A 54,897-nucleotide genomic window follows, 5' to 3' on the forward strand; every position below is an offset into this window, starting at 1 on the left:
TTCAACTCGCTGGACGCCGTCAACCTCCTGGAACGGCTGACCGCCGCCACCGGCGTGGGGGGGGGGGCCCCCCCCCCCCAACCCCCCCCACACACCCCCCCCCCCCCCCCCCCCGGGGGGGGGGGGGGCCCCCGCCGCCCTGATGGTCCTACCGCGCGTCAGCTCCGCCGCACGCCCGAGGCCAGTTCCCCGGCCAGGGCCCGCACCGCGTCCAGCGCCGCTTCCTCGTCCTCGCCCGCGGCCAGGATCCGCTTCACGAACGCCGACCCCACGATGACCCCGTCCGCGAACCGGGCGACCTCCGCCGCCTGCACCGCGTCCGAGACCCCGAGCCCGACGCAGACGGGCAGGTCGGTGGTGGCCCGGGTCCGGGCGACCAGGTCCTCGGCCATCGAGCCGACGGCCGACCGCGTCCCGGTCACGCCCATCACCGCGGCCGCGTACACGAACCCGCTGCCCGCCGCCGTGACCTCCGCCAGCCGCGCGTCCTTGCTGCTGGGGGCGACCACGAACACGGTGTCCAGACCGTGCTCGTCCGCCGCCTTGCGCCACTCCTCGGACTCCTCCACCGGCAGGTCCGGCAGGATGCAGCCGGCCCCGCCCGCGGCCGCCAGGTCGGCGGCGAACCGCGCCACCCCGTAGCGGTCGACCGGGTTCCAGTACGTCATCACCAGCACCGCCGCCGCGGGGTGCGCGGAGGCGACCTCCTGGACGGTGCGCAGCACGTCCTTGATCCGCACGCCGCCCCGCAGCGCGATGTCGTCGGCGGTCTGGATGACGGCGCCGTCCAGCACCGGGTCGGAGTGCGGCAGCCCGACCTCGACCACGTCGCAGCCGCCCTCGATCAGCGCGTTGACCGCCCGGATGCCGCCGTCCACGGTCGGGAAGCCGGCCGGCAGGTAGCCGATCAGCGCGGCCCGGTCCTCGGCCTTGGCCGCGGCCAGGATGTCGCTCAGCTTGGAAGCCATGATCACTTACCCCCCTCGGCGGAGTCGGCCGGCCCGGCGGACCCGGCCCCCGGCTCGTCGTACAGCCCGAAGTACTCGGCCGCGGTGTGCATGTCCTTGTCCCCGCGTCCCGACAGCGAGACCAGGATGGTCGCCTCCGGCCCGAGCTCGCGCCCCAGCTCCAGCGCCCCGGCGAGCGCGTGGGCGCTCTCGATGGCCGGGATGATCCCCTCGGTGCGGGACAGCAGCCGCAGCGCCTGCATCGCGGCGTCGTCGGTGACCGGACGGTACTCGGCCCGCCCGGTGTCCTTCAGCCAGGCGTGCTCCGGCCCGACCCCCGGGTAGTCCAGCCCGGCCGAGATCGAGTGCGACTCGATGGTCTGCCCGTCCTCGTCCTGGAGGACGTACGTCCGGGAGCCGTGCAGCACGCCCGGGTCCCCCTTGGTGAGGGTGGCCGCGTGCCGGGGCGTCTCGGCGCCCTCGCCGGCCGCCTCGCAGCCGATCAGCCGCACCCCGGCGTCCGGGATGAACTCGTGGAAGATCCCCATCGCGTTGGAGCCGCCGCCGACGCAGGCCACGACCGCGTCGGGCAGCCGGCCGGTCCGGTCGAGCACCTGCTGCCGCGCCTCGACGCCGATGACCCGGTGGAAGTCCCGGACCATCATCGGGAAGGGGTGCGGCCCGGCGACGGTGCCGAACAGGTAGTGGGTGGAGTCGACGTTGGCGACCCAGTCCCGGAACGCCTCGTTGATGGCGTCCTTGAGCGTCCGGCTGCCGGACTTGACGGCCACCACCTCGGCGCCGAGCATCCGCATCCGGGCGACGTTGAGCGCCTGGCGCTGGGTGTCGACCTCACCCATGTAGATGGTGCAGTCGAAGCCGAACAGCGCGCAGGCGGTCGCGGTGGCCACGCCGTGCTGGCCGGCGCCGGTCTCGGCGATGATCCGGGTCTTGCCCATCCGCTTGGTGAGCAGCGCCTGGCCCAGCACGTTGTTGATCTTGTGCGAGCCGGTGTGGTTGAGGTCCTCGCGCTTGAGCAGGATGCGCGCGCCGCCCGCCTCGGCGGAGAAGCGGTGCACGTCGGTCAGCGGGCTCGGGCGCCCGGTGTAGTCCTTGAGCAGCGCGTCGAGCTCGGCGGTGAAGGCCGGGTCGGTCTTGGCCTTCTCGTACTCCTCGGCGACCTGCTCGACTGCGGCGACCAGCGCCTCGGGGATGAAGCGGCCGCCGTACGCGCCGAAGTAGCCGCGCGCGTCCGGCACCTGGGCGCCGGGCAGGTAGTCCTTTTCGGACATGGTGGTTTCCCTTGAACGGAGATGGACGACAACGACGTCTTCCCGGCTGGGCTTCAGCCGGACGTCACGCGCCATCGCCGTCCCGGCACCTGCCCGGGCTCGCACCCGATGACGTACCGCACCCGACGCCCCAGCACCCGGCGTGCGGGCGCGCGGCAGCCGCGCGGGCGGCAACCGGGGGCGAGTCGGGCGGCGATCTTCATGGGGTGGGGGTCAGTCCTTGTGCCGGACGGCGGGGTGGGCCCCGGCGGCGACCAGGTCGGCGACCGCGGCGCGCGGGTCCTTGCCGGTCACCAGGGACTCGCCGACCAGCACCGCGTCGGCGCCGAGGTTGGCGTAGTTGATCACGTCCAGCGGGCCGCGCACACCGGACTCGGCGATCTTGACGATGCCGTCCGGGATGGCGTGGGCGACGTTCTCGAAGGTGTTGCGGTCCACCTCGAGCGTCTTCAGGTTGCGGGCGTTGACGCCGATGATCCGGGCCCCGGCGTCCACCGCGCGCTTGATCTCCTCCTCGTCGTGCACCTCGACCAGCGGGGTGAGGCCGATCGACTCGGCGCGCTCGATCAGCGACACCAGGGCCGGCTGGTCGAGGGCCGCGACGATCAGCAGCGCGAGGTCGGCGCCGTGCGCACGGGCCTCCCACAGCTGGTAGGCGGTGACGATGAAGTCCTTGCGCAGCAGCGGGGTGTCCACCGCGGCGCGGACGGCGTCCAGGTCGGCCAGCGAACCGCCGAAGCGGCGCTGCTCGGTCAGCACGCTGATCGCGGCGGCACCGCCGGCCGCGTAGTCCACCGCCAGGGCGGCCGGATCGGCGATCGAGGCCAGGGCGCCCTTGGACGGGCTGGAGCGCTTCACCTCGCAGATCACCCGGACCCCGTCGCCCCGGAGGGCGGCGACGCCGTCCTTGGCCTCCGGAGCCTTGGCGGCCAGCGCCTTGAGCTCGTCCAGGGAGACCCGGGCCTGCCGCTCGGCGAGGTCCTCGCGGACCCCTTCGATGATCGAGTCGAGCACACTCACTCAGGAGCCCCCATCTTTTCTGCCAGTTGGCCGGCGTGAGCCGGCGGGCGACAGCCCACCGACTCTTCGATGGTATCGGCACCCGGGGGCGGGGGGCGCACCGGTTCGAACCGCGTCTCGCGGACCGGACTCCCGCTCCGGCGGTCCCCAGCTGCGGCTTCACCGGGCGTGCACCGGTTTTCGGACGGTCTTCGCACCGGTTTTCGGACGCTCTCCGAGCCGGCCTCGACCGGTGGCCGGGACGTGGCGTCACGGCGTACGGGAAGCGGCGGCCGCGCGGTCGAGGACCACGGTCAGGGGCCGCGGTACGGCAGCCGGGACGCGGCGGTCGCGCGGCCCGGTCAGACCAGCGGCGGCGCCAGCCCGGCACCGACCCCCGAGTTGCGCACCACTGTGAACACCAGCACCAGCAGGGCGATCAGCGCCCACCGCCGGCCCCCGACGGTGATCCTGGGCGGCGGCCCGCCGGTCAGCGCGGCCCAGCCCCAGCGCAGCCACAGCACCGCCAGTACGCCGAACAGCAGGACCACGACGGCGTTGTCGTGCAGGGCGCCGGTGAGGTCCCCGTGGCTCAGCGCGTGGACGCAGCGCAGCCCCCCGCAGCCGGGGCACCACCAGCCGGTGGCGGTCAGGAACGGGCACTCGGGGTAGTGCCCGGGGGTGTTCGGGTCCACCACGGCGACGTACGCGGCGGGGACGGCCACCGCCGCCAGCGCGGTCAGCGGCGGGCTCAGCCGGCGCCGCACGGGCGGCGGGGCGGAGGCGGTGGAAGCGGTGGGGGCGGCGTTCACGCCCCGATTCTGCCCGGGTCGGGCCCGGACACGACGAAACGGCGGGCGTGGCGCGCCCGCCGTTCCGATGTACGACAAACGTGTGGTCGTGTGGTGCGACGAGCCCGTCGTCAGGCGGCGACGGCGGCGCGGGCCTCACGGGCCGCGAGCTGCTCCTCGGCCGACTTGTAGACGTTGGCGCTGGGCTGCTTGCCCATGCCCGCGAGGGACATGGCCTTGCCGACCACGCCGCCGGCCAGGATGACCGCCAGGCCGACCCAGACGAGCAGAACCGACGGCAGGATCATGGCGACGCCCGCGACGCCGAAGCCGACGAAGGAGATGACGACGCCGGTCCAGGCGGCGGTGGTGTGGCCGTGTGCTGCTGCTGCCATCTGAGTGGTGCTCCTTGGCTCTCGGGGCCCGGCCGGGCCTGCGGGGCCGCCGGCGGGTTGACGGGTTCCATTGTGCCGGGCCACACACCGACGGCCCAAAGCGGGTGGCGGGTCTATCGCGTCACATGCGCGCGGGCCGCGTCACGTGCGCGCGGCTCACACCGCGGTCGGGTCCTCGCCCCGGTCCAGGGCCTTCCACAGGTCGCCCGGCGTCTCGGTCCGCGCCGGGGCCTTGCGGGTCGGCGCCTCGTAGCGGCTGCCCATGGCCGGCCAGCCCCGGCCGTAGCGCAGGGTGAGCAGTCCGGCCAGGGCCAGGAGGACCCCGCCGACCAGCGCGACCCAGGGCCAGGCGGTGTGCGAGACCTCGGTGGCCGCCGAACCGGTCAGCGCCAGCTTGCGGGCGGCCTCGGCGTCCAGCGCGGCGGTGTCGCCGGCCCCGGCCACCGAGGCGGCGGCCGCGCCGAGCCCGGCCAGCAGGGTCAGCGCGCCGACCGCCAGCCGGCCGGCGCCGCGCACCGCGAACACCGCGACGGCCGCGGCGAGGCCCACCAGGGCCAGCCCGCCGGGCAGTTCGGAGATCCTGCCGCCGGTGACGGACACGTCCAGGGCGCCGGCCCGGCCCTCGGCCCAGGTCCGCCCGACCGCGGTCAGCACCAGCACGGCGCTCAGCACGGTCAGCAGCAGCATGATGCCGAGGGTGCGGCGGCTGGGGGCGGCGGGGGCGGGGGTCTGCTCAGCGGTCACCCGTCCACTATCCCCCGACCGACGCCGGGGTCCGTACCCGGGGTGGGGAACGGGCCGTCGGGCGGGCGGCGGGCGGGGCGGGTTACGGCGTGGGGAACCCGTCCGTCCGCAGCACCACCGTGCGACCGCCGAGCGGCAGGAACAGGTCGTTGCCGAACGGCACCCGCTCCGCCTCCCGGTACACCCCCTCGGGGGACGGCGCGGTGTGCACGGTGCAGACCGCCGCCGCCGGATCGACCACCACGTACAGCGGCACGCCGCTCTCCGCGCAGGCCCGCGCGAAGACGTGGTCACGGCCCGGGTGCGCCACCTCCAGCACCGCCTCGGCGTCCGCGGCCCCGTACCGGCCCCGGGCGGTGCGGGCGGCGCCGGGGGCGACCACCACCAGGTCCGGGGCGAGCGGGCCGTGCGCGGCCGGGAAGTCGATCAGGACCCCGGACAGCACCCGCCCCGCCCCCGCGAGCCCTTCCCGGATCTGGGAGGCCGTCCCGAAAACGGCCTCCCAGCGCAGCTCGTCGTACGGCGCCTCGGGCATCCCGGCCGCCTCCTCACACGTCAGGACAGTTCCGGCGTCCGCAGCGTATTGGCGGTGGCGACCGCCCGCAGCACGGCGGCCGCCTTGTTGCGGCACTCGGTGTCCTCGCCGTGGGGGTCGGAGTCGGCGACCACGCCCGCGCCAGCCTGCACGTACGCGGTGCCGTCGCGCAGCACCGCGGTGCGGATCGCGATCGCGGTGTCCGAGTCCCCGGCGAAGTCCAGGTAGCCGACGCAGCCGCCGTACAGGCCGCGGCGGGTGGGCTCCAGCTCCTCGATGATCCGCATCGCCCGCGGCTTGGGCGCGCCGGAGAGGGTGCCGGCCGGGAAGCAGGCGGTCAGCACGTCGAAGGCGGTCCGCCCCGGGGCGACCGTGCCGGTCACCGTCGACACGATGTGCATCACGTGGCTGTAGCGCTCGATGTGCATGAAGTCGACCACCTCGACGCTGCCCGGCTCGCAGACCCGGCCGAGGTCGTTGCGGCCGAGGTCCACCAGCATCAGGTGCTCGGCCCGCTCCTTGGGGTCGGCGAGCAGCTCGGCGGCCAGCTCCGCGTCCTCCTGCGGGGTGTCGCCGCGGTGCCGGGTGCCGGCGATCGGGTGCAGCATCGCCTCGCCGTCGGTGACCTTGACCAGCGCCTCCGGGCTGGAGCCGACCACGTCGAAGCCGCCCTCGGCCCCGCCGTCCGGCCCGGGGAAGCGGAACAGGTACATGTACGGGCTGGGGTTGGTGGTGCGCAGCACCCGGTAGACGTCCAGCGCGGAGGCCGGGCAGGGCGCCTCGAAGCGCTGCGAGGGCACCACCTGGAAGGCCTCGCCGGCCCGGATCCGCTCCTTGATCGTCTCCACCGCGGCCCGGTACGGCTCACCGCCGAACGGCGAGTGCACCTCGCCCGGGCCGGCCGGGGTGAAGGTGGCCAGGCCCGGGTCGACCGGCTTGGACAGCTCGGCCTCCATCGCGTCCAGCCGGGCCACCGCGTCCGCCCAGGCCTCGTCCGCGCCGCTGGCCAGGTCGTTGTGGTTGACGGCGTTGGCGATCAGCAGCACCGTGCCGTCGACGTGGTCGAGCACCGCGAGGTCGGTGGCGAGCAGCATGGTCAGCTCGGGCAGGCCCAGGTCGTCCGGGTTGAGGTCGGGCAGCTTCTCCAGCCGGCGGACGATGTCGTAGCCGAGGTAGCCGACCAGGCCGCCGGTGAGCGGGGGCAGCCCGTCGTCCTCCAGCCGCGGGGTGTGCAGCGCCTGGAGGGTGGCGCGCAGCACCTCCAGCGGGTCGCCCGCGGTGGGGATGCCGACCGGCGGGGTGCCGAGCCAGCGGGCCCCGCCGTCCGGGCCGACGGTCAGCGCGGCGGCGCTGCGCACCCCGACGAAGGAGTAGCGCGACCAGCTGCGGCCCTGCTCGGCGGACTCCAGCAGGAAGGTGCCGGGCCGCTCCTCGGCGAGGGTGCGGTAGAGGCCGATCGGGGTGAGGCCGTCCGCGAGGAGCCTGCGGGTGACCGGGATGACCCGGGTGTCGACGGCGAGCTTGCGGAAGGCTTCGAGATCCATGACGGGCGGCACCTTCTTGAGTTCTTCGAGTGGACTGGGGTCAGGAGAGCGGGAGCACGTCGGCGTCGAAGCAGGTGCGGTCGCCGGTGTGGCAGGCCGCGCCGCTCTGGTCGACCCTGACCAGCAGGGTGTCGCCGTCGCAGTCCAGGGCCACCGACTTGACCGCCTGGACGTGGCCCGAGGTGTCGCCCTTCACCCAGTACTCACGGCGGCTGCGGCTCCAGTAGGTGCAGCGGCCTGTGGTGAGGGTGCGGTGCAGCGCCTCGTCGTCCATCCACCCGAGCATCAGCACCTCGCCGGTGTCGTACTGCTGGGCGATGGCCGGGACCAGCCCGTCCTCGGAGCGCTTGAGCCGCGCGGCGATCTCGGGGGCGAGGGCGGTGCTGCCGGGAGCGGCGGGTGTGGTGGACATGCGCCCCATTGTGTCAGCCCGCCCCGCCGCACCCGCCTCGCTCCCCCGCGGGAACCGCTACGGGTGCAGCTGCCCGGTGAGCTTGGGGCCGCCCTGCTTGTTGCTGGCGGCCAGGGTGCAGGTGTAGTCACGCCAGCCCTGCTGGTAGTTGGCCATCGCCGGGCCGAACTGGCGGCCGTAGTAGGTCTTTCCGTCGCCCTGGCGGGCCTTGGCGGCGGCTTCGACCTCCTTGCAGCCGTCGCGCATGGCAAGCGCCAGCGGGATGTCGCCGGTGATCCCGTCCGCGAGCTTGAGGTCGGCGATCACCTCGCCGTCGTGGTCGCCTACGCAGGGGCGTTCCTCCGGCTTGGTGATCACCGGGCTCAGCTGCGGGTGGTCGAAGCAGGCGCCGACCGGGAAGAACGCGTACGGCGGCTGCGGCGTGGGCGTGGGGGTGGGTGTCGGCGTCTGGGTGGCCGTGGGAGTCGGCGGGGGCGGCGGCGGCGCGGCGGCCGGCTTCTTGTCGTCCGGCCACAGCACCGCGGTGGCCACCACCGCGAGCAGGACGACCAGCACGGCGGCAACGGTGAGGACCAGGCCGCGGGACGGGCGGGAGCCGACTGCGGACGGCGGCTGCTCGGAGGTCATGGCCACGAGGATGGCCCACCCGACCCCCACCTGGCAGCCGCTTCGCCAAACTCGCCCCGTACGGGCGGCCCGCCGGGACCTGAAGGTCGGTAGACCCGCCATCCGAGACCGGCTCGCCAACCGGCTGCACCCTGAAGTGACGCCACAGGAAACCTATCCTGGATAGAGAAAATTCAAATAAAAGAAAATTGTTTCTTCCGACCCCTTCCCACGCAGGGGAAGGGGTCGGAAGAAACAAAGAATCCCCGAGAGAAAAGCTTCCCGCGCCTCGCTGCCTCGCCCGGACGGCGAGGCGGCGAGGCCCTTGCCCCACGCGGCCGAATGAAGGGCGAACCCGATGGTCGCGGCCTGTTGTGGCTCGGTGGCCAGGCGCGCGTAGCCGATCAGCTCGTGTTCGCCGCGCCGGGTGACGGCGAGGCAGTACTCGGTGCGCGAGGTGGCGCGCGCGGAGTCGATGGACCGGGCGGTGATCGCTTCGACCTGTTCACGGGTGCGGGGTTCGAAGCTGAGGTGCCGGGTGGCCCCAGGTTGGGGGCAACCCCTCACGAGTTCGAATCTCGTATCCTCCGCCTTCACGAAGGCCCCGACCGGTTCGCCGGCCGGGGCCTTCGTCGTTCCGCGATTGCCGTGCCGGGGCCCGGGGTCACGCCTCCGCGACGGCTTCGAGCGGCTTCAGGGCGGCTGCCCGGCGGGCCGGTACGGCGGCGGCGAGAGCGCCGACCGCGAGGGACAGCAGGCAGACGAGGAGCAGGGTCCCCCAGGGCAGCGCCAGGGAGTACTGCTTCACCGCGCCGTTGGCCAACGCTCCGACGGCCCAAGCGCCGAACAGGCCGCCGGCCAGGCCGAGCAGGGTGCCGAAGCCCGCGACGGTCACCGCTTCCAGGCGGATCATCCGCCGGACGCCCGCGCGGTCCATGCCGATGGCGCGCAGTACACCGATCTCGCGGGTTCGTTCGGCGACCGAGATGGCCAGGGTGTTCACGATGCCGAGCCCCGCGATCACGACGCCGATGGCGAGCAGCCCGTACATCAGGGTCAGCAGGTTGCCCATGGTGCCCGCGGCCTCGCGGACGAGTGCGGGCCGGTCCTGCACCTTCAGCAGCGGGTTGTTGCCGACGGCGGCACGCAGCCGGTCCTCGGTGGCGGGGGAGACCGAGCCGGGGTCGGTGCGGACCAGGATCCGCTGGACGGAGTCCGGCAGGAAGCCGTCCTGCTGCACCTCGGCGCGGGCGCCGAGGGCGTCGTGGGCGGTGGGATTGTCCTGGTAGACGCCCACGACGGTGTACTTGGCGAAGGTCCGGCTCCGGCCGATGGTGGCGTCGACCTGGCTGCCGGTGCTCAGGCCGCTCTCCCGGGCGATGGTGCTGGAGACGGCGATCCGGCCGGGCCCGAGGTCCTTCGCGGAGCCGCTGAGGAAGTCGAGCCTCATGACGTCGTCCACGGAGTCGGGGTCGACACCGGAGATGTCACGGACCCGGCCGCCGATGAACAGGACGGAGTCCGCGACGGCGCTCGCGGCCCGCACCCCGGCGGTGTGGGCGACTCGCTGGACGGCGGCCGGGTCGACGCCGGTCGTGGTGGTGCGGGTGCTGATCACGTATTCGGCGCCGAGGCCGGCCGCGGCCTGACGGTCGAGCGCCTGCCCGGTGGAGTTGCCGATGACGGCGAGGCCGGTCACCAGCGCGGTGCTGACCAGCAGGGTGGCGGCGGTGGCGGCGGTGCGCCGCGGGTCGCGCAGCGCGTTCTGCTGTGCGAGGTGACCGGTGATCCCGGAACGGCCGGTCAGGCGGCCGATCAGCCGGATCGCCGGGACCACGAGTAGCGGCGCCAGCACGATCAGGGCGAGGACGAGGACGCCGCAGCCGAGCATCGCGCCGCGCAGGTTCCCCTCCGAGGCGTCCTTCGCGCCGGTGAGCGGGACGAGCAGGCCGACGCCCAGGGCGAGGAGGGCGAGCCCCGCGACGGCGCGGACGCGGAACCGGCCGGCGGGCGGCTGCTGCGCCGTACGCAACGCCTCGACGGGCGCGACGCGTGCGGCCTTGCGAGCAGGCAGCCAGGCGGCGAGCACGGTGACCCCCACCCCGACGCCGAGCGCCGCCAGGACGGGGCGCGGGCCGATGACCAGCGGGCCGTCGGGCAGCAGGTCCCCGCCGGTGCTCAGCAGGCCGGGCAGGACGGCGGCGATGCCGAGGCCGAGGACGAACCCGGCCGCCGAGGCGGCGAGCCCGACCAGGACGGCCTCCACGAGGACGGACCGGACCACCTGACGGCGTGAGGCTCCGATCGCCCGGAGCAGCGCGATCTCCCTGGTGCGCCGGGTGACGAGCATGGTGAAGGTGTTGATGACCAGGAAGGACCCGATGAACAGCGCGATTCCGGCGAAGACCGTCGGCATCTTCTGGTAGCCCCGCGTCAGGGTGCCGACGTAGACCGCCTGCTGGGCGGCCCGGGCGGCGGCGGTGGTGACCTCGGCCCTGTCGGGCGGGAGCACGGTGGCGACCCGCCGGGCGAGTTCGGACTGGCCGGTGCCGGCCGCGGCGGACAGGTCGATCGCGGTGTAGTGGCCCGAAGTGGCGAACAGTCGCTGGGCGGTCGCCCGGTCGAACAGGACGAGGGTGCCGCCCGCGAGCACCCGGGTGTCCGTGGTGGTGACGACGCCGACGAGCCGCATGGTCATGGCCGGGCCGTCGGTGGCCAGCGTGACCGAGTCACCGATGTGCAGGTGCCCGGCGGCAGCGGTGCCGCTGTCCACGGCGATCTCGTCGCCGCCCGCCGGGGCACGGCCTGCGGCGAGGGGGTGGCGGCGGTCCTCGCCGTCGGGGCCGGGTACGTAGGCGGCGGCCGGGTTCGCGCCCGGCCTGACCCGCAACGGGGTACCGTCCGCCGCGTTCAGGGCGGCCTGACCGTCGACGGACGGCCGCACGGCGGCGACACCGGGGACGGCGGCCAGTCGCCGGGCGAGCGCCTCGTCGAGGACGCTGTCCGGCTGGTCCGCGGCGGCCCCGGCCGGGGCCTGTCGTGCGGTGACGGTGACCGCGATGTCGGCGAAGTTCCTCGACGCGGCGGCGCGGTAGGCGGCCGCGGCCGAGTCCGCGAAGACGAGGGTGCCGCTGGCGAATGCGACACCCAGGCAGACCGCGAGGACGGTCATGGCCAGTCGGGCCTTGTGCGCCAGGACGTTGCGCACGGCTGTTCTCAGCATGGGTTCGGCTTCCGGGGGCGTGGGAGGGACGGGGCATGGGAGCGGCGGGGCGTGGGAGCGACGGGGCGTGGGGCGACGGGGATGTGCGGGCGCGGGTCAGCTGGTGCGGGCGCGGGTGTCGAAGCGCTTCATGACGTCGAGGACCCGCTCCGGGGTGGGGCGGGTCATCTCGTCGACAAGCCGTCCGTCGGAGAGGAACACCACGCGGTCGGCGTAGCCGGCGGCGACGGGGTCGTGGGTGACCATGACCACGGTCTGGCCGAGTTCGCGCACCGAGTCGCGCAGGAAGCCGAGGACCTCGGCACCGGAGCGGGAGTCGAGGTTGCCGGTGGGCTCGTCGCCGAAGACGATCGCGGGCCGCGAAGCGAGGGCGCGGGCGACCGCGACGCGCTGCTGCTGACCGCCGGACAGCTGCGCGGGCCGGTGGTCGAGGCGCCCGGAGAGGCCGACCATGGAGACCACGCGGTCCAGCCACTGCCGGTCGGGGTGGCGGCCGGCGATGCTCAGCGGCAGCGTGATGTTCTCCAGCGCGGTCAGCGTCGGCAGCAGGTTGAACGCCTGGAAGACGAAGCCGATCCGGTCGCGGCGCAGCCGGGTCAGCGGCCGGTCGCGCAAGGAGCCCAGCTCGGTGGTGCCGATGCGGACGCCGCCGGAGGTGGGGGTGTCGAGCCCGGCGGCGCAGTGCATCAGAGTGGACTTGCCGCAGCCGGAGGGGCCCATGATCGCGGTGAACTCGCTCTCCCGGAAGCCGATGCTGACCCGGTCCAGGGCCACGACCCGGGTGTCGCCGCTGCCGTAGACCTTCGTCAGGTCGGTGGTGGCGGCCGCGATCCCGGGGGCCGGGTTCGGCGGGTACGGGGTGAGGGGGACGGTGGTCACGGGGACTCCTCTTCGGTGCGGACGGTGCACTTCGAAGGGTGTCCGGGCGACGTATCGGGACCCGCGCCGGCGTGTATCGGCGTCCGCTCCGCTTCGTAGCGGTTCCGCGGAGCCGGGCGGTCAGGCCGGCAGGCGCAGAGTGGCGACGGCCCCACCGTCCGGGGCGTTGTCCAGGCGAAGCTCGGCGCCGAGCAGCCGAGCCTGTCCGAGGGCAATGGTCAGGCCCAGGCCGTGGCCCGAACCGCGCCCGGCGGCGCCGCTGTGGAAGCGACGCGGGCCGTGGAGCAGCAGGTCCGCCGGGAAGCCGAGGCCGTGGTCGCGCACCACGACGGTGCGGCCCTCGACGGTGACCCGCACCGGGGCCCGTCCGTGGCGGTGGGCGTTGACGACGAGGTTGCTGACGATCCGTTCCAGGCGGCGCGGGTCGGTCTCCACGGTCGTCGCGTCCTCCGAGCGGTGCGCGTCCTCCGGGCCGTGCGCGGCGGCGACGGTGACCTCGGCGTCGAGGCCGGTGCGCGCCACGGCATCGGCGACGACCTCGCCGAGCGGAACCCGGGCGCGGACCGGCTGCTCGGCCCCGGCGTCCAGGCGGGAGATCTCGAGGAGGTCCTCGACCAGGGCGCGCAGGTCGCGCACCCTGGCGCGGAGCAGGTCCTCGGTCTCGCCGGGCGGCAGCAGGTCGACGGTGGCCAGCAGGCCGCCGACGGGTGTGCGCAGCTCGTGAGCCACGTCCGCGGTGAACTGGCGCTCGGTGCGCAGCCGCCGGCCGAGGCTGTCGGCCATGAGGTCGACGGTGGCCGCGATGTCTGCGACCTCGTCGTTGCCCCCGGTGGGCCCGGTCCGGGCATCGAGGTCACCGGCGGAGATCCGGACCGCGGTTTCGGAGACCTGCCGCAGCCGACGGGCGACCAGCCCGGCGCCGTAGACGGCCAGAGGCGTGGCCGCCGCGAGCGCGACCAGCGACGCGACGGTCATGGTCAGGTCGAGCCGGTGCAGTCCGTAGAGTTGCGGGCCCGTGTTGACCCGGACGGCGAGGACCGGGCTGCCGGGGCCGGCGGTTCGCTGGGCGGCCCAGACGCTCGGCCCGAGGGGTCCGTCGACCCGCCCGTCGTAGACCGTGTGCCGGGCGTCGTCGGCCGGGTGGCGCAGCTCGGCGGGCAGCTCGGCCGGGTCGAGTTCGGCTCCGTCCGCCAGAGTTCCGGTGCGTCGGTAGACGTCCATGGCCGAGTACACGGCGTTGAAGGCCTGCGCCTCGGCCCGGCTCCGGATGTCGCGGGCGGTCCACAGGTGCACGAGCACGCCCACCGCCGCCACGACCAGGCAGGCCGTGGCCGCCGCCAGCGCGGCGATCTTCCACCGCAGGGACGCCCGGGCCGGCCGCGGCCGGCGGAACCCGCGCACCGGGCTCAGCGCCTGAACTTGTAGCCGAAGCCGCGGACCGTCTCGATCCGCTCCCGCCCCAGCTTCCTGCGCAGCCGCTGCACGCACAGGTCCACGACCCGGCTGTCGCCGTCCCAGCCGTAGTCCCAGACGTTGCGCAGCAGGGTGTGCCGCTCCAGAACCACGCCCGGGTGTGCGGCGAACTCCAGGAGCAGCTTCAGCTCGGTCGGGGTGAGCGCCACCGGTTCTCCGGCGACGGCCACCTCCAGTCCGGCGGTGTCGAGGCGCAGATCCCCGAACACCAGCACCTCCCCGTCGACGGTCGGCGCCCCGGCAGTGACGCGCTCGGGCTGAGAGGCGGCGGACGGCGTGTAGGTGGCCCGCCGCAGCAACGAGCGGATGCGTGCGACCAGCACGTAGGTGTCCACGGGCTTGACCACGTAGTCGTCCGCCCCGGCCTCCAGGCCGGCGACGACGTCGAGCCCGTCGCCACGGGCGGACATCATCAGGACGGGTACCAGGCTGGTCTCCCGGACTCTCCTGCACAGGCCGATCCCGTCCAGCCCAGGCAACATCACGTCGAGGATCAGCAGGTCGAAACTCCCGTCACGGAAGATCTCCAGCCCGCTCAGACCGTCGGCGGCGGCCGCCATCTCGTAGCCGTAACGTTCCAGCGCGACCGTGAAGGACCGGCGCATCAGATCGTCGTCCTCCACCAGCAGCACGCGGACCGGGCGCGAGGAAGCCCCAGCCGGGGCGGAAGATGACACGGGCGGATGGCTCCTGTTCGAACGGTCCGGTGACCAGCCGACTGCCCACGGGACGGCAGCCACAAGGGGACGATACGGCAGGCACCGAACACGCCCCCGGCGCGCGGCAGGACCTGCGACGCCATTCCCACACCCCCTCTCCTACGCGAAACCCCAGGTCATCCCAGGTGCGATCGGCCCGACCACCGAGGGGGGCCGCCGTACTCCCGCACCCTGTCCGCCCCTTCGCACGGACCGGCGCGCCCATTCGATGGACAACCAAGCGCTCCCTGATACCCACCCGATACAGAACCCCGTCGGCCCCGGCGACACCCTCCCGACCACTACCCGGGAGGAGTCGGCCGGCCGCCCGACCGACGGCTCCGTGGTCTCGGTTCGGGCTTCCGTCCCGTCAGGGCTTTGATCCGCCCCAATCGCGCGGGGCGGCCGTGCGCGTGGTGTCGGGCCCGTCGCGGTTGCGGGGCCGGGCCCGGGGTGCCTCAATGGCCCCGGCGGCGACCGCCGCCTGCGGGCGAGGAGGGCGGCATGCCACGGGTCGCGGTGAACGGCGTCGAGCTCTTCTACGAGGTGGACGGGGACGGCGAGCCGCTGGTCCTGGTGCACGGCTCGTGGGGCGACCACGGCAGCTGGGCGCCGGTCCTGCCCGCCCTCGCACAGAAGTTCCGGGTCCTCGCCTACGACCGGCGGGGGCACAGCCGCAGCGAACGCCCGCCGGGGCAGGGGTCCCGGTTCGAGGACGAGGAGGACCTGGCCGCGCTGATCGAGACCCTCGGGTTCGCGCCGGCGTACGTCGCGGGCAACTCCTTCGGCGCCTCGACCGCGCTCGGCCTGGCGGCCCGGCGGCCCGAGCTCTTCCGGGGCCTCGTCGCCCACGAGCCCCCGCTCCTGGGCACCGTCGCCGACGACCCCCGGCTGCTGCCGCTGACGGCGGCCACCGGGGAGAGGATCGAATCCGTCCTCGCCCTCCTGACGGCCGGCCGGACCCTCGCGGGGGCACGCCGGTTCGTGGAGGAGGTCGCCCTGGGGCCCGGCGCCTGGGACCGGCTGCCGGAACAGCTCCGCGAGACCTTCGTCGCCAACGCCCCCACCTTCGCGGACGAGCAGGCGGACCCGCAGTGGGCCAACCTCGACCTCGGCCGCCTCTCCCACTACACCGGGCCCGCCCTGCTGACGAAGGGGACGCAGAGCCCGCCCTGGTTCGCCGCGATCGTCGCCCGGCTCTCCGCGGCCCTGCCGCAGGCCGAGACCCACACCTTCGAGGGAGCCGGGCACGTCCCCCACCTCAGCCATCCGGACGCCTACGCGCAGCGCCTGACCGGCTTCATCGAAGGAGCCGGCCGGACCCCCTAACCGGTCTCCAGGGCAGAGCCGCGGGTCAGGCCGCCCGGCCGGGGGCCGGGTGGGACACACCGGCCGGGCGAAGCCGGCGGTACCAGGAGCACTGCGAGACCTGCTCCATGCGGTACTCGAAGGGCCCGCATCCGAACGGGTCGGCGCTGCGCCGCAACCGACCAGGCCCGGTGGGCAGATGAGCCCATAGGCTTCCACCATGTCGAACCATGCCCTCGCCGAACGCCACCGGCTCGCCCAACTCCTCACCGCTGCCGGGCCGAACGCCCCCACCCTCTGTGAGGGGTGGACGACCCGGGATCTGGCCGCGCACCTGGTGGTCCGGGAGCGGCGGCCCGATGCGGCGGCGGGGATCCGGGTCGGGGCGCTGGCCGGGTGGACGCGGCGGGTGCAGGACGGGTACGCCGAGCGGCCGTACGAGGAACTGGTGCGGCTGTTCCGGGCCGGGCCTCCGGTCTACTCGCCGTTCGCCCTGCCCGGCGCCGACGAGGCGGCGAACACCGTCGAGTACTTCGTCCACGCCGAGGACGTGCTGCGCGCGGCCGACGACTGGACCCCGCAGCCGGTCCCGCCCGGCCGCGCCGAGGCCCTCTGGCGCCGTCTCCCCATGATCGCCCGCCTGGAGGCCGGCCGCCGCTCCCCCGTCCGACTGGCGCTCGTCCACCCCGACGGCCGTTCCCTCACCGTCGGCCCCGCCGGCTCCCCCACCGTCCGCCTCACCGGCGAACCCGCCGAACTCGTGCTCTTCACCTACGGCCGCGGCGCCCTGACCACCCTCACCGTCGACGGCGACCCCGACGCCCTCGAAGCCCTCCGCCACGTCCTGCCGCTGCCTCCGAAGTAGCAGAGCAGCGGAAGCCGGTGTGGCCTCTCGGCATGCCGAGAGGCCACGCTCGCGGCCGGGGTGGGCGGTCAGCTTCCGGGGCGGCCCTTGGAGATGAAGAGCTGGACGGGGGTGTCCGTCGCCGTGGTGTGCCCGGGCAGGGGCGCGGAGTTGATGACCGAGCCGGCGGGCAGCTTCCAGTCGGTGAGTTCGTGGACCTCGTAGTGCAGTCCGGCCGCGTCGAGCAGCCGGGTGGCGGCGTCCCGGGTCAGGCCGGTGAGCGGGGGGACGGTCACGGTCGTGGTGCCGGGTGCGGGCGGGGCGGCGGGGGACGGGGTGCCTTTGGTCGCGGAAAGGGAGGAAGGGGAGGCGGAGGGGGACGGGGGCGCGGAGTGGACGGCCGGGGCCGGCGCGGTCCCGGCCGGGCGGTCGCCGCCGCTCGGCGATCCGGGCAGGAGCAGGGCCGCGCCCGTGGCGATGGCGGCCACCGCCGCCACGGCCGCGGCCCCGGTGAGGGCGGTGCGCCGGCGGACCGTGCGCCGGATTCCGGCGGCGTCGATCACGGGGGTGGCGGTGGTGTCGGCGAACGCGGTCATGGCGGCGAGGAGTTCCTTGTCGAAGTCGGAGTCGGGGTCGGGGCCTGGGGTGGGGACGGGGTCCTGGGGCGGGAAGCGGATCATCACGCACCTTCACGCGGGGTCGACGACGCGGACGGGGCGTCCTGCCTGGGCAGCGCGGCCCGCAGTTTCGCGAGCCCGCGGGAGAGTTGCGAGCGCACGGCGCCCGGGGAGATGTCGAGGGTCTGCGCGATCTCCCGGTCCCCCAGGTCGTGGAGGTAGTACAGGACGACCACGGTGCGCATCCCCATCGGCAGGGTGTGCAGCGCCGCGACGAGTTCGGCGCGCAGTTCCACCGACCGGTAGGCGTCGCGGGGGTCGGGGTGTTCGACGGCGGGCTCCGGCGCGGGGCGCTCGCCCGAGCGGTGCAGGCGCCGCCAGCGGTCGTTTGCCAGGTTCACGAGGATCCGGCGCACGTACGCCTCGGGCACCTCGGCGCGCGCGACCCGCCGCCAGTGTCGGCAGGCCCGTTCCAGTGCCTCCTGGACGAGGTCCTCCGCGGTGTGGGCGTCGCCGGTGAGCACGTACGCCGTGCGGAACAGCGCGCCCGAACGCTGTTCCACGAACTCGACGAAGTCGATCCCGGGACTGCCCCTGCGCAGCCTCACCCGTGGCCTCACTCTCTGCCGCCGTCTTTTCCACCCTCTTGACGGCGCCCGCCCGCCGGCTGCTGCACGGCGGGCGGGGAAGTGACGCGGCTCACAGCGGGCCCCGGCGGCCTCCCCCGGCTGCGGATGTCAGACCCCGGGTGCAGACTCGCAGGTGGCCGGGGTCCGACCCGGGCACGCCCGGCCGTCCCTCCGTCGAAGGGCACCCCGCACATGCTCACCACCGACTTCCCCATCGGCTCGCCCTGCTGGATCGACCTGGGCAGCCCGGACATCCCCGCCACCGCCGGGTTCTACAACCAGGTGTTCGGCTGGACGTTCCTGGAGATCCCCGGGACCGGCGGCTACGGGTTCGTCCAGCTGGACGGCAGGACCGTCGGCGCCATCGGCCACCTCGACCAGGGCGCGCGGTCCGCGTGGACGACGTACTTCCGCACCGCCGACGCGGACGCCACCGCCAAGGCGGCCGAGCAGGCCGGCGCCGGCGTCCGGGTGCCGCCGTCGGACGTCATGCAGGAGGGCCGGTTCGCCGCGCTCACCGACCCGCAGGGCGCCGATTTCGCCGTCTGGCAGGCGGGGAGCACCAAGGGGCTGGACGCGGTGTCCGAGGAGGGCGCCCTGGTCTGGGCCGAGCTGCACACCTCCGCCCCGGACGTCGCCTTCGCCTTCTACGAGAAGCTGTTCGGCTGGCGGGTGGAGAACTTCGAGCCGTCGCCGGGCATGAGCTACCGGGTGGTCTCCACCGCCGAGGGCGACCAGCAGGCGACCAGCTTCGGCGGCATCGCGCCGACCATGGCCCCGGCGCAGCCGTCCGCCTGGACGCCGTACTTCGCGACCGCGGACGTGGACGCGCGGGTGGCCAAGGCGACGGCGGCCGGTGGCTCGGTGCTGATGGGGCCCGAGAACGTGAAGAACGTCGGCCGGATCGCGTGGGTCGCGGACCCGAACGGCGCCCCCTTCGCCCTGATCAAGGGCGACCCGAACCAGGCCTGAGCGAACCACCACGTACCAGGCCTGAGCACAACAGCCGCGGTGCTTGTTCACGAACGCGAACGCGAACGCGAACAAGCACCGCGAACGCGAACAAGCACCGCGAAGAACTCACCGCACCGGGTGCCCGGCCTCCCGCAGCGCGCCCTTGACCTCGCCGATCCGCAGGTCCCCGAAGTGGAACACGCTGGCGGCCAGCACCGCGTCCGCGCCCGCGTCGACGGCCGGCGCGAAGTCCGCGAGCTTGCCCGCGCCGCCGGAGGCGATCACCGGCACCGAGACGCTCTTGCGCACGGCCCGGATCAGCTCCAGGTCGTAGCCGTCCTTGGTGCCGTCGGCGTCCATCGAGTTGAGCAGGATCTCGCCGGCGCCCAGTTCGGCGGCGCGGCCCGCCCAGGCGACGGCGTCGAGCCCGGTGCCCTGCCGCCCGCCGTGGGTGGTGACCTCGAAGCCGGACTCGGTCTCCGTCCCGGGCGGGCAGCGCCGGGCGTCCACCGAGAGCACCAGGACCTGCCGCCCGAACCGCTGGGCGATCTCGCGGACCAGCTCCGGCCGGGCGATGGCCGCGGTGTTGACACCGACCTTGTCGGCGCCGGCCCGCAGCAGCTTGTCGACGTCCTCGACGGCACGGATGCCGCCGCCCACCGTGAGCGGGATGAAGACCTGTTCGGCGGTGCGGCGGACCACGTCGTAGGTGGTCTCCCGGTCGCCGGAGGAGGCGGTGATGTCGAGGAAGGTCAGCTCGTCGGCGCCTTCGGCGTCGTAGAGCTTGGCCATCTCGACCGGGTCGCCGGCGTCGCGCAGGTTCTGGAAGTTGACGCCCTTGACCACCCGCCCGGCGTCCACGTCCAGGCAGGGGATGACACGTACTGCGAGGGTCACGGCTGTTCGCCTTCCACAACTTCCAGGGCTTCCGAGGCTTCCGGGACGTCCGAAACTTCCGGGGCGTCCGGGATTTCCGGGGCTTCCAGGGTCTTTGCCAGTCCGGACCGGTACGCGTCGAGTTCGACCTCGACCAGCATCCGGGAGTCGATCAGCCCGTCGACCACCACCATGGTGGCCACCGGGCGTGCGGCGTCGAAGAGTTCGCGGTGGGCGCGGCCCACCTCCTCGGCGTCGCGGACGTGGGTGATGTACATCCGGGTGCGGACCACGTCGTCGGTGGTCAGACCGTACGCGGCCAGGGCGGTGAGCCCGACGCCGAACGCGGCGAGGGTCTGCCGGTACGGGTCGCCCTCGTGCTCGATCCGGCCGTCCACCCAGGCGGTGGAGCCGGCCACGTGCACGTGGTCGCCCGCGGCGACGGCCCGGGAGTAGCCGAACTCGTCCTCCCAGGGGGAGAATCCGCCGACCCGACCGGCCACGACCCGACCGGCCACGACCTGCCCGGCCTCGCCCCGACCGGCTACGACCTGCCCGCGTACGATCCGACCGTCCGTCATCCTGAAACCGCCTCCAGGGCCTCTTCGAGGGTGAACTTCTGCTCGTAGAGTGCCTTGCCCACGATGGCGCCCTCGACACCCTCGCCCACGAGCGAGGCGATGGCGCGCAGGTCGTCGAGCGAGGAGACGCCGCCGGAGGCGACCACGGGCCGGTCGGTCGCGGCGCAGACGTCGCGCAGCAGCTGGAGGTTGGGGCCGGTCAGGGTGCCGTCCCGGTTGACGTCGGTGACGACGTAGCGGGCGCAGCCCTCCGCGTTCAGCCGGGCCAGCACGTCGAAGAGCTGGCCGCCGTCGCGGGTCCAGCCGCGGCCGCGCAGGGTGGTGCCGACCACGTCCAGGCCGACGGCGATCTTGTCGCCGTGCTCGGCGATGGCCTTGGCGACCCACTCGGGGGCCTCCAGGGCGGCGGTGCCGAGGTTGACCCGGGTGCAGCCGGTGGCGAGCGCGCGGGCGAGCGACTCGTCGTCGCGGATGCCGCCGGACAGCTCGACCTTGACGTCCAGCTGTCCGGTGACCTCGCGCAGCAGCTCGTAGTTGCTGCCGGTGCCGAAGGCGGCGTCGAGGTCGACCAGGTGCAGCCACTCGGCGCCGGCGTTCTGCCAGGCGAGGGCGGCGGCGAGCGGCTCGCCGAAGGAGGTCTCGGTGCCGGAGGCGCCCTTGACCAGGCGGACGGCCTGGCCGTCACGGACGTCGACGGCGGGCAGCAGTTCGAGGCTCATCAGAGATCCAACTCTCAGAAAGTCAGAGGGTGTTGACCCAGTTGGTCAGCAGGGCGGCGCCGGCGTCGCCGGACTTCTCGGGGTGGAACTGGGTGGCCCACAGCGGGCCGTTCTCGACGGCCGCGACGAACGGCTGCCCGTGGGTGGCCCAGGTGACCAGCGGCGGGTTGATCCGCGCGCTGTGGGTCTCCAGCTCCCAGTGCCGCACCCCGTAGGAGTGCACGAAGTAGAAGCGGGTCTCCGGGTCGAGGCCGGCGAACATCCGGCTGCCCTCGGGGACGTCCACGGTGTTCCAGCCCATGTGCGGGACGACGGGGGCCTCCAGCGGCTCGACGACGCCCGGCCACTCGTCGCAGCCGGCCGTCTCCACGCCGTGCTCGACCCCCTTCTCGAAGAGGATCTGCATGCCGACGCAGATGCCCATGACCGGTCGGCCCCCGGCGAGCCGGCGGCCGATGATCCAGTCCCCGCGGACGGACTTGAGCCCGCGCATGCAGGCCTCGTAGGCGCCCACGCCGGGGACGAGCAGGCCGTCCGCGGCCATCGCGGTGTCGTAGTCGGAGCTGACCGTGACGTCCGCCCCGGTCCGCTCCAGGGCGCGCTGCGCGGAGCGGAGGTTGCCGGAGCCGTAGTCGAGGACGACGACGTTCTTGCCCATGTTCAGGTGTCCAGTCTCTCTACGGCGGGTGTTACAGGCGCATGAGGCCGGAGGCCAGGCACATCACGGCGCCGAAGGCCAGCACCAGGATGACGCTCTTCGACTGCTTCTGCTTCCAGAAGGAGATGACTCCGCCGGCCAGGAAGAGGCCGACGAAGATGAGGATCATCGCAGTATTGCTCACAGCGCACCCTTGGTGGACGGGAGGATTCCGGCCGCGCGCGGGTCGCGCTCGGCGGCGTAGCGCAGCGCCCGGGCCAGCGCCTTGAACTGGCACTCCACGATGTGGTGCGCGTTGCGCCCGTACGGCACGTGGACGTGCAGCGCGACCTGCGCCTGGGCCACGAAGGACTCCAGGATGTGCCGGGTCATCGTGGTGTCGTACGAGCCGATCATCGGGGCGATGCCCTCGGGCTCGGTGTGCACCAGGTACGGCCGGCCGGAGAGGTCCACGGTGACCTGGGCGAGCGACTCGTCCAGCGGCACGGTGCAGTTGCCGAAGCGGTAGATGCCCACCTTGTCGCCGAGCGCCTGCTTGAAGGCGGCGCCGAGCGCGAGGGCGGTGTCCTCGATGGTGTGGTGGGTGTCGATGTGCAGGTCGCCGTCGGTCTTGACGGTGAGGTCGAACAGGCCGTGCCGGCCGAGCTGGTCGAGCATGTGGTCGTAGAAGCCGACGCCGGTGGAGATGTCGGTCCTCCCGGTGCCGTCGAGGTCTATCTCGACCAGGACCGAGGTCTCCTTGGTGGTGCGCTCGACGCGTCCGATGCGGGACATGGGGTTAGAGCTCCTTGATCACAGAACGGACGGCGTCCAGGAAGGCGTCGTTCTCGGCGGGCGTGCCGGCGGTGACGCGCAGCCACCCGGGGACGCCGTTGTCACGGACCAGGACGCCCTGGTCGAGGATGGCCTGCCACACCGCGTGGGTGTCGGCGAAGCGGCCGAACTGGACGAAGTTGGCGTCCGAGTCGGTGACCTCCAGGCCCATCCCCCGCAGCGCGTCGACCAGCCGGTCGCGCTCCTGCTTGAGCCGCCCGACGTACCCGAGCAGGGTGTCGGTGTGCTCCAGGCAGGCCAGCGCGGTGGCCTGGGTGACGGCCGACAGGTGGTACGGCAGGCGCACCAGCTGGACGGCGTCCACCACGGCCGGGTCGGCGGCCAGGTAGCCCAGGCGCAGCCCGGCCGCGCCGAAGGCCTTGGACATGGTGCGGCTGACCACCAGGTTGGGGCGGCCCTCGATCAGCGGCAGCAGCGAGGCGCGGTGCGAGAACTCGACGTACGCCTCGTCCACCACCACCAGGCTGGGCCGGGCGGCCTGCGCGGCCTCGTACAGCCGCAGCACGGTGTCGGCGTCCACGGCGGTGCCGGTCGGGTTGTTGGGCGAGCAGATGAACACCACGTTCGGCCGGTGCTCCGCGATGGCGGTGACGGCGGCGTCCACGTCGATGGTGAAGTCGTCGTTGCGCGGGCCGGAGATCCAGGCGGTGCCGGTGCCCCGGGAGATCAGCGCGTGCATCGAGTACGAGGGCTCGAAGCCGAGCGCGCTGCGGCCGGGGCCGCCGAAGGTCTGCAGCAGCTGCTGGAGCACCTCGTTGGAGCCGTTGGCGGCCCAGACCTGCTCCCGGGCGACCGGGAAGCCGGTGGTCTTCCCGAGGTACGCGGCGAGGCCCTCGCGCAGCTCGACCGCGTCCCGGTCGGGGTAGCGGTTCAGCCCGCGGGCGGCCTCGGCGACGCGCTCGGCGATCCGGGCGACCAGCTCCTCGGGCAGCGGGTACGGGTTCTCGTTGGTGTTCAGCTGGACGGGCACGTCCAGCTGCGGCGCGCCGTACGGGGACTGGCCGCGCAGCTCGTCGCGGATCGGGAGGTCGTCGATGCGAGTCATGGCGGTCACGCTCCCGGCACCGTCCATTCGAAGCGGGCCTTGATGGCGTCCCCGTGCCCCGGCAGGTCCTCGGCGTTCGCCAGGTTGACCACGTGCGCGGCGACGTCCGCCAGCGCCTCCCGGTCGTACTCGACGACCTGGACGCCGCGCAGGAAGGTCTGCACCGACAGCCCGGAGGAGTGGCAGGCGCAGCCGCCGGTCGGCAGCACGTGGTTGGAGCCGGCCGCGTAGTCGCCCAGCGAGACCGGGGTCCAGCGGCCGATGAAGATGGCGCCGGCGTTGACCACCCGGGCGGCCACCGCGTGGGCGTCGCGGGTCTGGATCTCCAGGTGCTCGGCCGCGTACGCGTTGACCACGGCGAGGCCCTGCTCCAGGTCGTCGACCAGGATGATGCCGGACTGCCGGCCGCCGAGCGCCTCGGCCACCCGCTCGCCGTGCTTGGTCCGCGCGACCTGCACGGCCAGCTCGGCCTCGACCGCGTCGGCGAGCGCCGGGGAGTCGGTGACCAGCACCGAGCCGGAGGTCGGGCCGTGCTCGGCCTGGCTGATCAGGTCGGCGGCGACGTCGGACGGCAGCGCGCTGTCGTCGGCGAGGACGGCGATCTCGGTCGGGCCGGCCTCGGAGTCGATGCCGATCCGGCCGGCGAAGTAGCGCTTGGCGGCGGCGACGTAGATGTTGCCGGGGCCGGTGACCACGTTCACCGGCGCGCACTCCTCGGTGCCGAGGGCGAACATCGCGACCGCCTGGGCGCCGCCCACGGAGTAGACCTCGTCCACGCCGAGCAGCGCGCAGGCCGCCAGGATGGCCGGGTGGACGCTCCCCCCGAACTCCTTCTGCGGCGGCGAGGTGACGGCGATGCCCCGGACGCCCGCCTCCTGGGCCGGCACCACGTTCATCACCACGGAGGACGGGTAGACCGCCAGCCCGCCCGGCACGTACAGGCCGACCCGCTCGACCGGCACCCAGCGCTGGGTGACCGTGCCGCCCGGCACCACCTGGGTGGTGTGCCCGGTGCGGCGCTGGTCGGCGTGCACGGCGCGGGCCCGGCGGATCGACTCCTCCAGGGCGGCCCGCACCTTCGGGTCCAGCGTCTCCAGGGCCTCGGTCAGCTGCTCGGCCGGGACCCGGGTCGACTCCAGCCGGACGCCGTCGAAGCGTTCGGTGATCTCGATCAGCGCCGCGACCCCGCGATGGCGTACGTCCTCGGCGATCGGCCGCACCTTCTCCAGGGCGGCCGCGACGTCGAACTCGGCACGGGGCAGCAGGTCACGCGGGTCGTCCAGCGAGCCGCGGAGGTCGATTCGAGAGATCACGCCACCCAGTGTAAGGAGTGGCCGGAACCGCTGGTCCCGCATTTCAGTCCGTGATACGAAAGGCGAGACGACCGGGGGGACGGGGAAAACCATGGCGGAGCGCGCTCCAGAGGGCTGGACGGACACGGAACGCGCGCTCTGGGAGGCCTACCGCCAGGGCGAGATCCTGGACCTCCGCAGTGGCGAAGCCAACACCGACGACCCCTTCGGCGACGCCCCCTGGGGCCCCGACCGCACCGTCCGCGCCGAGGTGCTCGCCCATCTGCTGCTGGTAGGACCGGAGCCCGCCCCCGGGCGGGTCGCCTCGCTGCGGTTCAGCGGCGTCCTGGTCACCGGCGCGCTCAACCTGGCCGGGGGCGCCATCGACGACTACGTCGAGCTGCACGACTGCCGCTTCGCGCACAAGATCCTCATCTCCGAGGCGGCGGCCTCCACGCTGCGCTTCGTGAACTGCCTGATCCCCCGACTGGAGGCCTCCCGGCTCTCCACCACCGGCGACCTCCACCTCGCCCGCTGCCGCGTCCCCGACGGCATCCGGCTCACCGACGCCCGGATCGGCACCGACCTGCTGCTCAACCAGACCGTCGTCGGCGGCGACCGCCACGGCCGCGCCGTCTCCGCCGACGGGATCACCGTCAACCAGGACTTCGAGGCCGAACGCCTGGAGACCCGGGGCGAGCTGAGCGTGCGCACCGCCCGGATAGGCGGCCGGCTCTCGCTGCGCGGCGCCCAGCTGCGCGCCGACCGGCGGCACAACCCCACCTGCCTCAACGCCGTGCGGGTCACCGTCGGCCACACCCTCTACCTGACCGGCTCCGCCGACCTCGGCTGGGTCGGCTCCCGCGGCTACTACGGCTCCGGCTACGGCGAGAACCCGCCGCCCGACGGGCCCGTCACCCCGTTCCGCGCCTTCGGCCGGGTGCGACTGTCCGACAGCCGCTTCGACGGCGCCTGCCTGGTCTCCGGCGAGTTCCACCTGGAGGACGAGGACGAGCTCTCGCTGCGCCGCATCCACACCCCGGAGCTGCGCTTCACCTGCAAGGTCCGCCCGACCGGCACCGTCTCGCTCTCCCGGGCCCGGGTCGGCAACCTGGTCGACACCCCGGAGGCCTGGCCGCTCGGCAAGCACCTGGGCCTCACCGGCTTCGTCTACGAGAACCTGCGCCCGGTCGGCGCCTTCCCCGTCCAGCAGCGGATCGCCTGGCTGGAGGGCTCCTCGGTGGACTTCCAGCCCGAGTCCTACGAGCAGCTCGCGGCCGCCCTGCGCCGCGACGGCGCCGACGACGACGCCCGCGAGGTGCTGTACGCCAAGCAGCGCCGGCGCCGCCGCACCCTGCCGCTGCCGGCCCGGGTCTGGGGCGCCGTCCAGGACGCGACCGTCGGCTACGGCTACCGCCCGGGCCGGGCGGGCCTGTGGCTGCTGCTCGCCTGGGTTCTCGGCAGCCTCTGGTTCGCCACCCACCCGCTGGATCCGCTCAAGGCCGACGAGCGCCCGCACTGGAACCCGGTGCTGTACACCCTCAACCAGCTGCTGCCGATCGTGGACCTCAACCAGGGCGGCTGGAACCCCGGCGGCCTCACCCAGTGGATCTCCGCCGGGCTGGTCGTGGTCGGCTGGCTGCTCGCCTCCACGGTCGTGGCCGGCGCCACGCGGATGCTCCAGCGCGGTTGAGCCCTCCGGTGGACGGGCCCGGCGAGCGGCCGGGCCCGTCCACCGTGCGACAAGGCCCCCGTCCGGGGAACTACGCTGTCCGCCGTGACAGAACGGCTGCCGCTCTTCCCGCTGAACACCGTGCTCTACCCGGGCCTGGTGCTGCCCCTGAACGTCTTCGAGGAGCGCTACCGCCGTCTCGTCGCCGATCTGCTCGAACAGCCCGAGGACACCCCCCGGCGGTTCGGCGTGCTCGCGATCAGGGACGGCCGGGAGGTCGCCCGGGTCAGGCCCGAGGAGGGCCCGGCCGGTCCGCTGGACGGCCTCGGCACCGTCACCGGGGACCCGCTGGAGGCGGTCTTCCAGGTCGGCTGCGTCGCCGACATCGCCTCCGTCCAGCACCAGCCGGACGGCCGCTACGAGCTGCTGGTCACCGGCACCACCCGGTTCCGGCTGCGCTCGGTGGACGTCTCCGGCCCGTACCTGACCGGGGAGACGGAGCTGATCGAGGAGCGCCCGGGCGAGGGCTCCGGCGCGCTGGCCTCCGAGGTCGAGCGGGCGTTCCGGGTCTACCAGAAGCGCCTGGCCGGCGCCCGCGAGGCGAGCACCGTCGGCCACCAGGAGCTCCCGGACGACCCCCAGGTGCTCTCCTACCTGGTCGCCGCCGCCTCGGTGTTCGAGACCCCGGTCAAGCAGCAGCTGCTCGCCTGCCCGGACACCGCCCAACGGCTGCGCGCCGAGCTCGACCTGCTGCGCCGCGAGTCGGCCGTCCTCAGCTGGCTGCCGTCGCTGCCCGCCGTCGACCTCACCCGCCAGTCCTTCAGCCCGAACTGACCGAGGACCCCAAGGACCTCAAGGACCCCGAGGACCCCGCATGGCCAAGAAGACCAGGAAGGGCGGCCAGGGCACACCCGCCACCGTCGCCCTGGAAACCGCCGCCGTCCCGTTCACCGTGCACGCCTACGACCACGACCCGGCCGCCGCCTCCTACGGCGGCGAGGCCGCCGAGGTCCTCGGCATCGCCCCCGAGCGGGTCTTCAAGACCCTCGTCGCCGACGTGGACGGCACCCTCACCGTCGGTGTGGTCCCGGTCGCCGGCCAGCTCGACCTCAAGGCCCTGGCGGCGGCCGTCGGCGGCAAGCGCGCCGCCATGGCCGACCCGGCCGCCGCCGAGCGCAGCAGCGGCTACGTCCTCGGCGGCATCTCGCCGCTGGGGCAGCGCCGGCCGCTGCGCACCGTCGTCGACGTCAGCGCGCTCGGCCACCCCACCGTCTACGTCTCGGCGGGCCGCCGCGGCCTCGAAGTCGAACTGGCCCCCACCGACCTCGTCGCCCTCACGAGGGCCGACACCGCCCCCATCGCCCGCTGAGCCCCCTCCCCGGGGGAAAGCCCCTCCCCGGGGGAAAAGCGAGGGCGCGGGGCCGGTGCGGAACGACCCGCACCACCCCGCGCCCGACCACGCTCAGCGCTCCGTACCGCTCCCCGGACCGTTTCCGGCGCCGCTCCCCGCACCCGGCCCGGCCCACGGCCCGGCCGGCGCCTCCGCGGAGGGCCCCGCCGAGGGCCCCGCCGAGGGCCCCACCGGAGGCATCACCGGGGGCCCCGCCAGCGGAGCCTGCGCCACCGGCGCCCAGTACGGCGGCGGGTCCTCCTCCCGCTTCCCGAACGCGGCCGAGAGCAGGAGCAGCACCACCATCGCCGTCATCGGCCAGACCAGCAGCGCCCCCAGCGCCCCCAGGTCGATGCCCGCGTCGAAGTGCCCGCCGTTGCCGACCCGCCGGGCCTCGCCGATCAGGTCGCCGCTCGGCCCGAGCCACCGCCCGATCCGCCAGGCCCCGATCGATCCGAGCAGCCCGCCGACGGCCAGTCCCAGCGCGACCGCGATGCCGCCGCCGCGCCGCCGGGTCACCAGGAAGGCGCCGAGCGCGGTCAGGATCCCGGCCCCCAGGCCGATCAGCACGAACACCGCGTCGGCCCCGGCCCGCTGCTCGCCCTCGGGGTCGGCGTAGAGGATGCGGTCGCCGTCCACCAGCAGCGGCACCTTCGGCGCCAGCCAGGCCCACAGCCCGGCCATCACCAGACCGGCGACCAGGCAGGCGACCACGACGCCCGCCCCGACCCGGACCTCCGGCAGCAGCCGCCGCCCCAGCGGAATCGTCCCGTGCCCGAGGGCGGTGGCCCCGTACGGCGGCGCGAACGGGTCGGGCGCTGCGTCCGGCACCGCCTGCACATCGGCGGGCGCGGGATCCGGAGGTGTGTTCGGTACGGTCACGCGCCCCATCGTTTCACGACGGCCACCCGAACGACCCACCCGTACCCGCCACCGCGCCCACCGGTCGCGGGCCCGCTACCGGACGTCCGACCTTGGGACGCCCTACCGCGAGACCGCCCGCCGGTACGCCCAGGTGGCGACGGCCAGCGACACCACGCCCACCCCCGCGCAGACCGCCAGGTCCACGAGCACCAGCGCCCAGTCCGGGTCCGGCGCGAAGGTCCGCGCGAAGGCGTCCACCCCGTACGTGGACGGCAGCAGGTCCCGCAGCCACTGCACCGGCTGCGGGAGGTGGTCCACCGGCAGCACGCCCAGCAGCAGGGCGGCCGACATCCCGAGCTGCCCGAGCATCGTCGCGATCTCCTGCCGCGGCGCCAGCAGCCCGCAGGCCGCCCCCAGCCCCGACAGCGCGGCCCCGGCCAGCGGCACGACCGCCAGCAGCACCCACAGCTGCCCGAGCGGCAGCCCGAACATCACCGCCCCGAACGCCGCCGTGGCGAGCGTCCCGGGCAGTGTGAAGGAGGCGTACGCGGCGGCCGTCCCCAGCACCACCGAGGCGGCCGGCACCGGCAGCGTCGCGTAGTGGTCGAGCCCGCCGGTGGCCCGCAGCTTCCCGAAGTACTGGGCGAGCAGGTTCAGCGCGACGAACGCCACCACCAGCACGCTGGACCCGGCGACCACCGACCGCGCCGCCGAGGACTGCCCGGCGTCCACCACGCCCCGCATCATCACCAGGATGCCGACGGACTGGAAGGTGGCCACGAACAGCAGCGGGATGCGCGCCACCCGTGCCCGGGCGAGCTGCGCCCGGTACACGGCCGCGAGCGCCGGCAGCAGCCTGGCCGCGGGGGCGAGCGGGGCGGGGGCGGCCGTGGACCGGTCGGTCCGCGGCGGCACCGAGAGCAGCGTCACTTGGCCAGTCCTCCGTGGCGGCCGCCCAGCTTGAGGTAGGCGTCCTCAAGGCTCGGGGTGGCGAGGGTGAAGTCGTCGAGGGCGGCGAAGGCCGGGCCGGTGGTGACGGCGGCGACCAGTTCGCGGGCCTGCTCGGGGGTGGTGCGGACGGTCCAGCGGCGCCCGGTGCACTCGGCCCGTTCGCGCAGCGCGGCGACGGCGGGCACGCCGAGCGGCGCCTCGTCCCGCCAGACCAGGTCGAGCCGGACGTCGCCGTCCACCAGCGCCTTGAGCCCGCCGGGCGTGTCGCAGGCGATCACCCGGCCGTCGTCGACCACGGCGACCCGGTCGAGCACCGTCTCGGCCTCGATCACGTTGTGGGTGACCAGCAGCACCGTCGTCCCGTGCTCGGCGCGCCGCCGGTCCACGGCGCTCCACACGGCCCGCCGGGCGACGGGGTCCATGCCGGTGGTGGGCTCGTCCAGGACGAGCAGCGGGCGCTCCCCCACCAGGGTGGCCGCGAAGCAGGCGAGCCGCCGCTGTCCGCCGGACAGCTTGGCGAGCGGCCGGGCGGCGATCGGCTCCAGCCCGAGTTCGGTCAGCACGTCGGCGGCCGCGCCGCGGGCCTGCGCCCTGGTGAGTCCGCGCAGCCGTCCGGTGGTCTCGGCGGCGAGCGCGACCGTCAGCTCGTCCAGCGCGGTGGATTCCTGCCCGAGGTAGCCGAGCAGCCGGGCGGCCCGCTCGGGGTGCCGCACGATGTCGTGGCCGAGGAGTTCGACGGAGCCCGAGTCGGGGCGCAGCAGTCCGGTGAGCTGGCGCACCAGCGTCGACTTGCCGGCTCCGTTCGGCCCGAGCAGCCCGAAGACCTCGCCCTGGCGGACGGTGAGGCTGATCCCGTCGTTGGCCCGGATCTCGGTGGCGGCCGCGCCGCGTCCGCTGCGGTACGTCCTGACCAGGTCGCGCACGGCCACGCACGGCAGGGGTTCCTCGGGTGCTCGCCCCGCCGTCTCGCTCACGACCGAAGACTCTACGCGCTCATACGGGCGAACCGGACAACGGGGCCCCGCCCGCGCCCGGGCCGCCGACCTGGCGGGTCGTCCGCCGGGCCGCCGCGGCCCTCGGACCCCCTCGGTCGTCGCGCCGCCCCGGCCGTCGGGCCCGCTCGGTCCGCCGCCCGGCTCAGTCGTCGACGACCATCGACCCGCCCGGCACCCGCGCCGCCAGTTCCTTCCAGAACCCGGCCCGGATGGCGTAGCGGTCGTGCTCGTCGATCTGGTCGTCCTTGTGCGCCAGCAGCCCGAAGCGGGCGGCGTAGCGCAGCAGCTCGCCGTCCACCCGGTGCGGGATGCGCGGGTAGTCGGGCCAGAGCATGGTCAGTCTTTCCGCGTCGCCGACGCGTTCGCTCCAGCGGCGGGCGAAGACCTGCCCGACCTCGTGGGCGTCGCCGCCGATGGAGGTGATGTCCTCCTCGCGGTCGGCCCAGCGCTGCTCGGCGGTGGTGAGCTGGGCGAGGGTGGGCAGGCTGTCGCCGGCGGTGACGGCGGGCTCCGGGACGGGCCGGTCCACCCAGCCGCGGTCGGAGGACCAGCGCAGCACCGGCCCGGTCTGCGCGACGGCCCCGTTCCCGTTCACACCGTGGCCGTTGCTGCCGTTCGCCACCGGGGTGAGCGCCGTGACCGGGGTGACGGAGGAGGCCCGCCCGGCCAGGTCCTTCGGTGTCGGTACGACCTTGAGCGCGGCCGCGGCCGGCTGCGGCTGTCCGTCGGTGGCGGGGGCGTCCGCCGGGGCCGCGGCCGTGGCCGCCGGGCGGACCACCGGCGGCACCACGGTGGGCAGCGGGGCGGCGGGCGGGGCGGCGAGGATCTTGGCGATCTCCTGCCGGGCCCCCGGGGCCGGGAACATGCTGGAGTGCTCCCGCAGGGAGAAGGACCCCTCGATCCACTCCCGGTCGAGCACCCGCCGCTCGTCCGCCTCGCCGACCAGGTCCTCGGACTGGTTGAAGTCGCCGTCGGCGGCCTGGAGGGCCCACAGGTGGACGGCCACCCCGTGCTCCTTGGCGGTCATCATGCCGGGCAGCAGGTCCCCGTCGCCGGTGATCAGCACGACGTCGGCGCAGGCCCGGTTGCGGGCGAGCTCGGAGAGTTCGGCGTGCATCGCGGCGTCCACGCCCTTCTGCACCCAGCGCCCCTCGGCCCGGGTGAGGGCGCCGAGCCGTACGGTGACCCGGGGCAGTACCCGCAGCCGCCGGTGCTCGGGCATCGGGCGCCGGTCGGGCGCGGCGTCGAACCAGTAGATCCGCAGCAGCGGCAGGCCTGTCTCGGCCTCGGCGCGTTCGCGCAGTGCGGCGATCAGGGCCGTGTGGTTCACGGTGACCTTGGAGCGGGACGGATCCCCCGCGAGCAGGCTGGCGGCGGCGCCCAGCAGATATCCGGCGTCCACCAGGACGACACAGCGGTCCATCGCGCACCTCTTTTCGCTCGCCCTCGGAATCAGTCGGGTGGGTCGATTCGGGAATGGGCGGTCCGCCCGCCGTCCGGGCGTGCCGAGGTGAGGGGCCCCCGTCGTCGCCCGATCGTTGGGTCACCTTTTACCCGCGGTTCGCCTGCCGAACCTCGCCGGTTGTCCCGGTAGCGCAACGGCCGTCCCAACGAGGAGCAAACAAAAGCGAAGGCGGGCCCCGTACAACGACGGGGCCCGCCCGAGGTCACGCGGCGGTGGTCCGGCCAATGTCCCGGCCGGTGGTTCACCCTGGTGGCGCTCAGCCGATGGGGTTCACCCGGAGGCGCTCAGCCCTTGAGCTCAGGGGCGCTCAGCCCTTGAGTTCGGCGGCGACCAGCTCGGCCAGCTGGACGGCGTTCAGCGCGGCGCCCTTGCGCAGGTTGTCGTTCGAGACGAACAGCGACAGGCCGTTGTCCACCGTCTCGTCCACCCGGATGCGGCCGACGTAGCTCGGGTCCTGGCCGGCGGCCTGGAGCGGGGTGGGGATGTCGGACAGCTCGACGCCGGGGGCGCCGGCGAGCAGCTCGACGGCCCGCTCGGGGCTGATCGGGCGCTCGAAGCGGGCGTTGATCTGCAGCGAGTGGCCGGAGAAGACCGGGACGCGCACACAGGTGCCGGAGACCTTCAGCTCCGGGATGCCGAGGATCTTGCGGCTCTCGTGGCGGAGCTTCTGCTCCTCGTCGGTCTCGTTGGAGCCGTCGTCCACGAGGGAGCCGGCCAGCGGCACCACGTTGAAGGCGATCGGCCGCTGGTAGACCTTGGGCTCCGGGAACTCGACGGCGGCGCCGTCGTGGGCGAGCGCGGCGGCGCCGAGCTCCACGACCTTGGCGGCCTGGTCCTGGAGCTCCGCGACGCCGGCCACACCGCTGCCGGAGACGGCCTGGTAGGTGGAGACGACGAGCGCGGCCAGGCCGGCCTCCTCGTGCAGCGGGCGCAGCACGGGCATGGCGGCCATGGTGGTGCAGTTCGGGTTGGCGATGATGCCCTTGGGGCGGTCCGCGACGGCCTCCGGGTTGACCTCGGAGACGACCAGCGGGACCTCGGGGTCGCGGCGCCAGGCGGAGGAGTTGTCGATCACGACGGCACCGGCCGCGGCGACCTTGGGGGCCAGGGCCTTGGAGGTCGAGCCGCCCGCCGAGAAGATCACGATGTCCAGGCCGGTGTAGTCGGCCGTGGCCGCGTCCTCGACGGTGACCTCGGTGCCCTGCCAGGGCAGCGTGCGCCCGGCCGAGCGGGCCGAGGCGAACAGCCGCAGCTGCTCCACCGGAACGTTGCGCTCCGCCAGGATCTCGCGGACCACGCCGCCGACCTGGCCGGTGGCACCGACAATGCCGATCTTCATCTCCGACTACTCCTCTGAAAGGTGCTGTTCACAGCCGCACTCCGCCCATCATGCCTTGTCACGGGCGTCGTACGACCTGGCGTTCCACGACGTGAGAGTGCGCTAGTGGTCCAGACCACTGGCGAGGGCCAGCGCCGCCTCCACCTCGGCCCGCCCCGCCGGCAGCAGCGGCAGCCGCACGTCCGGGGTCGGGATCCGGCCCTGGGCGTGCAGCACGCCCTTGGTCACCGTCGGGTTCGGCGCCGTGAAGGCGGACAGCGCCAGCCCGGTCAGCCGGTGCCCGAGCGCCCGGGCCCGCGCCACGTCCCCGGCCTGCCAGGCCTCCGTCAGCTCGACGAACCGGGCGGTCGCCAGGTGCGCGGAGGCGAGGATGCCGCCGGCCGCGCCGAGCGCCAGCATCGGCGAGAGGAAGGCGTCCTCGCCGGTGAGGAAGGCGAACCCCTCGGGGGCGTCGGCGAGCAGCTCGGCGGCCGTCTGGTCCAGCCCGCCGGTCGCGTACTTGACGCCCACCACGCCCTCGATCGCGGCGAGTTCGCGCAGCGCGGCGGTGGAGAGCTGCTGCCCGGTGCGGTACGGGATGTGGTAGACGACCAGCGGCAGCGGGCTGCTCGCGGCCAGCGCCCGGAAGTGCGCGACCGTCCCGGCCTCGCCGGCCCGGACGAAGGACGGCGTGGTGACCAGCGCCGCCGCCCCCGGCACCCGCGCGCCGAGCGCGGCCAGCGCCTCGCCGACGGTCCGGGTGTCGCCGCCGGAGGCGCCGACGGTCAGCTGGGCCCCCCGCGCGGCGCAGGCGGCCGCGGCGACGTCGACCACCGCGTCCCGCTCCCCCGCGGTCAGCGCGGCCGGCTCGCCGGTGGTGCCGAGGGCGACCAGCCCGGCCGCCCCGGCGTCCAGGACCTCGTGCGCGAGCTTCTCCAGCGCGTCGAGGGCGACGGAGCCGTCGGCGGCGAACGGGGTGATCAGGGGGACGTGGATGCCCTTGAGTTCCATGTCCACGATCCTGCGGCCCGCCGATCGCCCAGGTCCAGTTCACATTTCCGACGCTTCTCGTAAGCTCAGCCGATGCTCGGTTAGCCTGGACGGATGCTGGACGTCCGACGCCTGCGCCTGCTGCGCGAACTCGCCCACCTCGGCACCATCGCGGCCGTCGCCGAGGCGCTCTCCTTCAGCCCCTCGGCGGTGTCCCAGCAGCTGTCCGTCCTGGAGAAGGAGGCGGGCGTCCCGCTGCTGGAGCGCACCGGGCGGCGGGTCACCCTCACCCCGGCGGGGCGCAACCTCGTCCGGCACGCCGAGGCGGTGCTCGCCCTACTGGAGCAGGCCGGTGCCGAACTCGCCCACGCCAAGCGGGGGTTGGCCGGTCCGCTGCGGATCGGCACCTACCCCTCGGCGGCCCGGGCGATCATCCCGGCGGTGCTCGCGGAGCTGGCCGGCTGGCACCCGGGGCTGGAGCCGATGGTCACCGAGGTGGACCCGGCGGCCGTCGGCGCGGCGCTGCGGGCGGGCGAGCTGGACGTGGCGCTGGTGCACGAGTACGACCTCGTCCCGACCGACCCGGAGCCGGGCCTCGCGGTGACCCGCCCGGTCTTCACCGAGCCCATGTACCTGGCCGCCCGCGTCCCGGGCACCGTCGCCGAGCAGCGCGGCGCGCCGTGGATCATGTCCTCGCCCGGCACGCTCTGCCACACCATGGCCGTCCGCGCCTGCGAGGCGGCGGGCTTCGCGCCCCGCATCCGGCACCAGATCGACGACTTCACCACCGTGCTGGCCCTGGTGGCGGCCGGCCAGGGCGTCGCCCTGGTCCCCCAGCTGGGCACGGCCGGGCTCCCGCCCGGCGTCGTCCTCACCCGCCTGCCGATGTACCGCCGCACCCGCGCCGCGTTCCGCGCCGGCGCCGGCTCCCACCCGGCCATCTCCGCCTTCGTCTCGGCCCTGCACACGGCGGTCCCCCCGGGCCTCGGCGGCGGCACCTGACGGGCCCCTCCCCCGTACGCGAAAGGCCCGGGTGTCCGCCGCAGCGAACGCCCCGGGCCTTCCGTCTCCGTCCTAGCCCGCCAGGCAGCTCGGCCCGAGCAGCTGCTTCAGGTCCCCGAACAGCGCCGGGTCGGACTTCACCCGGTGCCGGTCGAGCCGCAGCACCGTGGTCTTGTCGCGGCCCTCCAGCCGTACCCGCACCTCGGTGGTGCCCCGGTGGCTCCCGAGCACCTCGCCGAGCCGGGCCACCAGCGGCGGGGTGACCTTCGCGCTCGGGATGAGGATGGTGATCGGCGCCTCGGCGTGCGCGTTCGACAGGTCGGGGACGGACAGCTCCATCCCCATCAGTCGCGGCACGTCCTCCCGCTTGTCCAGCTTGCCGCGCACGAAGACGACGGCGTCCTCGGCCAGCTGCGAGGAGACCAGCTGGTAGCTGGCCGGGAAGAACATGCAGTCGATGGAGCCGGCCAGGTCCTCGACGGTCGCGATCGCCCAGGCGTTGCCCTGCTTGGTCATCTTCCGCTGGAGGCCCGAGATGATGCCGCCGATGGTGACGATCGTCCCGTCCGGCCGCTCCGCGAGGTCGGCCACCGCGCAGTCCGCCTTGTCGGCGAGCACGTGCTCGATGCCGTGCAGCGGGTGCGAGGAGACGTACAGGCCGAGCATCTCCCGCTCCTGGGTGAGCAGGAAGGACTTCTCCCACTCCTCCTCGGAGAAGACGACGTCCAGTCCGAAGCTCGGCTCCTCGGAGGCGGTGTCGCCGCCGAAGAGGTCGTACTGCCCGACCGCCTGCTTGCGCTTCACGTCGACGACGTTGTCGATCATCGGCTCGAACTGGGCGCTCAGGCCCTTGCGGGTGTGGCCGAGCGAGTCGAAGGCGCCGGCCTTGATCAGCGATTCGACGGTCCGCTTGTTGCAGACCACCGACTCCACCTTGTCCAGGAAGTCGGGGAAGGACGCGAACTTCCCCTTCGCCTTCCGGGTCCGGATCATCGAGTCGACGACCGGCCCGCCGACGTTGCGGATGGCGGTCAGGCCGAACCGGACCAGGGTGTCACCGTGCGGGGTGAAGTCCGAGTCCGACTCGTTGACGTCCGGCGGCAGCACCTGGATGCCCATCTTGCGGCACTCGTTGAGGTAGACCGCGGACTTGTCCTTGTCGTCCTTGACGGAGGTGAGCAGCCCGGACATGTACTCGGCCGGGTAGTTGGCCTTGAGGTAGGCGGTCCAGTACGAGACCAGCCCGTAGCCGGCGGTGTGCGCTTTGTTGAACGCGTAGCCGGAGAAGGGGACGAGGACGTCCCACACGGCCTGGATGGCCGCGTCGGAGTAGCCGCGCTCGCGGCAGCCCTTCTGGAAGGGGACGAACTCCGCCTCCAGGATCTCCTTCTTCTTCTTGCCCATGGCGCGGCGCAGCAGGTCGGCCTGGCCGAGCGAGTAGCCGGCCAGGATCTGCGCGGCCTTCTGCACCTGCTCCTGGTAGACGATCAGGCCGTACGTCGGCCGGAGCACCTCCTCCAGGGGCTTCTCCAGCTCCGGGTGGATCGGGGTGATCTCCTGCTGGCCGTTCTTGCGCAGCGCGTAGTTGGTGTGGGAGTTGACGCCCATCGGGCCGGGCCGGTACAGCGCCAGGACGGCGGAGATGTCCTCGAAGTTGTCGGGCTTCATCAGGCGCAGCAGCGAGCGCATGGGGCCGCCGTCGAGCTGGAAGACGCCGAGCGTGTCGCCGCGGGCGAGGAGTTCGTAGGTCGGCTTGTCGTCCAGGGGCAGATCAAGCAGGTTGATCTTGACGCCCTTGTTCTTCTCGATCGCCTTGACGGCGTCGTCCATGATCGTCAGGTTGCGCAGGCCGAGGAAGTCCATCTTGAGGAGGCCGAGGCCCTCACAAGTCGGATAGTCGAACTGCGTGATGGTGACGCCGTCGGTGTGCCGGGTCCAGACCGGGATGTGGTCGGTCAGCGGCTCGGCGGACATGATGACGCCGGCGGCGTGCACGCCGGGCTGACGGATCAGGCCCTCGATGCCGCGCGCGGTGTCGATGACCTTCCGGACGTCCGGGTCGTTCTCGTACAGCCCGCGGATCTCGCCGGCCTCGCTGTAGCGGGGGTGCGAGGAGTCGGTGATGCCGGAGAGCGGGATGCCCTTGCCCATCACGTCCGGCGGCATCGCCTTGGTGATCCGGTCACCCATCGCGTACGGGTAGCCGAGGACCCGCGAGGAGTCCTTGATGGCGGCCTTCGCCTTGATGGTGCCGTACGTGACGATCATGGCGACCTTGTCGGATCCCCACTTCTCGGTCACGTAGCGGATCACGTCACCGCGCCGGCGCTCGTCGAAGTCGATGTCGACATCGGGCATCGAGATGCGCTCGGGGTTGAGGAAGCGCTCGAAGATCAGGCCGTGCGGGATCGGGTCGAGGTCGGTGATGCCCATCGCGTACGCGACCAGCGAACCGGCCGCCGAACCACGGCCCGGGCCCACCGCGATGCCCTGGCTCTTGGCCCACATGATGAAGTCGGCGACCACGAGGAAGTACGCCGGGAACCCCATCTGGATGATGGTGTCCATCTCGTACTCGGCGAGCTTCTTGTGCTCCTCGTCGTACCCGTTCGGGAAGCGCCAGTCCATGCCCTTCCACACCTGGGACTTGAAGAAGTCCGCCTCGGACTCGAAGCCCTCCGGGATCGGGAAGCGCGGCATGAGGTTCTTGAACTTGAACATGCCCTCGGTGTCGACCCGGGAGGCGACGAGGAGTTGGCTGTTGCGGCAGCCCTCCTGCCAGGCGTCCGAGGAGTCGAGGGCGTACATCTCGGCGGCCGACTTGATGTAGTAGCCGGTGCCGTCGAAGCGGAAGCGGTCCGGGTCCGAGAGGTTCTTGCCGGTCTGGACGCAGAGCAGCAGGTCGTGCGCCCCGGCGTCCGCCTCGGTGGTGTAGTGCGAGTCGTTGGTGACGACCGGCGGGATGCCCAGCTTCCTGCTGATCTCCAGCAGCCCGTCGCGGACCCGCTTCTCGATGTCGAGGCCGTGGTCCATCAGCTCCAGGAAGTAGTTCTCCTTGCCGAAGATGTCCTGGTAGTCGGCGGCGGACTTCAGCGCCTCGTCGAACTGGCCCAGGCGCAGCCGGGTCTGCACCTCGCCGGAGGGGCAGCCGGTGGTGGCCATCAGGCCGCCGGACAGCTCGGCGATCAGCTCCTTGTCCATCCGGGGCCACTTCACCAGCCAGCCCTCGGAGTACGAGCGCGAGGTCAGCTTGAAGAGGTTGTGCAGGCCCTCCTTGTTGCGGGCCCAGATGGTCTTGTGGGTGTACGCGCCGGACGCGGAGACGTCGTCCCGCTTCTGGTGCGGCTGGCCCCACAGGATGCGCTTGGTGTTCGAGCGGGACTCCGGGGCGACGTACGCCTCGATGCCGATGACGGGGGTGATGCCCGCGTCGGTCGCCTGCCGGTGGAACTCAGCGGCGCCGTACATGTTGCCGTGGTCGGTCATGGCCACATGGGTCTGACCGAGGCGCTCGACCTCCTTGAACATCTGCTTCAGCCGGGCGGCACCGTCCAGCATCGAGTACTCGGTGTGGACGTGCAGATGCGCGAACGGCTGGTCGCTCAAGGCGGGGCCTCCGGAGGCTCTGGTGCTGATCTGGCTGGCCGGCGAACGTGCAGGTCACAGGGGGTTCCCCTGGAAATGGATGTGGCCCGGAGCGCCTCGCGGGGCCCGGGCCATCACTCACACGTTCACGCGTCCACTCTAGCCCTCTTCGAACGGCTTCCCGGTCTCTGACAAGGGTGCCTAGGCCAGCCCGGCGAGTCGCGCCCCGGCGGCCTCGCGGACCTCCGGCTCCTCCATCGGATCGTCCCGCAGACAGGCCAGGCGGTCGCGCACCTCGGGCCGGTCGGGGGCGTACTCGACGGCGAGGAGCCGGGCTCGCGCCTCGCAGTCCCACAGCGACTCGACGTACGCCTCGGCCATGCCGGCGGCCCCCATCGCCGCCAGCGCCTCCAGGTAGTCGGCACGCTCGTACGAGTGCGGGGTCCAGAGCCAGAAACGGCGCAGCAGGGAGACCGCGTCGGCAGCCTCCGGCCCGAAGCGGGCGAGACCGCGCGCGAGATCGTCCGGGCCGCACCAGGACCGGTCCACCCACCGCCGCTCCAGTTCGGCGAGCAAGCTCGGCACGTCATTCTCGTCACCGTGGGCGGCCAGCACGCCGAAGCCGATCTCGGCGAGCCACGCCTGCTCCGAAGCCGCCCACTCCCGGGCCGCCGGGACGGCCTGCCCGGCCAGCCGGTCGACGGCCTTGCCCAGCAGCGGCAGCGGTCGGATGCCGTCGGCGGCAGCGAGGGCGGGGACCAGCGGGATCAGCTCGGGCTCTGGCGGCCGGAGCGACAGCGCGAGGAGAGCGGTCGTCTTGGCACCGTCGGCGACTCCCGGGTCGCGCAGCAGGGCGAGTAGAGCCGCGTTGTCCCGGTCCGGGTACGGGTCCACGCGTTTCGCGGGGTGGCGCGGGGCCGGACCGTCCCCCTCGGAGATACGGTCCGGCAGCGCCCGCCGGGCTTCCTCCGAACCGCCGAGTGCCAGCAGCTCCAGCACGCCGGTGGCCCGGTCCCGGGTGTCCTCGTCACCGGACAGGAAGTCCACCACCGGGGCGACCGGGAGCTCCAGGTCCAGGATCAGCCGGGCCAAGTAGAGGTGTCGGTCGTCCACCTGCCGGTCCCAGCGCCAGTCCCAGCGGATGCAGCCATGGACCAGGTCGGCGACCGCCGCCGGATCCTCGGCGGCTATCCGCGCGCCTTGGCCCCGGCCGCGCTGGAGGAGGCCGAGGAGGGTGGTCGGCGGCGCGTAGTGGTCGCTGTGCATGGGGTCCATCGTGCCGCAGCCCCCGGCGCGTGGGCGGCGGGGGCTGGCGGGTCAGACGTCCTCGTCGGGCGGCGGGGCCGCGCGGAGGGTGGTGACGACGCCCAGGGCGACGATGGCGGTCGCGAGGGCGAGGAGGACGGCGAAGGCCGTCCCGATCAGGTATCGCACGCGGTCCTGCGCTCGGCGTCGAGGAGCAGGGTGAGGAGGTTGAGGAGAGTCGACGCCGGCGCCGTGTTGAAGCGGACGAGGACGCGGCCGTCCATGGTCCGGTCGGTGCCGATCGAGGGGAAGATGAGGCCGAACTCCCGCCCCCGCTCCACGACTTCGTCCAGGAGGGCGCTGATGTGGTCCTCGGTGTAGTAGCGGATCCGGGGATCGGTCGGCAGCATCGGGTGACGGCCGGGGCGGTAGATCATCAGACGGCGCCCTTCCGCAGCTCAAACCAGACGGATTTGGCGCGCTCGTGGGGGTCGACGCCCCAGCCGTGGGTGAGGGCGGCGACGAGCTGGAGGCCCCGGCCGGACTCGGCGAGCAGGGACAGCGGCGGACTGGAGGGCAGGACCGGGCTCTCGTCCGTGACGGAGACCCGGAGGACGTCCCCCTCGGAGATGATCTCGACCAGCGGCGCAGGGGTTTCGGTGTGCCGCCAGGCGTTGACGAGGAGCTCGCAGAGCGCGAGCTGCGCGTCGAAGATCGGGGAGGCGGGCCAGCCGACGCGGGTCATGGTGTTGCGGAGCGTCTGCCGCGCGACCGCGATGGTGGGGGTGTTGATGTGACGCATGGGAGTTCTCCCGAGGCGTGAGTGAGGGGGAACCGGCGGAACATGTGTCGCCGTGAGCCAGGCCGTGGAGAAGGACATGGCTGCTCTGCGGTGCTTGCTAGCAGGCGTTACTGACGATCCGTCGGACCGATGTGAGATCGACCATAGCGCGTATCGACCTAAGATTAGGTCGATATATCAAAGTTCCCTCTCTAGGGGGACAGATGGCCCCATCGACTGGCGGCGCGGCACACTGGGCCCACATGATCTGAGAGGACTCCATGCCTGGTCGCCAGAACCCAACACTCCGTCAGCGCCGCATCGGCGCCGAGCTTCGGAGGATGCGCGAGCAAGCCGGCCTCGGCGGCAACCAACTTGCCCGCATGCTCGGAGTAAGCGCTCCCCAGATCACGCAGATGGAGAACGGAAAGACCAGTGCCAGCGCTGACCGAATCCAGAGCATCGCCGAAGCCTGCAAGTGCGAGAACCTGCCACTCATCAACGCCCTTGGCGGCCTCATCACTTCACGCAGAAAGTCCTGGTGGGATCAGTATCGCGATCACCTTCCTGACGCTCTGCTCAAATCCGCCGAACACGAAGACTTTGCTGCAGGCGCCATTCGGTCGTGGACGTCTGCCATCATCCCGGGCCCCTTGCAGACAGAGGACTACGCACGAGGAGTGTTCAATCGACGAATTCCTCCCCTCCCCGCTGATGAAATCAACCTGCGCACCGCGTTTCGCTCGGAGCGCAGGAGGAAAATTCTTCGAAACCCGAGAAAGACCCTTGAGGCCTATCTCCACGAGTCCAGCCTCGTTACACGCTTCGGGGGCACCGATGTGCTGCGGAAGCAGCTTCACTCCCTGATAGATGACTCCCTCAGAGAGGATGTGAGCATCCGCGTCGTTCCTTTTACCGCTCACACCTACCCAGGCCCGATCGAGAACCTCGTCTACTCGCTCGGGGAGGTCCCTGAGCTTGACACGGTAGAGGTGGAGTTGTCGCGCAGCCCGATCTACCTCGATGACCCGACTGAGCTCGCGTCCTATCGCCAGGTCTTCGACCGCATCGCGCAGGCTGCCCTCAGCGATGAGGACTCCCAGGATCTAATCCGGCAGACGCTCAAGAACTTGAAAGGCTGAGATGTCTCAGAATCAATGGCAGAAGTCGTCCTTCAGCAGCTCCGGCGAGATGTGCGTGGAAGTCCGTACAGCCAACGGGGCGGTCGAACTCCGCGAGTCCGACGAGGGCCATACCATCCTCCACGCCACCCCCGCCGCCTTCGCCGCTCTCCTCCAGGCCACCCGGGCCGGCGAATTCGACCACCATGGCCGATAGTTCGCGTCCCCTACGCCCCCTCGCCGGCCCCGGGTGAGGGGGCGTAGCTCGTTCAGGTGACGGCACGCCGAGGCCCCTCCCTCGTCTTCCTCCGAGCACGTACAACTGTCCTGCACCTCGCCCGCATCGCGAAGGAATGACAGCCATGGCCCAGCTGGAGTCCGGCCTCTACACCATCCAGAGCGGCGACGCCCGGATCGGCCGCGCCCGCCACGAAGCCCTGGACCTCTCCCCCAAAGCCGTCTTCGCCAACACCGACGACCAGGACGCCGTCTGGCTCGTCGAGGCCTATCCCAACAACCACTACCGGCTCTACGCCAAGGGCGCCCCGACCGCCGTGGAGGACCTCCAGCCCGCCGGCCCGCTGGTCTCCCTCCTCCTCGACCAGGGCGACGCCCCCGAGTGGGAACTGATCCCGGTCGACGGCGTCCCGGACACCTACCGGATCAAGTCCCCCCAGGGCTCCTCGTGGACCGTCCTCGAACCCAGCCGGCAGAGCAGGATCGAGGTCATCCCCGTCCTCGAAGGCTCCACCGCCTTCACCTTCGCCCGCATCGGCCGCTGACCCCCGAACGGCGTGACGCCCCCTCGCCCTCCCCAGGCGCGGGGCGTACCATCAGCAGCCCAACTCAGGAGGCCGACATGCCCAACTGCGACTGGCAGAAGTCCTCTTTCAGCGGCAATGCCGAGTACTGCGTCGAGGTCCGCACGACCAACGGCTCGGTCGAACTCCGCGAGTCCGACGAGGGCCACCTCACCCTCCACACCACCCCCACCACCTTCGCCGCCTTCCTCCGAGCCACCCAGGCCGGCGAGTTCGACCACCACGCCTGACCCGCTCCAGCGCAGGAAGTCGGCCCGCCCGACTTCCTGTGCACCGGCCCCAACACCCCCACCACGCCCGGTACATGCCCGGCGCCTCGCGTACGATCCCTGGTGATCGTCAACGGGGGCACGAAAGGTGGCGCACACGTGCGCAAGTGGGGGATTCCGGCAGCGGCCCTGGTTCTGGGCGTGCTGGTCGCAGGGTGCGGGTCGAACGAGGGGAACGGCGGCAAGCCGGCCTCGGCGCCGAAGGCGGAGCAGCTCGGGCCCGACACCGGGACGCGGTACTCGCGGGTCGTCGTCCCCCAACTGGACGGACTGACCTGCTCCGAGGGCAACGGCGGCTTCAAGTTCGGCAGCGACCTGGACATGCTCGTCGCCGGGGTAGACGACCTCCCCGCCCTCAAGGATGGCGGGGACGAGGTCAAAGGCACGGCGTCGTGCTTCGGGAGCCCCCGGATCACGCTGAGCAAGGGGTCGCACAGCGCGACGGCGCCTCACTTCACGGCGAGGACCAGCCTCTTCACCGCGGTAGACGACCCCCAGGGCGCGCTCGACAAGTCCTTCGAGCACACCATGAAGCTGATTCAGGACTACGGCCGCTCGCCCGTCGGCGAGCCGAAGGCGTACTCCTCGAAGACCATGGTGATGAAGTGCCGGCAGAACGTCGCGGACGGCTTCCCGATGACGACCTGCTTCTGGGCGAACTACAGCGCGGTCGGCGAGGTCGACTTCTACCCGCCGAACAACCAGCACGTCCCCCTGGACCAGGCCGCGGAACGAACCCGCTCCTTCGCCACCGCCGCCCTCTCCACCAAGCCCGCCACCGGCTCCCCGTAACGCCTGCGCCCGATATCGCTCGCCGCCCAGGTGTCGACAAGCACCACAAGCACGTTGACCGTCGACGCACGAGAAGTCGGCCCGCCCGACTTCCCACGCTCTGCGCCCCTCGCCGCCGGGCGCGGGCGCGGGGGCATCACGTCACCCCGGGCCGGCTGCGCGCCCGGGTGAGCCAGCGGTACGCGAGGTGGACCGCGAGGCCCACCAGGACCATGACCACCGACGCGACCAGCGCGACCACGTCGAGCGCGTTCCGGACCAGCGAGTCCCAGAAGCCGATGCTCGAAGCGAGGGCGGCGGTGTCGGTGTGCCGGGGGTCGTACACCACCGTCACGGTGTCACGGGCCTTGACGGTGCCGGTGACGTAGGCGAGTCGGGTCTCGACCGACGCACCCTCGGCCGTCGTGAACCGCACCCGGCACTCGGAGTTGCCCGCCGGGTTGTCCTGCGGCCCGCTCACCTCCACGCACTCGGTGACGACCGCCGGGACGTGGACGCCGCGGCTGCGCAGATCCGACGTCACCCCCATGTCGTGCGGTATCAGGTAGACCAGGCTGAGGACGAACAGCAGGACCCCCAGGCCGATCATCGCCAGCGAACCGTTCCGCACGGTCCGGCCGTGGTCCGGCGCGTTCTCCATCGATCCCCCCGGTGTCAGCCCAGCTGCCCACGCACGCCCACGCCAGCCCCGTACTTCACAGGTCACTGATCCAGTTCGGGCGGATGCCGCCCAGCACCTGACCGCCGCCGACTGACGCAGCGTCAGCTCGGCTCAGCTCAGTGCGGCCTCGCCCGAGTGGACGGCGCGGATGGCGCGGATGGCGCGTTCGACGGTCTCTTGGTTCTCACCGACCGGGGCGACGTAGCCGATGACGTCGCGCGCGGCGTCTTCCCCGAGCACTCGGGTGATGACCCAGGTGGCGAGGTACTGGGATGCCAGGCAGCCGCCCGCCGTGGCAATGTTCCCCTCGGCGTGAAACGGTGCGTCCAGCACGGTGACGTCGCAGGCTTCGACGAAAGGGCGGCTCTTGATGTCCGTGCAAGCGGGCATGTCCTTCAGGAGCCCGAGCCGGGCGAGCACCAGCGCGCCCGAGCACTGCGAGCCGATCAGCTGTCGCGACGGGTCGAGCCGCAGCCTGGAGATCAGCTGGTCGTTCGCGACCACGTCTTGTGTCTTCACTCCGCTGCCGATCAGCACGACGTCGGCCTCGGTCACGAACTCCATCGGGCGCTGCCCGGTCACCTTGACGCCGTTCATGGACGTGACCACCGGCGTCGGCGTTGTGATGAAGGCCTCCAGCCCGTCCTTGCGGCACCGGTTGATCAACGCGGAGGCGATGAAGCTGTCGAGTTCGTTGAAACCGTCGAAGGTGACCACGGCTACCTGCATCACAACTCCTTCAAGACCAGGTGTCCCAGTCTCTCCTGGCGCGCCGTTCCGCGTCGAGATCCTTTCAGCGGCGGGTGGATCGTGCCGGCCTTCGTCACTCATCGACTGGCTCCATGTTCTCGCACGTCGCTGGTTCAGGTCTGTGGCCGGCGGGTTTGTCCGATGTCGACGTCGAGGAGGTCGGGGAGGCGGAGTTGGACGCCGCGGTGATCCGGATGGTCGGCGGGTCGGTGATGTGACCGATGCGGAGGGCGAGTGTCCTCCAGGGAGCGGTAGACCTCCCGCTCGTGCGAGTTCGAGGAAACGGCCCTACACCCGGACCCTCCGGCGCACCAGTTCCTTGATCTCCTCCGGGAGTGCCTCCGCCGCCAACAGGCCCGGCAGCAGCTCCGGTTCGGTCGTCACCGCGCGGAACGACCGGGCCACCGTGACGTCGTGGTCCGGGCGGTGCACCACCTCCACCGCGTCCCCCGCGCGCAGCTCGCCCGGTTCGACCACCCGCAGGTAGGCGCCGGGCAGGGCCGCCTCGGTGAAGCGCCGGATCCAGCCCTTTCTCGCCAGCCAGCCCTGGAAGGTCCCGCAGGGGATGCGCGAGCAGGACACCTCCAGGACGACGTCCGGGCCGATCCGCCAACGCTCCCCGATCAGAGCGCCGCTCACGTCCAGGCCGGTGGTGGTCAGGTTCTCGCCGAAGGAGCCGTTGGCCAGGTCCCGGCCGAGCTCCGTCTGCCAGCCGTCCAGGTCCTCCCGGGCGTAGGCGTACACCGCCTGGTCGTCGCCGCCGTGGTTCTTCACGTCGTACACCCGGTCCCCGGCCAGGGCGACGGCGCCCGTCCCCTTGGGGCCCGGCGCGGCCACCGCGACCGGGCCGTCCACGGGGCGCTTGTCGATGCCGGTGAGCCCGAGGTCTTCCTTCCACGGGTTCGGCCGGGGCCTGCCGACGTTGACCGAGAGCAGTCGCGCGCGTACGTCCATACGTCGACCGTACGCCGAACGGGCCGCCCGAGGGGCCGCTCCGGCTTCTTCCCCCCAACACAGGAGGCCCACCCGACCTCCCGCACAGCGAGGCCCCTCGCGCCCGAACCGGCGCGAGGGGCCGCACCCCCTCCGTTCCCGCGCCCCGCCCCCACGACGGGCCGGCGACCGGAGGGGCCGGACGGTGTGGCTACGGGGTGACGATCGGGAACTTCGGGTTGGGGAGGGTCAGGGTGCCGAAGACGGCGTCGGCCGACTCCTTGGCCCGCTCGCCCGCCAGCGTGATCGTCCCGTCCTGCACCGCCTCGTCGAAGTTGCGCTGGAAGCCCGGGACCATGGCCAGCTCGTTGAGCGTCTGACGGGTGAGCGTGATGGTGGCGTCCGGCACGTCGACGAGGCGGTCGCCGCCGGGCACGAAGACCAGCACCCCGTTGCGCAGGGTGGTGGTGCACTTCTCGCCGGTGTCGGTGAGCACCCAGTCGAGCACGATCGGGATCCGGTGCTGCTCGGCGGCCGTCGGCCCGTCCACGCTCCGCGCGAGGGCGGAGAAGTACTGGTCGAGGGTGGTGCTGCGGATCAGGTCGGCGGAGCTCTGGCTGGTGATCAGCGGCTGCGGGCCGTTGACGACCTCCTGCGCGCCGGTGAGGTAGGCGTTGCGCCAGGTGCCGTTCTCGGCGCCGTAGCCGAGCTGGGTGAAGACCTTGGCCTGGAGCTGCTTGGCCTCGGTCAGCGACGCCTCGGTGATCGGGCTGCCCTCGGCGGCGGCCCCGAAGACGACGTGGTTGAGGAGTTCGGCCGCCCAGCGGAAGCCGTCCGGGGTGTCGGTCTCGTACGCGGTCCGGGCCGCGCCGATCACGGCCTCGGCGCCGCCCATCGCCGCCACGTAGCCCGCGCCCGCCTGGACGGGCGGCAGCTCCCAGAGGTGGGCCGGGTTGGCGTCGTACCAGCCCATGTACCGCTGGTAGACGGCCTTGAGGTTGTGGCTCATCGAGCCGTAGTAACCCTGGTTGTACCAGTGGTCGTTGAGGCCGCTCGGGAGGGTCTTCAGCTCCTCGGCGATCTCGATGCCGGTGCGGCCGGCGTTGATCAGCCGCAGCGACTGGTCGTTGAGGTAGCCGTACATGTCGCGCTGCTTGTTGAGGAATTCGAGGATGCGCGCGTTGCTGACCTTCTCGCCCGAGTCCGCCTCGGCCCACATCGGCCAGTGATGGGAGGCGAACAGGACGTCGGTCTCCTTGCCGAAGGTCTGGATCGCCTCGGTGAGGTACTTCGACCACGCGTGCGCGTCCCGGACCTGCGCGCCGCGCAGGCTGAGGATGTTGTGCATGGTGTGGGTGGCGTTCTCGGCGATGCACAGCGTCCGGGCGTCCGGCAGGTAGATGTTCATCTCCGCCGGGGCCTCGGTGCCCGGGGTGAGCTGGAACAGCATCTGGACGCCGGCCAGCTTGTACTGGTACAGCCCCTGGCGCCACGGGATGACGTACGCGCTCTGCCAGTCCTTCTCGGGGACGGCCGGGTGCTCCGGTCCGCCGATGTAGACGGTCGGCGGGACGAGGGTCACCTCGCCGGTGGAGATGGTCAGTCCGAGGCCCGCGCCGACCTGCCCCGTCGGGCCCTTGTCCAGCTGCGCCGCGTACATGTACTGGGCGCGCCGGGCCATCGCGGGGCCCGCGTAGATGTTCTCGCTGACGGCGTGCTCCAGGAAGCCCTCCGGCGCGACGACGGGGACACCCGGCTCCAGCGGGTCGCCGAGCTCGTGGAACAGGCCGCGGGCGCCGCCGAAGTGGTCGACGTGGCAGTGGGTGTAGACGACGCCCTTGACCGGCCGCAGCTCCTTGCTGAGCTCGGTCTTGTCGCGGAACAGCCGGAGCGCGGCCTGCGCGGTCTCGTAGCAGGCCAGCGGGTCAATGACGACCAGGCCCTCGTCGGACTCGACGATCGTCATGTTGGACAGGTCGTAGCCGCGCACCTGGTAGACCCGGTACTCACGACAGCTGGTGACCTGGAACAGCCCGGCGATGGCGGTCAGTTCGCCCTGCCGGTGGAGGCTGCCGTTGACGGTCGGCATCTCGGAGCGCAGGTCGGGCTCCAGGAAGTCGTACGCGGTGAAGTCCCAGACCACCTGCTCCGGGTTCTTGCGGGACATGATGACCGGGACGTCCGGCGGGGAGATCATGAACCGGCTGGCGTCCGCGAAGTCCCGGCCGTCCTTCTCGTCGGCGATCCGGGACTCCTCGGCGGCCTTCCGGTTCGCCGCGGCGACGGCGGGCGTGGGCTCGATGGGCTCGGCGTAGTCGAGGTTTTCGGGCATGGCGAAGCCACCTCTCTCATCGGGCTGGCAGGAACCGCGATGCGGCAGGCCGTCACGCTATGCGTCCGATCAACTACCCACAAGGGTCGCTTTCAAGCCACCGTCCGCTCTCCGACCACCCCCGGCCGGACGCGCCGTGGCCCCTCGCGCCCACCGGCGCGAGGGGCCACGTCAACGGCCGACCGCCGTCCGCGAGTTGCTCAGTCCTCGTCGGCCACGCCGGCGGGCTGCCCGGGCGGGCTCGGGTAGGTCGCGTCCTTGCCGACCGGCTTGGCGCCGGACGGGCAGACCTTGGGCGCCTTGGCCTTCAGGCCCAGCAGCCGGAAGTAGTTCTGGCCGAGCGCGATGTCCCGGAAGGCCTCGTCCCCGAGCGCGCGGTTGATCCGGCTGGTGACCTCCAACTCCTGCTCGTACACCGCGTAGTCCTTGTTCCGCGCCGCCACGAAGTCCGTCCCCGTGATCGCCCGGGTCGGGTGGCGGTCGAGGAAGGACGCGTACTTCTGCCGTACGCCGGGCAGGCTGAAGTACTGGTCCTCCAGCACCCGCCAGCTCAGGTCCACGGTCAGGTTGGGGTGCTGGTCGAGCAGCCGCTCCAGGATGCGGATGTGCTCGTCCGGGTCCATGTGGGAGAGCTCCTTCGAGAGGCCCATGTGCGCCCAGACGATCTTGTTGTCGGGGTACTGCGCGAGGATCTCCTCCATCAGGTGCAGGTACTTCGTCGGCTCGACGTCGTTGCCGAGGTCGGAGTGGAAGGTGACGGGGAGCCCCCGCTCGCGGAACACCTTCATGAACGGCGCCCAGTTCGGGATGTCCTCGCTGGTGGCCGGCTCGGCGAGGTTCGGGAACAGCGCCTGCTTGACGACGTTGACCTCGCCGGCCCAGCGGAACATCCCCGGGTACTCGCGGTCCAGCAGCTCGATCCCGGGCGGGACGGTCTCGGGGTGGTGCAGGTCCATGAACGTCATGGAGAGCGTGAGGTCCGGGTCGGTCGGCCGGAACTCGCGCAGGCTCTCGGCGTTGGCGAAGTCGTTGCGCATCCTCGGCCGTACGGGCGTGCCGGGACAGTCGAGGTAGTACACGCAGTCGGAGTCGGCGGGCAGCACCTGCCCGATGCCGAACATGTTCGCGTAGCGGACCCCGCTCTTGCGCAGGTAGTCGGTCATCTCCTCGAAGGGGATCGCCGGTCCGCCGAAGGGCCGGAAGTGCAGGTGGCTGTCGACCACCGAGGTGTACGGCTCGACGGACCGCTCGAAGCAGGCCCGGGCCGCGAAGGCCTCTCCGGCCCCGGCCGGGGAGAGGACGACCGCCGTCGCGGTCGCGCCGACGACGGCGGCGGTGAACCGTCGACTGGTCCAGTGGCTCTTTCTCAAGGGGTTGCCTCCGGTGGCGAGCGGCCGGCGCCCGAGGCGCCGGCACAGGGGCTGGTGGTGCCACACAGAAGCGTCAGTGCTCGAACCATCGGCCGGTGCCGCCGCACACGGTGTCGACCCGACCGCCGCTCGAACGGGCGCACCGGTACGGCCATCGGGGTCGACCCCGCCCGGGCCGCCGCCCGGGCCCTCACCCCTGCCCTCGCCCGGGGCCTCGACCGAGCCGGCGGCCGGGGCGGTGTCTCGAGTGGCGAAGCACGGTGCACGAGGAGATGGTGACCGGCAGGGACCCCTCACCAGAAAGGGCGATCATGCCCGAAGTCACCACCCCGTACGCGACCGGCACCCCGTGTTGGGTCGACCTGATGGCCAAGGACCAGCAGGCCGCACTGGACTTCTACCGCGACCTCCTCGGCTGGCAGGGGCAGGCCGGCCCGGCCGAGTTCGGCGGCTACGCCGTCTGCACGCTCGACGGCAAGGCCGCGGCCGGCATCGGCCCGGCGTCGGCCCCCGAGGGGATGCCGGAGCCGCCCACCGTCTGGACCAGCTACCTGGCCAGCACCGACGCCCAGGCCACCCAGGACGCGATCGTCGCCGCCGGCGGCACCCTGCTCGTCCCGGTCATGGACGTCGGCGACCTGGGCCGGATGCTGATCGCCGCCGACCCGCAGGGCGCGGTGTTCGGCGTCTGGCAGCCGGGCGAGTTCTTCGGCGCCCAGGTCGTCAACGAGCCCGGCGCGCTGACCTGGAACGAACTGCACACCAGCGACATCCCGGCCGCCACCGGCTTCTACGGCGAGGCGTTCGGCATCGAGATCGAGCCGATGCCGGGCGTGGACTCGTACTGGGTGCTGCAGGTCGGCGGCAAGCCGGTGGGCGGCGCCACCCTGCTCGCCAACGACCCGCCCGGCACCCCGGCCCACTGGCTGACCTACTTCGCGGTCGACGACGTCGACTCCACCGTGGACGCCCTGGTCAAGCGCAACGGCACCGTCCTCGCCCCGCCCTTCGACATGATGGCCGGCCGGATGACCGTCGTCGCCGACCCGCAGGGCGCCCCCTTCGCCATGATCAAGCCCACGCCGGCCTGACCCCGCCCGCCTCCGCCCCGCCCGCCCGGATCCCCGTCCGGGCGGGCGGTTCCGTGCTCCGCCCCTCCGTCGGCCGTCAGCCGTCAGCCGTCCAGCTCCGCGAGGAAGTCCAGCGACGCCGCCCAGGCCCGCTCGGCCGCGTCCTCGTCGTAGTCCGGCAGCGACGGGTCGGTGAACAGGTGCCCGGCGCCCCGGTAGCGGTGCACCTCCACCTCCGCCCCGGCCCGGCGCATCCGCAGGTACCAGGCGTTCAGCCAGTCCTCCGGCTCGAACGGGTCCGGCTCCGCGATGTGCAGCTGCACCGGGATCTCGGTGACCGCGTCCTCCCGCAGGTCCGAGGTGCCGTGCAGGAGCAGCAGCCCGCGCGCCTTCTCGTCGGCCAGCGCCAGGTTCTGCGCCACCGCGCCGCCGAGCGAGAAGCCGGCGTACACCAGCCCGCCCTCGGACACCGGCGCGGCCGCCGTCACCGCCCGGCGCAGCAGCTCGTCGCGGCCGCCGAGCTCCTCCTGGAACTCCTGCGCCTCCTCGACGGACTCGAAGGTCCGCCCGTCGAACAGGTCCGGCGTGTGCACGGTGTGCCCGGCGGCGCGCAGCCGCTCGGCGGCGGCGTGCACGGCGGGGCGCAGCCCGTAGGCGGAGTGGAAGAGGACGATCTGGGCCACGGTTCGGGTCCTTCACCAGGGAGGTCAGCTACCCACCCATGATCCCGCATCCCCCGCCGAACGCCGCGCCCCCACCTCCGGCCCCACGTCCGCCCCCGCCTCCGGCCACAGCCCCACGCCCGGCTACGACACCACGTCCTTGCGCGCGAACCCCCGGAACGCCAGCGCCAGCAGCACCACCGCGTACGAGAGCGACAGCGAGACGCCCTGCACCATGCCGCCCCACTCCAGCTGCGGCTGCAGGGCGTCCGCCCAGGAGTACTGCCAGTGCGCCGGCAGCCACTCCCGCAGGTCGCCGAGCGCGGTGACGGCGTCCAGCACCCCGGTGATGATCGAGGCGAACACCGCGCCGCCGACGGCGCCCAGCGGCGCGTCCGTCGCCGTGGAGAGCCAGAACGCCAGCGCCGCGATCACGATCTCGCTGAGGAACACGAAGGCCACCGCGATGGCGATCCGGGGCAGCGCCTGCCCGGCCGGCAGGCTGACCCCGGCGGGCAGCTTGAGGTCCCCCCAGCCGTACGCCGCGGTGCCGACGACCAGCCCGATCGCGGGCAGCATCACCACCGCCACCGCCGAGAACCCCAGCCCGACGGCGAACTTGCGGGCCAGCAGCCGGGCCCGGGGCACCGGCGCGGCCAGCAGGTAGCGCAGCGAGGACCAGCTGGCCTCGGAGGCGACGGTGTCCCCGCAGAACAGCGCGACCGGGATGACCAGCATGAAGCCGGTGCCGACGAACAGCATGGTGACGGCGAAGTTGGCCCCCGAGGCGGTGGCCAGCTCGATGAAGGTGGTCCGGTCCGGACGGCCCGGGGTGCCGCCGAGCTGGAACGCGGCCAGGATGACGAACGGCATGGCGGCCAGCACCCCGCCGATCACCATCGTGCGGCGCCGGCGCAGCTGCCGCACCGCCTCCACCCGCAGCGGCAGCGTCCGGCCCGCCCGGTACCCCTCGGCGTGGTCCATCGACCCGGCACGGTCCTCCGGCTCCGTGTGGTCCTTCGTCACGGCACTCACGCTCCACCTCCGATCAACGACAGGAACGCGTCCTCCAGCCGCCGCTGCGGCCCGGCGCTCTCCACCGGCACCTCCAGCCGCACCAGTTCGGCCAGCAGCTCGCTGGCCGCCAGTCCGTCCAGCCGCACCAGCAGTCCGCCCTCGACGGCCTCCGCCGAGCCGACCCCGGCCAGCGCGGCCACCTTGTCGGCCACCGAGGCCGGGTCGTACGGCTCGGCGATGCCGATCATCAGCAGCTCGCCGGCGCCCACGATGTCCGCGACCGGGCCGGCCGTGACCAGCCGCCCGCGGTCCATCACCACCAGGTCCGTGCAGCTCTGCTCGACCTCGGACAGCAGGTGGCTCGACACGATCACGGTCCGCCCGCCGGCCGCGTACCGGATCATCACCTCGCGCATCTCCCGGATCTGCGGCGGGTCCAGCCCGTTGGTCGGCTCGTCCAGGATCAGCAGGTCCGGCATCCCGAGCATCGCCTGCGCGATCGCCAGCCGCTGCCGCATGCCCTGCGAGTACGTCCGCACCGCGCGGTCCAGCGCCTCGCCGAGCCCGGCGATGGCCAGCGCCTCGTCGAAGCGCGCGTCGGCCTCCGGCCGTCCGGTCGCCTGCCAGTACAGCCGCAGGTTGGCCCGCCCGGTGAGGTGCGGCAGGAAGCCCGCGCCCTCCACGAACGCCCCGACCCGCGACAGCACCGGCGCGCCGGGCCGCACCAGGTGCCCGAAGATCCTGATCTCCCCGGCGTCCGGCCGGATCAGTCCCATCAGCATCCGCAGCGTGGTGGTCTTGCCCGCGCCGTTCGGCCCGAGCAGCCCGAGCACCTGCCCCCGCTCCACCCGGAAGCCCAGCTCCCGTACGGCGTAGCGGTCCTGGGCGCCCTTGTAGCGCTTGCTCAGCCCGCTGATCAGCAGCGGCACGGCGGCCAGCTCCGGGTCGAAGCCGGGCCCGGCGGCGGCCCGCCGGCGCCGCAGCCGCGGTGCCAGCAGCAGGGCCGCGGCCGCCAGGACGGCGATCACCGGCAGCAGCCAGGTCCGCGCGGGCAGCGGCGCCGCCTCGGTGACCAGCTCCTCGACGGTGGGCACGGTGAGCGCCCCGGCCGGCGCCACCCGGTAGGTGGCCGGCTCGACCGGCGAGGCGTACGCGAGGTCGGTGCTCGCCAGCACCAGCCGCACCCGGTGCCCGGCCGGGAAGGTGTGGTCCACGGTCGGCAGCGCCACCGTGACGGTCTGCCCGGCGTCCGCGCCGGTGACCCGCAGCGGGGCGGCCAGCTGCTGCGGCAGCACCGCCTTGCCGTCCGGGCCGACGTCGTACAGCTTCGCGAACAGCACCGCGTCCGGCCGGTCGGCCGTCACCCGCACCGGGACGGTCGGCTGCCCGGTCAGGTGCAGCGGCGAGTCCAGCGGCGCAGAGTCGAAGGCGGCGTTCTGCCCGGGGAAGTCCAGGGAGAGCCCGGCGCCCAGCGAGGCGGCCTGGCTGAGCGCGCCGACGCCGGGCAGTGTCGAGATGCCGGGCGGCGCGCCGCCGGGCGGGTTGGCGAGGGTCTGCTCGCCGCCGGCCAGTTCGACGGTCCGCGAGCCGGTCCCGCCCAGGCCCGGGTACCGGTCAGCGGTGGCCCCGCGCAGCACGGCCTGGAAGCCGGTCGAGTCGACCCCGCCGGTGCGGGTGACCCGGAACGCGGCGCCGGTGTCGTTGCCGCGGCCCTTCAGATAGTGGTCGAACCAGGCGGTGACCCGGTCGTCGACCCGGGCGCTGGTGTCCGTCCCGCCGTCGTGGCCGCCGGCGAACCAGTCGACCGCCACCGGTGCGCCGTTGGCGGCCACCGCCTTGGCGATCCGGTCGCCCTGGTCCAGCGGGAACAGCGAGTCCTGCTGCCCCTGCACCACCAGCGTCGGCGCCTTGAGCTGCGCCGCCACCGAGGACGGGCTGGAGCGGTC

58 protein-coding genes (1 of these 58 running past the window's edge) are annotated in these 54,897 nt (G+C 73.0%); 14 read left to right on the forward strand and 44 right to left on the reverse strand.

Features of this window, described 5'->3' with window-relative positions:
* Positions 1-158: 158 nt before the first annotated feature.
* The 16 genes from trpA to cseB all read right to left on the reverse strand — a co-directional run bounded on the left by trpA (position 159) and on the right by cseB (position 14,445).
* Positions 159-968 (reverse strand): tryptophan synthase subunit alpha, encoded by an 810-nt coding sequence (gene trpA, locus ACFY4B_RS00185; protein WP_375873970.1) that lies wholly within the window; start codon positions 966-968, stop codon positions 159-161.
* A 2-nt stretch (positions 969-970) separates the two neighbouring features.
* Positions 971-2,239: a tryptophan synthase subunit beta gene (trpB, locus tag ACFY4B_RS00190; protein WP_074000949.1), complete on the reverse strand. Its 1,269-nt coding sequence runs from the start codon at positions 2,237-2,239 to the stop codon at positions 971-973.
* 53 nt (positions 2,240-2,292) lie between these two features.
* Positions 2,293-2,442 (reverse strand): tryptophan biosynthesis modulator TrpM, encoded by a 150-nt coding sequence (gene trpM / locus ACFY4B_RS00195; RefSeq protein ID WP_188296911.1) that lies wholly within the window; start codon positions 2,440-2,442, stop codon positions 2,293-2,295.
* A gap of 10 nt (positions 2,443-2,452) precedes the next feature.
* On the reverse strand, positions 2,453-3,259 hold the full coding sequence (gene trpC, locus ACFY4B_RS00200) for an indole-3-glycerol phosphate synthase TrpC (RefSeq protein WP_049651216.1): 807 nt from the start codon (positions 3,257-3,259) through the stop codon (positions 2,453-2,455).
* A gap of 341 nt (positions 3,260-3,600) precedes the next feature.
* The gene (locus ACFY4B_RS00205) at positions 3,601-4,050 is read right to left on the reverse strand and encodes a DUF2752 domain-containing protein (RefSeq protein ID WP_049651217.1); all 450 of its coding nucleotides are present in this window, start codon (positions 4,048-4,050) and stop codon (positions 3,601-3,603) included.
* A gap of 110 nt (positions 4,051-4,160) precedes the next feature.
* Positions 4,161-4,424 (reverse strand): HGxxPAAW family protein, encoded by a 264-nt coding sequence (locus tag ACFY4B_RS00210; RefSeq protein WP_049651218.1) that lies wholly within the window; start codon positions 4,422-4,424, stop codon positions 4,161-4,163.
* A gap of 156 nt (positions 4,425-4,580) precedes the next feature.
* A complete protein-coding gene (locus tag ACFY4B_RS00215; protein WP_387966105.1) occupies positions 4,581-5,168 on the reverse strand; it encodes a TIGR02234 family membrane protein in 588 nt (195 codons plus the stop codon).
* 82 nt (positions 5,169-5,250) lie between these two features.
* Positions 5,251-5,703: a Uma2 family endonuclease gene (locus ACFY4B_RS00220; RefSeq protein WP_053111997.1), complete on the reverse strand. Its 453-nt coding sequence runs from the start codon at positions 5,701-5,703 to the stop codon at positions 5,251-5,253.
* Positions 5,704-5,723: 20 nt separating this feature from the next.
* Positions 5,724-7,247, reverse strand: coding sequence for an anthranilate synthase component I (locus tag ACFY4B_RS00225; protein ID WP_049650355.1), 1,524 nt, complete (start codon positions 7,245-7,247; stop codon positions 5,724-5,726).
* Positions 7,248-7,287: 40 nt separating this feature from the next.
* Positions 7,288-7,659 (reverse strand): phosphoribosyl-AMP cyclohydrolase, encoded by a 372-nt coding sequence (gene hisI, locus ACFY4B_RS00230; protein ID WP_074000946.1) that lies wholly within the window; start codon positions 7,657-7,659, stop codon positions 7,288-7,290.
* A 57-nt stretch (positions 7,660-7,716) separates the two neighbouring features.
* Positions 7,717-8,286: a hypothetical protein gene (locus ACFY4B_RS00235; protein ID WP_387966106.1), complete on the reverse strand. Its 570-nt coding sequence runs from the start codon at positions 8,284-8,286 to the stop codon at positions 7,717-7,719.
* Between the two features lie 153 nt (positions 8,287-8,439).
* On the reverse strand, positions 8,440-8,862 hold the full coding sequence (locus ACFY4B_RS00240; protein ID WP_387966107.1) for a GNAT family N-acetyltransferase: 423 nt from the start codon (positions 8,860-8,862) through the stop codon (positions 8,440-8,442).
* 67 nt (positions 8,863-8,929) lie between these two features.
* Positions 8,930-11,488 (reverse strand): ABC transporter permease, encoded by a 2,559-nt coding sequence (locus ACFY4B_RS00245; protein WP_387966108.1) that lies wholly within the window; start codon positions 11,486-11,488, stop codon positions 8,930-8,932.
* A 96-nt stretch (positions 11,489-11,584) separates the two neighbouring features.
* Complete coding sequence (locus ACFY4B_RS00250) at positions 11,585-12,367, reverse strand: ABC transporter ATP-binding protein (RefSeq protein ID WP_387966109.1); 783 nt, start codon at positions 12,365-12,367, stop codon at positions 11,585-11,587.
* A 120-nt stretch (positions 12,368-12,487) separates the two neighbouring features.
* Entirely contained in the window at positions 12,488-13,768 is a 1,281-nt protein-coding gene (locus ACFY4B_RS00255; RefSeq protein ID WP_387966110.1) for an ATP-binding protein, read from the reverse strand.
* A gap of 5 nt (positions 13,769-13,773) precedes the next feature.
* Positions 13,774-14,445, reverse strand: a complete 672-nt coding sequence (gene cseB / locus ACFY4B_RS00260) for a two-component system response regulator CseB (protein ID WP_387966298.1) — start codon at positions 14,443-14,445, stop codon at positions 13,774-13,776.
* A gap of 597 nt (positions 14,446-15,042) precedes the next feature.
* On the opposite strand from cseB, the gene ACFY4B_RS00265 reads away from it, so the two are divergent.
* Together ACFY4B_RS00265 and ACFY4B_RS00270 are read left to right on the forward strand one after the other, a co-directional pair.
* The gene (locus ACFY4B_RS00265; protein WP_387966111.1) at positions 15,043-15,867 is read left to right on the forward strand and encodes an alpha/beta fold hydrolase; all 825 of its coding nucleotides are present in this window, start codon (positions 15,043-15,045) and stop codon (positions 15,865-15,867) included.
* A gap of 199 nt (positions 15,868-16,066) precedes the next feature.
* Positions 16,067-16,711, forward strand: coding sequence for a TIGR03085 family metal-binding protein (locus ACFY4B_RS00270; protein ID WP_387966112.1), 645 nt, complete (start codon positions 16,067-16,069; stop codon positions 16,709-16,711).
* Between the two features lie 68 nt (positions 16,712-16,779).
* Here ACFY4B_RS00270 and ACFY4B_RS00275 read toward each other — a convergent pair whose 3' ends face one another.
* Together ACFY4B_RS00275 and ACFY4B_RS00280 are read right to left on the reverse strand one after the other, a co-directional pair.
* Positions 16,780-17,370 carry a PASTA domain-containing protein gene (locus tag ACFY4B_RS00275; protein WP_387966113.1) on the reverse strand — a complete coding sequence of 197 codons (591 nt, stop codon included), beginning with the start codon at positions 17,368-17,370 and terminating at the stop codon, positions 16,780-16,782.
* Positions 17,370-17,909 (reverse strand): SigE family RNA polymerase sigma factor, encoded by a 540-nt coding sequence (locus ACFY4B_RS00280; protein WP_255357401.1) that lies wholly within the window; start codon positions 17,907-17,909, stop codon positions 17,370-17,372. Before ACFY4B_RS00280 ends, ACFY4B_RS00275 begins: the two co-directional genes overlap by 1 nt.
* A 219-nt stretch (positions 17,910-18,128) precedes the next feature.
* Here ACFY4B_RS00280 and ACFY4B_RS00285 point away from each other — a divergent pair, with 219 nt between their 5' ends.
* Positions 18,129-18,908: a VOC family protein gene (locus ACFY4B_RS00285; RefSeq protein ID WP_375873978.1), complete on the forward strand. Its 780-nt coding sequence runs from the start codon at positions 18,129-18,131 to the stop codon at positions 18,906-18,908.
* Between the two features lie 108 nt (positions 18,909-19,016).
* On the opposite strand, the gene hisF is transcribed toward ACFY4B_RS00285, so the two are convergent.
* The 8 genes from hisF to hisD are packed head-to-tail and all read right to left on the reverse strand — an operon-like array spanning position 19,017 to position 24,916.
* Positions 19,017-19,787, reverse strand: a complete 771-nt coding sequence (gene hisF / locus ACFY4B_RS00290; RefSeq protein ID WP_049650364.1) for an imidazole glycerol phosphate synthase subunit HisF — start codon at positions 19,785-19,787, stop codon at positions 19,017-19,019.
* Positions 19,784-20,347, reverse strand: a complete 564-nt coding sequence (locus ACFY4B_RS00295) for a RidA family protein (RefSeq protein WP_380776779.1) — start codon at positions 20,345-20,347, stop codon at positions 19,784-19,786. Before ACFY4B_RS00295 ends, hisF begins: the two co-directional genes overlap by 4 nt.
* Entirely contained in the window at positions 20,344-21,069 is a 726-nt protein-coding gene (gene priA, locus ACFY4B_RS00300) for a bifunctional 1-(5-phosphoribosyl)-5-((5-phosphoribosylamino)methylideneamino)imidazole-4-carboxamide isomerase/phosphoribosylanthranilate isomerase PriA (protein ID WP_107086387.1), read from the reverse strand. The genes ACFY4B_RS00295 and priA overlap by 4 nt, the downstream gene beginning before the upstream one ends.
* A gap of 19 nt (positions 21,070-21,088) precedes the next feature.
* Positions 21,089-21,724 carry an imidazole glycerol phosphate synthase subunit HisH gene (gene hisH, locus ACFY4B_RS00305; RefSeq protein WP_049650366.1) on the reverse strand — a complete coding sequence of 212 codons (636 nt, stop codon included), beginning with the start codon at positions 21,722-21,724 and terminating at the stop codon, positions 21,089-21,091.
* Positions 21,725-21,755: 31 nt separating this feature from the next.
* Entirely contained in the window at positions 21,756-21,893 is a 138-nt protein-coding gene (locus ACFY4B_RS00310; protein ID WP_049650367.1) for a hypothetical protein, read from the reverse strand.
* 11 nt (positions 21,894-21,904) lie between these two features.
* On the reverse strand, positions 21,905-22,498 hold the full coding sequence (hisB, locus tag ACFY4B_RS00315) for an imidazoleglycerol-phosphate dehydratase HisB (protein WP_074000937.1): 594 nt from the start codon (positions 22,496-22,498) through the stop codon (positions 21,905-21,907).
* Between the two features lie 4 nt (positions 22,499-22,502).
* The gene (locus ACFY4B_RS00320) at positions 22,503-23,603 is read right to left on the reverse strand and encodes a histidinol-phosphate transaminase (protein ID WP_049650381.1); all 1,101 of its coding nucleotides are present in this window, start codon (positions 23,601-23,603) and stop codon (positions 22,503-22,505) included.
* A gap of 5 nt (positions 23,604-23,608) precedes the next feature.
* Positions 23,609-24,916, reverse strand: coding sequence for a histidinol dehydrogenase (hisD, locus tag ACFY4B_RS00325; protein WP_049650369.1), 1,308 nt, complete (start codon positions 24,914-24,916; stop codon positions 23,609-23,611).
* Positions 24,917-25,007: 91 nt separating this feature from the next.
* On the opposite strand from hisD, the gene ACFY4B_RS00330 reads away from it, so the two are divergent.
* The 3 genes from ACFY4B_RS00330 to ybaK all read left to right on the forward strand — a co-directional run bounded on the left by ACFY4B_RS00330 (position 25,008) and on the right by ybaK (position 27,936).
* On the forward strand, positions 25,008-26,588 hold the full coding sequence (locus tag ACFY4B_RS00330) for an oxidoreductase (RefSeq protein ID WP_074000934.1): 1,581 nt from the start codon (positions 25,008-25,010) through the stop codon (positions 26,586-26,588).
* Between the two features lie 75 nt (positions 26,589-26,663).
* Complete coding sequence (locus ACFY4B_RS00335) at positions 26,664-27,401, forward strand: LON peptidase substrate-binding domain-containing protein (protein ID WP_181970799.1); 738 nt, start codon at positions 26,664-26,666, stop codon at positions 27,399-27,401.
* A gap of 40 nt (positions 27,402-27,441) precedes the next feature.
* Positions 27,442-27,936 carry a Cys-tRNA(Pro) deacylase gene (gene ybaK / locus ACFY4B_RS00340; protein WP_074000932.1) on the forward strand — a complete coding sequence of 165 codons (495 nt, stop codon included), beginning with the start codon at positions 27,442-27,444 and terminating at the stop codon, positions 27,934-27,936.
* Positions 27,937-28,029: 93 nt separating this feature from the next.
* Here ybaK and ACFY4B_RS00345 read toward each other — a convergent pair whose 3' ends face one another.
* From ACFY4B_RS00345 to ACFY4B_RS00370, 6 genes are all read right to left on the reverse strand, one after another.
* Complete coding sequence (locus ACFY4B_RS00345) at positions 28,030-28,839, reverse strand: ABC transporter permease (RefSeq protein ID WP_387966114.1); 810 nt, start codon at positions 28,837-28,839, stop codon at positions 28,030-28,032.
* A gap of 102 nt (positions 28,840-28,941) precedes the next feature.
* On the reverse strand, positions 28,942-29,751 hold the full coding sequence (locus tag ACFY4B_RS00350; RefSeq protein WP_375873983.1) for an ABC transporter permease: 810 nt from the start codon (positions 29,749-29,751) through the stop codon (positions 28,942-28,944).
* Positions 29,748-30,746 carry an ABC transporter ATP-binding protein gene (locus ACFY4B_RS00355; protein ID WP_234348270.1) on the reverse strand — a complete coding sequence of 333 codons (999 nt, stop codon included), beginning with the start codon at positions 30,744-30,746 and terminating at the stop codon, positions 29,748-29,750. The genes ACFY4B_RS00350 and ACFY4B_RS00355 overlap by 4 nt, the downstream gene beginning before the upstream one ends.
* 163 nt (positions 30,747-30,909) lie before the next feature.
* Positions 30,910-32,190 carry an NYN domain-containing protein gene (locus tag ACFY4B_RS00360; RefSeq protein WP_049650375.1) on the reverse strand — a complete coding sequence of 427 codons (1,281 nt, stop codon included), beginning with the start codon at positions 32,188-32,190 and terminating at the stop codon, positions 30,910-30,912.
* A 349-nt stretch (positions 32,191-32,539) separates the two neighbouring features.
* Positions 32,540-33,571, reverse strand: coding sequence for an aspartate-semialdehyde dehydrogenase (locus tag ACFY4B_RS00365; protein ID WP_387819616.1), 1,032 nt, complete (start codon positions 33,569-33,571; stop codon positions 32,540-32,542).
* Between the two features lie 102 nt (positions 33,572-33,673).
* Positions 33,674-34,561 carry a dihydrodipicolinate synthase family protein gene (locus ACFY4B_RS00370; RefSeq protein ID WP_117487416.1) on the reverse strand — a complete coding sequence of 296 codons (888 nt, stop codon included), beginning with the start codon at positions 34,559-34,561 and terminating at the stop codon, positions 33,674-33,676.
* 93 nt (positions 34,562-34,654) lie between these two features.
* On the opposite strand from ACFY4B_RS00370, the gene ACFY4B_RS00375 reads away from it, so the two are divergent.
* Positions 34,655-35,542, forward strand: a complete 888-nt coding sequence (locus tag ACFY4B_RS00375; protein WP_049649550.1) for a LysR family transcriptional regulator — start codon at positions 34,655-34,657, stop codon at positions 35,540-35,542.
* Positions 35,543-35,614: 72 nt separating this feature from the next.
* Here ACFY4B_RS00375 and dnaE read toward each other — a convergent pair whose 3' ends face one another.
* The 4 genes from dnaE to ACFY4B_RS00395 form a co-directional block, all read right to left on the reverse strand.
* The gene (gene dnaE, locus ACFY4B_RS00380; RefSeq protein WP_375873985.1) at positions 35,615-39,148 is read right to left on the reverse strand and encodes a DNA polymerase III subunit alpha; all 3,534 of its coding nucleotides are present in this window, start codon (positions 39,146-39,148) and stop codon (positions 35,615-35,617) included.
* Positions 39,149-39,328: 180 nt separating this feature from the next.
* Positions 39,329-40,393, reverse strand: a complete 1,065-nt coding sequence (locus ACFY4B_RS00385; protein ID WP_387966115.1) for a hypothetical protein — start codon at positions 40,391-40,393, stop codon at positions 39,329-39,331.
* A 155-nt stretch (positions 40,394-40,548) separates the two neighbouring features.
* On the reverse strand, positions 40,549-40,809 hold the full coding sequence (locus tag ACFY4B_RS00390) for a hypothetical protein (RefSeq protein WP_375873987.1): 261 nt from the start codon (positions 40,807-40,809) through the stop codon (positions 40,549-40,551).
* Positions 40,809-41,174, reverse strand: coding sequence for an ATP-binding protein (locus ACFY4B_RS00395; protein ID WP_117484996.1), 366 nt, complete (start codon positions 41,172-41,174; stop codon positions 40,809-40,811). Before ACFY4B_RS00395 ends, ACFY4B_RS00390 begins: the two co-directional genes overlap by 1 nt.
* Positions 41,175-41,434: 260 nt before the next feature.
* Between ACFY4B_RS00395 and ACFY4B_RS00400 the strand changes: the two genes are divergently transcribed.
* The 5 genes from ACFY4B_RS00400 (at position 41,435) to ACFY4B_RS00420 (ending at position 44,156) form a co-directional block, all read left to right on the forward strand.
* A complete protein-coding gene (locus tag ACFY4B_RS00400) occupies positions 41,435-42,295 on the forward strand; it encodes a helix-turn-helix domain-containing protein (RefSeq protein WP_387966116.1) in 861 nt (286 codons plus the stop codon).
* A gap of 1 nt (position 42,296) precedes the next feature.
* Positions 42,297-42,491 (forward strand): DUF397 domain-containing protein, encoded by a 195-nt coding sequence (locus tag ACFY4B_RS00405; RefSeq protein WP_387966117.1) that lies wholly within the window; start codon positions 42,297-42,299, stop codon positions 42,489-42,491.
* 145 nt (positions 42,492-42,636) lie between these two features.
* Positions 42,637-43,056 (forward strand): I66 family serine proteinase inhibitor, encoded by a 420-nt coding sequence (locus tag ACFY4B_RS00410; protein ID WP_387966118.1) that lies wholly within the window; start codon positions 42,637-42,639, stop codon positions 43,054-43,056.
* A 77-nt stretch (positions 43,057-43,133) separates the two neighbouring features.
* The gene (locus ACFY4B_RS00415) at positions 43,134-43,325 is read left to right on the forward strand and encodes a DUF397 domain-containing protein (protein WP_380743855.1); all 192 of its coding nucleotides are present in this window, start codon (positions 43,134-43,136) and stop codon (positions 43,323-43,325) included.
* A 138-nt stretch (positions 43,326-43,463) separates the two neighbouring features.
* Positions 43,464-44,156: a hypothetical protein gene (locus ACFY4B_RS00420; protein ID WP_387966119.1), complete on the forward strand. Its 693-nt coding sequence runs from the start codon at positions 43,464-43,466 to the stop codon at positions 44,154-44,156.
* 136 nt (positions 44,157-44,292) lie between these two features.
* Here ACFY4B_RS00420 and ACFY4B_RS00425 read toward each other — a convergent pair whose 3' ends face one another.
* Both ACFY4B_RS00425 and ACFY4B_RS00430 read right to left on the reverse strand, forming a co-directional pair.
* Complete coding sequence (locus ACFY4B_RS00425; protein WP_387966120.1) at positions 44,293-44,796, reverse strand: DUF3592 domain-containing protein; 504 nt, start codon at positions 44,794-44,796, stop codon at positions 44,293-44,295.
* Between the two features lie 132 nt (positions 44,797-44,928).
* Positions 44,929-45,546: a DJ-1/PfpI family protein gene (locus tag ACFY4B_RS00430; RefSeq protein ID WP_387966121.1), complete on the reverse strand. Its 618-nt coding sequence runs from the start codon at positions 45,544-45,546 to the stop codon at positions 44,929-44,931.
* Positions 45,547-45,659: 113 nt separating this feature from the next.
* Between ACFY4B_RS00430 and ACFY4B_RS00435 the strand changes: the two genes are divergently transcribed.
* Complete coding sequence (locus ACFY4B_RS00435) at positions 45,660-45,785, forward strand: hypothetical protein (protein ID WP_255357394.1); 126 nt, start codon at positions 45,660-45,662, stop codon at positions 45,783-45,785.
* Positions 45,786-45,855: 70 nt separating this feature from the next.
* On the opposite strand, the gene ACFY4B_RS00440 is transcribed toward ACFY4B_RS00435, so the two are convergent.
* The 3 genes from ACFY4B_RS00440 to ACFY4B_RS00450 form a co-directional block, all read right to left on the reverse strand.
* Positions 45,856-46,521 (reverse strand): MOSC domain-containing protein, encoded by a 666-nt coding sequence (locus ACFY4B_RS00440; protein ID WP_074000920.1) that lies wholly within the window; start codon positions 46,519-46,521, stop codon positions 45,856-45,858.
* Between the two features lie 190 nt (positions 46,522-46,711).
* The gene (locus tag ACFY4B_RS00445; RefSeq protein WP_387966122.1) at positions 46,712-48,832 is read right to left on the reverse strand and encodes an alkyl/aryl-sulfatase; all 2,121 of its coding nucleotides are present in this window, start codon (positions 48,830-48,832) and stop codon (positions 46,712-46,714) included.
* A 200-nt stretch (positions 48,833-49,032) separates the two neighbouring features.
* A complete protein-coding gene (locus tag ACFY4B_RS00450) occupies positions 49,033-50,202 on the reverse strand; it encodes an amidohydrolase family protein (protein WP_063780040.1) in 1,170 nt (389 codons plus the stop codon).
* Between the two features lie 311 nt (positions 50,203-50,513).
* Between ACFY4B_RS00450 and ACFY4B_RS00455 the strand changes: the two genes are divergently transcribed.
* Positions 50,514-51,293 (forward strand): VOC family protein, encoded by a 780-nt coding sequence (locus ACFY4B_RS00455; RefSeq protein ID WP_375873995.1) that lies wholly within the window; start codon positions 50,514-50,516, stop codon positions 51,291-51,293.
* Between the two features lie 83 nt (positions 51,294-51,376).
* Here the strand turns inward: ACFY4B_RS00455 and ACFY4B_RS00460 are convergent, their stop codons facing one another.
* The 3 genes from ACFY4B_RS00460 to ACFY4B_RS00470 form a co-directional block, all read right to left on the reverse strand.
* Positions 51,377-51,955 carry a dienelactone hydrolase family protein gene (locus ACFY4B_RS00460; protein ID WP_049649536.1) on the reverse strand — a complete coding sequence of 193 codons (579 nt, stop codon included), beginning with the start codon at positions 51,953-51,955 and terminating at the stop codon, positions 51,377-51,379.
* 123 nt (positions 51,956-52,078) lie between these two features.
* On the reverse strand, positions 52,079-52,918 hold the full coding sequence (locus ACFY4B_RS00465; protein WP_049649556.1) for an ABC transporter permease: 840 nt from the start codon (positions 52,916-52,918) through the stop codon (positions 52,079-52,081).
* Positions 52,919-52,965: 47 nt separating this feature from the next.
* Positions 52,966-54,897: the 3' portion of an alpha/beta fold hydrolase gene (locus ACFY4B_RS00470; protein ID WP_387966123.1), read on the reverse strand. Its footprint extends 843 nt past the window's final position; only the last 1,932 of its 2,775 coding nucleotides appear in the window; its start codon lies beyond the right edge, outside the window; the stop codon is at positions 52,966-52,968.

This window comes from Kitasatospora sp. NPDC001261, assembly GCF_042896795.1.
Classification (GTDB): domain Bacteria; phylum Actinomycetota; class Actinomycetes; order Streptomycetales; family Streptomycetaceae; genus Kitasatospora.

Bases quoted from the DNA above. Each gene is read 5' to 3' on its own strand.
- trpA (WP_375873970.1), bottom strand. From the start codon at position 968: ATGGCTTCCAAGCTGAGCGACATCCTGGCCGCGGCCAAGGCCGAGGAC.
- trpB (WP_074000949.1), bottom strand. From the start codon at position 2,239: ATGTCCGAAAAGGACTACCTGCCCGGCGCCCAGGTGCCGGACGCGCGC.
- trpM (WP_188296911.1), bottom strand. From the start codon at position 2,442: ATGAAGATCGCCGCCCGACTCGCCCCCGGTTGCCGCCCGCGCGGCTGC.
- ACFY4B_RS00210 (WP_049651218.1), bottom strand. From the start codon at position 4,424: ATGGCAGCAGCAGCACACGGCCACACCACCGCCGCCTGGACCGGCGTC.
- ACFY4B_RS00220 (WP_053111997.1), bottom strand. From the start codon at position 5,703: ATGCCCGAGGCGCCGTACGACGAGCTGCGCTGGGAGGCCGTTTTCGGG.
- ACFY4B_RS00225 (WP_049650355.1), bottom strand. From the start codon at position 7,247: ATGGATCTCGAAGCCTTCCGCAAGCTCGCCGTCGACACCCGGGTCATC.
- hisI (WP_074000946.1), bottom strand. From the start codon at position 7,659: ATGTCCACCACACCCGCCGCTCCCGGCAGCACCGCCCTCGCCCCCGAG.
- ACFY4B_RS00235 (WP_387966106.1), bottom strand. From the start codon at position 8,286: ATGACCTCCGAGCAGCCGCCGTCCGCAGTCGGCTCCCGCCCGTCCCGC.
- ACFY4B_RS00245 (WP_387966108.1), bottom strand. From the start codon at position 11,488: ATGCTGAGAACAGCCGTGCGCAACGTCCTGGCGCACAAGGCCCGACTG.
- cseB (WP_387966298.1), bottom strand. From the start codon at position 14,445: ATGCGCCGGTCCTTCACGGTCGCGCTGGAACGTTACGGCTACGAGATG.
- ACFY4B_RS00265 (WP_387966111.1), top strand. From the start codon at position 15,043: ATGCCACGGGTCGCGGTGAACGGCGTCGAGCTCTTCTACGAGGTGGAC.
- ACFY4B_RS00270 (WP_387966112.1), top strand. From the start codon at position 16,067: ATGTCGAACCATGCCCTCGCCGAACGCCACCGGCTCGCCCAACTCCTC.
- ACFY4B_RS00275 (WP_387966113.1), bottom strand. From the start codon at position 17,370: ATGATCCGCTTCCCGCCCCAGGACCCCGTCCCCACCCCAGGCCCCGAC.
- ACFY4B_RS00285 (WP_375873978.1), top strand. From the start codon at position 18,129: ATGCTCACCACCGACTTCCCCATCGGCTCGCCCTGCTGGATCGACCTG.
- ACFY4B_RS00295 (WP_380776779.1), bottom strand. From the start codon at position 20,347: ATGACGGACGGTCGGATCGTACGCGGGCAGGTCGTAGCCGGTCGGGGC.
- hisH (WP_049650366.1), bottom strand. From the start codon at position 21,724: ATGGGCAAGAACGTCGTCGTCCTCGACTACGGCTCCGGCAACCTCCGC.
- ACFY4B_RS00310 (WP_049650367.1), bottom strand. From the start codon at position 21,893: ATGATCCTCATCTTCGTCGGCCTCTTCCTGGCCGGCGGAGTCATCTCC.
- hisB (WP_074000937.1), bottom strand. From the start codon at position 22,498: ATGTCCCGCATCGGACGCGTCGAGCGCACCACCAAGGAGACCTCGGTC.
- ACFY4B_RS00320 (WP_049650381.1), bottom strand. From the start codon at position 23,603: ATGACTCGCATCGACGACCTCCCGATCCGCGACGAGCTGCGCGGCCAG.
- ACFY4B_RS00330 (WP_074000934.1), top strand. From the start codon at position 25,008: ATGGCGGAGCGCGCTCCAGAGGGCTGGACGGACACGGAACGCGCGCTC.
- ybaK (WP_074000932.1), top strand. From the start codon at position 27,442: ATGGCCAAGAAGACCAGGAAGGGCGGCCAGGGCACACCCGCCACCGTC.
- ACFY4B_RS00360 (WP_049650375.1), bottom strand. From the start codon at position 32,190: ATGGACCGCTGTGTCGTCCTGGTGGACGCCGGATATCTGCTGGGCGCC.
- ACFY4B_RS00365 (WP_387819616.1), bottom strand. From the start codon at position 33,571: ATGAAGATCGGCATTGTCGGTGCCACCGGCCAGGTCGGCGGCGTGGTC.
- ACFY4B_RS00370 (WP_117487416.1), bottom strand. From the start codon at position 34,561: ATGGAACTCAAGGGCATCCACGTCCCCCTGATCACCCCGTTCGCCGCC.
- ACFY4B_RS00375 (WP_049649550.1), top strand. From the start codon at position 34,655: ATGCTGGACGTCCGACGCCTGCGCCTGCTGCGCGAACTCGCCCACCTC.
- ACFY4B_RS00385 (WP_387966115.1), bottom strand. From the start codon at position 40,393: ATGCACAGCGACCACTACGCGCCGCCGACCACCCTCCTCGGCCTCCTC.
- ACFY4B_RS00390 (WP_375873987.1), bottom strand. From the start codon at position 40,809: ATGATCTACCGCCCCGGCCGTCACCCGATGCTGCCGACCGATCCCCGG.
- ACFY4B_RS00395 (WP_117484996.1), bottom strand. From the start codon at position 41,174: ATGCGTCACATCAACACCCCCACCATCGCGGTCGCGCGGCAGACGCTC.
- ACFY4B_RS00400 (WP_387966116.1), top strand. From the start codon at position 41,435: ATGCCTGGTCGCCAGAACCCAACACTCCGTCAGCGCCGCATCGGCGCC.
- ACFY4B_RS00405 (WP_387966117.1), top strand. From the start codon at position 42,297: ATGTCTCAGAATCAATGGCAGAAGTCGTCCTTCAGCAGCTCCGGCGAG.
- ACFY4B_RS00410 (WP_387966118.1), top strand. From the start codon at position 42,637: ATGGCCCAGCTGGAGTCCGGCCTCTACACCATCCAGAGCGGCGACGCC.
- ACFY4B_RS00415 (WP_380743855.1), top strand. From the start codon at position 43,134: ATGCCCAACTGCGACTGGCAGAAGTCCTCTTTCAGCGGCAATGCCGAG.
- ACFY4B_RS00425 (WP_387966120.1), bottom strand. From the start codon at position 44,796: ATGGAGAACGCGCCGGACCACGGCCGGACCGTGCGGAACGGTTCGCTG.
- ACFY4B_RS00430 (WP_387966121.1), bottom strand. From the start codon at position 45,546: ATGCAGGTAGCCGTGGTCACCTTCGACGGTTTCAACGAACTCGACAGC.
- ACFY4B_RS00435 (WP_255357394.1), top strand. From the start codon at position 45,660: ATGTTCTCGCACGTCGCTGGTTCAGGTCTGTGGCCGGCGGGTTTGTCC.
- ACFY4B_RS00440 (WP_074000920.1), bottom strand. From the start codon at position 46,521: ATGGACGTACGCGCGCGACTGCTCTCGGTCAACGTCGGCAGGCCCCGG.
- ACFY4B_RS00445 (WP_387966122.1), bottom strand. From the start codon at position 48,832: ATGCCCGAAAACCTCGACTACGCCGAGCCCATCGAGCCCACGCCCGCC.
- ACFY4B_RS00455 (WP_375873995.1), top strand. From the start codon at position 50,514: ATGCCCGAAGTCACCACCCCGTACGCGACCGGCACCCCGTGTTGGGTC.
- ACFY4B_RS00465 (WP_049649556.1), bottom strand. From the start codon at position 52,918: ATGGACCACGCCGAGGGGTACCGGGCGGGCCGGACGCTGCCGCTGCGG.